General features: G+C 67.9%; 49 protein-coding genes and 1 pseudogene (1 of these 50 running past the window's edge). 11 read left to right on the top strand and 39 right to left on the bottom strand.

The annotated features are described in order from the left end of the window. The 23 genes from G452_RS0114940 to G452_RS20795 form a co-directional block, all read right to left on the bottom strand. On the bottom strand, positions 1-682 hold the 5' portion of the coding sequence (locus tag G452_RS0114940) for a cysteine hydrolase family protein (RefSeq protein ID WP_022663067.1). 500 nt of this gene lie to the left of the window's left edge; only the first 682 of its 1,182 coding nucleotides appear in the window; the start codon lies at positions 680-682; the stop codon falls past the left edge of the window. Next, positions 679-1,671, bottom strand: a complete 993-nt coding sequence (locus G452_RS0114935; RefSeq protein WP_022663066.1) for a class I SAM-dependent methyltransferase — start codon at positions 1,669-1,671, stop codon at positions 679-681. The genes G452_RS0114940 and G452_RS0114935 overlap by 4 nt, the downstream gene beginning before the upstream one ends. Further along, a complete protein-coding gene (locus G452_RS19800) occupies positions 1,668-2,525 on the bottom strand; it encodes a hypothetical protein (RefSeq protein WP_022663065.1) in 858 nt (285 codons plus the stop codon). Before G452_RS19800 ends, G452_RS0114935 begins: the two co-directional genes overlap by 4 nt. Then, complete coding sequence (gene asnB, locus G452_RS19795) at positions 2,522-4,444, bottom strand: asparagine synthase (glutamine-hydrolyzing) (RefSeq protein ID WP_022663064.1); 1,923 nt, start codon at positions 4,442-4,444, stop codon at positions 2,522-2,524. Before asnB (G452_RS19795) ends, G452_RS19800 begins: the two co-directional genes overlap by 4 nt. A 7-nt stretch (positions 4,445-4,451) precedes the next feature. Next, on the bottom strand, positions 4,452-6,338 hold the full coding sequence (gene asnB / locus G452_RS0114920) for an asparagine synthase (glutamine-hydrolyzing) (protein ID WP_022663063.1): 1,887 nt from the start codon (positions 6,336-6,338) through the stop codon (positions 4,452-4,454). A gap of 26 nt (positions 6,339-6,364) precedes the next feature. Next, positions 6,365-7,549 (bottom strand): glycosyltransferase, encoded by a 1,185-nt coding sequence (locus tag G452_RS0114915; RefSeq protein WP_022663062.1) that lies wholly within the window; start codon positions 7,547-7,549, stop codon positions 6,365-6,367. Positions 7,550-7,554: 5 nt separating this feature from the next. Next, entirely contained in the window at positions 7,555-8,655 is a 1,101-nt protein-coding gene (locus G452_RS0114910) for an SPASM domain-containing protein (RefSeq protein ID WP_022663061.1), read from the bottom strand. Further along, positions 8,655-9,467 carry a class I SAM-dependent methyltransferase gene (locus tag G452_RS20820; protein WP_022663060.1) on the bottom strand — a complete coding sequence of 271 codons (813 nt, stop codon included), beginning with the start codon at positions 9,465-9,467 and terminating at the stop codon, positions 8,655-8,657. The genes G452_RS0114910 and G452_RS20820 overlap by 1 nt, the downstream gene beginning before the upstream one ends. Continuing rightward, positions 9,464-10,132, bottom strand: coding sequence for a polysaccharide deacetylase WbmS family protein (locus G452_RS20815; RefSeq protein ID WP_022663059.1), 669 nt, complete (start codon positions 10,130-10,132; stop codon positions 9,464-9,466). The genes G452_RS20820 and G452_RS20815 overlap by 4 nt, the downstream gene beginning before the upstream one ends. After that, positions 10,117-11,259: a radical SAM protein gene (locus tag G452_RS0114895; RefSeq protein WP_022663058.1), complete on the bottom strand. Its 1,143-nt coding sequence runs from the start codon at positions 11,257-11,259 to the stop codon at positions 10,117-10,119. The genes G452_RS20815 and G452_RS0114895 overlap by 16 nt, the downstream gene beginning before the upstream one ends. Further along, complete coding sequence (locus G452_RS20810) at positions 11,256-11,942, bottom strand: DUF1847 domain-containing protein (RefSeq protein WP_022663057.1); 687 nt, start codon at positions 11,940-11,942, stop codon at positions 11,256-11,258. The genes G452_RS0114895 and G452_RS20810 overlap by 4 nt, the downstream gene beginning before the upstream one ends. A 2-nt stretch (positions 11,943-11,944) precedes the next feature. Then, on the bottom strand, positions 11,945-13,129 hold the full coding sequence (locus tag G452_RS0114885) for a radical SAM/SPASM domain-containing protein (RefSeq protein ID WP_022663056.1): 1,185 nt from the start codon (positions 13,127-13,129) through the stop codon (positions 11,945-11,947). Between the two features lie 3 nt (positions 13,130-13,132). After that, entirely contained in the window at positions 13,133-14,338 is a 1,206-nt protein-coding gene (locus G452_RS0114880) for an ATP-grasp domain-containing protein (RefSeq protein ID WP_022663055.1), read from the bottom strand. Then, positions 14,328-16,403, bottom strand: a complete 2,076-nt coding sequence (locus tag G452_RS20805) for a beta/alpha barrel domain-containing protein (protein WP_022663054.1) — start codon at positions 16,401-16,403, stop codon at positions 14,328-14,330. The genes G452_RS0114880 and G452_RS20805 overlap by 11 nt, the downstream gene beginning before the upstream one ends. Further along, the gene (locus G452_RS0114870; RefSeq protein WP_022663053.1) at positions 16,400-17,185 is read right to left on the bottom strand and encodes an amidohydrolase family protein; all 786 of its coding nucleotides are present in this window, start codon (positions 17,183-17,185) and stop codon (positions 16,400-16,402) included. The genes G452_RS20805 and G452_RS0114870 overlap by 4 nt, the downstream gene beginning before the upstream one ends. Next, entirely contained in the window at positions 17,182-17,895 is a 714-nt protein-coding gene (locus tag G452_RS20800; RefSeq protein ID WP_022663052.1) for a class I SAM-dependent methyltransferase, read from the bottom strand. Before G452_RS20800 ends, G452_RS0114870 begins: the two co-directional genes overlap by 4 nt. After that, entirely contained in the window at positions 17,892-19,070 is a 1,179-nt protein-coding gene (locus G452_RS0114860; RefSeq protein WP_022663051.1) for a radical SAM protein, read from the bottom strand. Before G452_RS0114860 ends, G452_RS20800 begins: the two co-directional genes overlap by 4 nt. Next, positions 19,067-20,131, bottom strand: coding sequence for a radical SAM protein (locus tag G452_RS0114855; protein WP_022663050.1), 1,065 nt, complete (start codon positions 20,129-20,131; stop codon positions 19,067-19,069). The genes G452_RS0114860 and G452_RS0114855 overlap by 4 nt, the downstream gene beginning before the upstream one ends. Further along, on the bottom strand, positions 20,128-21,231 hold the full coding sequence (locus G452_RS21575; RefSeq protein ID WP_022663049.1) for a radical SAM protein: 1,104 nt from the start codon (positions 21,229-21,231) through the stop codon (positions 20,128-20,130). Before G452_RS21575 ends, G452_RS0114855 begins: the two co-directional genes overlap by 4 nt. 14 nt (positions 21,232-21,245) lie before the next feature. After that, on the bottom strand, positions 21,246-22,562 hold the full coding sequence (locus G452_RS21700) for a B12-binding domain-containing radical SAM protein (RefSeq protein WP_022663048.1): 1,317 nt from the start codon (positions 22,560-22,562) through the stop codon (positions 21,246-21,248). Positions 22,563-22,566: 4 nt separating this feature from the next. Next, positions 22,567-23,598 carry a hypothetical protein gene (locus G452_RS0114840; protein WP_022663047.1) on the bottom strand — a complete coding sequence of 344 codons (1,032 nt, stop codon included), beginning with the start codon at positions 23,596-23,598 and terminating at the stop codon, positions 22,567-22,569. Beyond that, positions 23,589-24,926: a hypothetical protein gene (locus G452_RS0114835; RefSeq protein ID WP_022663046.1), complete on the bottom strand. Its 1,338-nt coding sequence runs from the start codon at positions 24,924-24,926 to the stop codon at positions 23,589-23,591. Before G452_RS0114835 ends, G452_RS0114840 begins: the two co-directional genes overlap by 10 nt. A 108-nt stretch (positions 24,927-25,034) precedes the next feature. After that, positions 25,035-25,796, bottom strand: coding sequence for an acylneuraminate cytidylyltransferase family protein (locus G452_RS20795; RefSeq protein ID WP_022663045.1), 762 nt, complete (start codon positions 25,794-25,796; stop codon positions 25,035-25,037). Between the two features lie 453 nt (positions 25,797-26,249). Between G452_RS20795 and G452_RS0114820 the strand changes: the two genes are divergently transcribed. Beyond that, positions 26,250-27,260, top strand: a complete 1,011-nt coding sequence (locus G452_RS0114820) for a class I SAM-dependent methyltransferase (protein WP_022663044.1) — start codon at positions 26,250-26,252, stop codon at positions 27,258-27,260. A gap of 114 nt (positions 27,261-27,374) precedes the next feature. Here G452_RS0114820 and G452_RS0114815 read toward each other — a convergent pair whose 3' ends face one another. From G452_RS0114815 to G452_RS0114785, 7 genes and pseudogenes are all read right to left on the bottom strand, one after another. Further along, on the bottom strand, positions 27,375-28,493 hold the full coding sequence (locus G452_RS0114815; RefSeq protein WP_022663043.1) for a DegT/DnrJ/EryC1/StrS family aminotransferase: 1,119 nt from the start codon (positions 28,491-28,493) through the stop codon (positions 27,375-27,377). Positions 28,494-28,555: 62 nt separating this feature from the next. Continuing rightward, complete coding sequence (locus G452_RS0114810) at positions 28,556-29,878, bottom strand: glycosyltransferase (protein WP_022663042.1); 1,323 nt, start codon at positions 29,876-29,878, stop codon at positions 28,556-28,558. A 74-nt stretch (positions 29,879-29,952) separates the two neighbouring features. Then, positions 29,953-30,615: pseudogene (locus tag G452_RS20790) on the bottom strand (glycosyltransferase); the annotation flags it as partial. Positions 30,616-30,786: 171 nt separating this feature from the next. After that, entirely contained in the window at positions 30,787-32,526 is a 1,740-nt protein-coding gene (locus G452_RS0114800) for a radical SAM protein (protein WP_022663040.1), read from the bottom strand. A 57-nt stretch (positions 32,527-32,583) separates the two neighbouring features. Further along, entirely contained in the window at positions 32,584-33,597 is a 1,014-nt protein-coding gene (locus G452_RS0114795) for an NAD-dependent epimerase/dehydratase family protein (RefSeq protein WP_022663039.1), read from the bottom strand. Between the two features lie 345 nt (positions 33,598-33,942). Beyond that, complete coding sequence (locus G452_RS0114790) at positions 33,943-35,007, bottom strand: NAD-dependent epimerase/dehydratase family protein (RefSeq protein WP_022663038.1); 1,065 nt, start codon at positions 35,005-35,007, stop codon at positions 33,943-33,945. 2 nt (positions 35,008-35,009) lie between these two features. Then, positions 35,010-35,816: a glycosyltransferase family 2 protein gene (locus G452_RS0114785; protein ID WP_022663037.1), complete on the bottom strand. Its 807-nt coding sequence runs from the start codon at positions 35,814-35,816 to the stop codon at positions 35,010-35,012. Between the two features lie 343 nt (positions 35,817-36,159). Here G452_RS0114785 and G452_RS19760 point away from each other — a divergent pair, with 343 nt between their 5' ends. From G452_RS19760 to G452_RS0114770, 3 genes are all read left to right on the top strand, one after another. Further along, a complete protein-coding gene (locus G452_RS19760) occupies positions 36,160-37,956 on the top strand; it encodes an N-acetylmuramoyl-L-alanine amidase (RefSeq protein WP_040368767.1) in 1,797 nt (598 codons plus the stop codon). Positions 37,957-38,048: 92 nt separating this feature from the next. Next, complete coding sequence (locus G452_RS20785; protein ID WP_162141315.1) at positions 38,049-38,891, top strand: substrate-binding periplasmic protein; 843 nt, start codon at positions 38,049-38,051, stop codon at positions 38,889-38,891. Positions 38,892-38,913: 22 nt separating this feature from the next. Continuing rightward, positions 38,914-39,384: an HAD family hydrolase gene (locus G452_RS0114770; protein WP_022663034.1), complete on the top strand. Its 471-nt coding sequence runs from the start codon at positions 38,914-38,916 to the stop codon at positions 39,382-39,384. A gap of 121 nt (positions 39,385-39,505) precedes the next feature. On the opposite strand, the gene G452_RS0114765 is transcribed toward G452_RS0114770, so the two are convergent. Continuing rightward, positions 39,506-39,805, bottom strand: coding sequence for a hypothetical protein (locus tag G452_RS0114765; protein WP_022663033.1), 300 nt, complete (start codon positions 39,803-39,805; stop codon positions 39,506-39,508). 239 nt (positions 39,806-40,044) lie between these two features. On the opposite strand from G452_RS0114765, the gene G452_RS0114760 reads away from it, so the two are divergent. From G452_RS0114760 to G452_RS0114750, 3 genes are all read left to right on the top strand, one after another. Further along, positions 40,045-40,542, top strand: a complete 498-nt coding sequence (locus tag G452_RS0114760) for a 3D domain-containing protein (protein ID WP_022663032.1) — start codon at positions 40,045-40,047, stop codon at positions 40,540-40,542. A gap of 69 nt (positions 40,543-40,611) precedes the next feature. Next, on the top strand, positions 40,612-42,681 hold the full coding sequence (locus G452_RS20780) for a hybrid sensor histidine kinase/response regulator (RefSeq protein ID WP_162141314.1): 2,070 nt from the start codon (positions 40,612-40,614) through the stop codon (positions 42,679-42,681). Positions 42,682-42,778: 97 nt separating this feature from the next. After that, complete coding sequence (locus G452_RS0114750; protein WP_027189306.1) at positions 42,779-43,396, top strand: LysE family transporter; 618 nt, start codon at positions 42,779-42,781, stop codon at positions 43,394-43,396. Positions 43,397-43,411: 15 nt separating this feature from the next. Here G452_RS0114750 and murI read toward each other — a convergent pair whose 3' ends face one another. After that, positions 43,412-44,326 carry a glutamate racemase gene (gene murI, locus G452_RS0114745; RefSeq protein WP_040368764.1) on the bottom strand — a complete coding sequence of 305 codons (915 nt, stop codon included), beginning with the start codon at positions 44,324-44,326 and terminating at the stop codon, positions 43,412-43,414. A gap of 158 nt (positions 44,327-44,484) precedes the next feature. Here murI and G452_RS0114740 point away from each other — a divergent pair, with 158 nt between their 5' ends. After that, positions 44,485-44,655, top strand: coding sequence for a winged helix-turn-helix transcriptional regulator (locus G452_RS0114740; protein WP_022663028.1), 171 nt, complete (start codon positions 44,485-44,487; stop codon positions 44,653-44,655). 129 nt (positions 44,656-44,784) lie between these two features. Here G452_RS0114740 and G452_RS0114735 read toward each other — a convergent pair whose 3' ends face one another. The 3 genes from G452_RS0114735 to G452_RS0114725 all read right to left on the bottom strand — a co-directional run bounded on the left by G452_RS0114735 (position 44,785) and on the right by G452_RS0114725 (position 47,547). After that, positions 44,785-46,323 carry a bifunctional GNAT family N-acetyltransferase/carbon-nitrogen hydrolase family protein gene (locus tag G452_RS0114735; protein ID WP_022663027.1) on the bottom strand — a complete coding sequence of 513 codons (1,539 nt, stop codon included), beginning with the start codon at positions 46,321-46,323 and terminating at the stop codon, positions 44,785-44,787. 179 nt (positions 46,324-46,502) lie between these two features. Continuing rightward, positions 46,503-47,105, bottom strand: coding sequence for an OmpA family protein (locus G452_RS0114730; RefSeq protein ID WP_022663026.1), 603 nt, complete (start codon positions 47,103-47,105; stop codon positions 46,503-46,505). Between the two features lie 10 nt (positions 47,106-47,115). Continuing rightward, entirely contained in the window at positions 47,116-47,547 is a 432-nt protein-coding gene (locus G452_RS0114725) for a FecR family protein (protein ID WP_022663025.1), read from the bottom strand. 173 nt (positions 47,548-47,720) lie between these two features. Here G452_RS0114725 and G452_RS0114720 point away from each other — a divergent pair, with 173 nt between their 5' ends. From G452_RS0114720 to G452_RS19745, 3 genes are all read left to right on the top strand, one after another. Continuing rightward, positions 47,721-48,590, top strand: coding sequence for a patatin-like phospholipase family protein (locus tag G452_RS0114720; protein WP_022663024.1), 870 nt, complete (start codon positions 47,721-47,723; stop codon positions 48,588-48,590). A gap of 105 nt (positions 48,591-48,695) precedes the next feature. Further along, positions 48,696-49,607: a hypothetical protein gene (locus G452_RS0114715; protein ID WP_022663023.1), complete on the top strand. Its 912-nt coding sequence runs from the start codon at positions 48,696-48,698 to the stop codon at positions 49,605-49,607. A gap of 108 nt (positions 49,608-49,715) precedes the next feature. Continuing rightward, positions 49,716-50,156, top strand: coding sequence for a BLUF domain-containing protein (locus tag G452_RS19745; protein ID WP_022663022.1), 441 nt, complete (start codon positions 49,716-49,718; stop codon positions 50,154-50,156). 5 nt (positions 50,157-50,161) lie between these two features. Here the strand turns inward: G452_RS19745 and speB are convergent, their stop codons facing one another. From speB to speA, 4 genes are all read right to left on the bottom strand, one after another. Next, positions 50,162-51,064: an agmatinase gene (gene speB, locus G452_RS0114705; RefSeq protein ID WP_022663021.1), complete on the bottom strand. Its 903-nt coding sequence runs from the start codon at positions 51,062-51,064 to the stop codon at positions 50,162-50,164. A gap of 75 nt (positions 51,065-51,139) precedes the next feature. Continuing rightward, on the bottom strand, positions 51,140-52,426 hold the full coding sequence (gene nspC / locus G452_RS0114700) for a carboxynorspermidine decarboxylase (protein ID WP_022663020.1): 1,287 nt from the start codon (positions 52,424-52,426) through the stop codon (positions 51,140-51,142). A gap of 131 nt (positions 52,427-52,557) precedes the next feature. Continuing rightward, positions 52,558-53,748: a saccharopine dehydrogenase family protein gene (locus G452_RS0114695; RefSeq protein ID WP_022663019.1), complete on the bottom strand. Its 1,191-nt coding sequence runs from the start codon at positions 53,746-53,748 to the stop codon at positions 52,558-52,560. Positions 53,749-53,792: 44 nt separating this feature from the next. Further along, positions 53,793-55,718, bottom strand: a complete 1,926-nt coding sequence (gene speA, locus G452_RS0114690) for a biosynthetic arginine decarboxylase (RefSeq protein WP_022663018.1) — start codon at positions 55,716-55,718, stop codon at positions 53,793-53,795. Positions 55,719-55,810: the final 92 nt, after the last annotated feature.

Genomic DNA, 55,810 nt, shown 5'->3' with positions numbered 1-55,810 from the left:
CGCCTCCCGGCTTGAGCTTGTAGCTCGGCGCATGGATCACGGTCAGGTCGTGTCGTCGGGCCAGGGCGAGCAGTTCCGGGATGCAGTCGTCGTACGGGGACGAGGGCCTGCCCAGATCCCAGAGGTCGATGAGCACCAGGGCCAGGTTCGAGCGGTGCAGGGGCAGGCGCGCTTCCACTCCGGCCGTGCCCACCCGGGTGCGGACGCCCAGGGAGGAGTCGGGTTCGGGCAGGGGGATTTCCGGCTTCTGCGGCGCGTACATGCCCACCACCAGGGGCGCGTCCACCTTGGCCCGGACCAGGGGTTCGATGAAGGGGTAGTGGCGCGGAGCCGTGGCCAGCAGGACGCAGTCCGCCGAGTCGCGTGCATCCCCATGCAGCAGGTTCCGGTGCGGCAGGTGGGCCAGTTCGGGCAGGGGGTCGCTGGACTCGAACACGAGTTCCACGGCGCCCGCGTTTGCCTGCTCCAGCAGGTTTGCGGCCATGTATCCGGACCAGGAGGAGCCGTAGAGGGCGATGCGCGGCCTTTGGCCGAACTCCTTCAGGCGTTCGGCAAGCCCGGCAAACGCGGCCTGCGCTTCCGGGGAGCGCAGCCATTCCCGCTTGCTGCGCAGGCGCTGGAGGCAGAGGTCGTAGTCCAGGTTCAGGCTGGGGAGCATGTTTTCCGAAACAGCGGCGGTCATTGTTCCTCCCTGGCTGCGGTGTTGTCGTTTTCCAGGACCACGAGCACGGTGTGGCCGTCCGGCGGATGGTGCGGGTCGGGTGCGGCCGCGCCGCGCCGGGCCAGGAAGCGCGCCAGCCGATAGCGCCGCCAGAACGCCAGGGAGCCGTCCACCAGCCTCGGCGCGCCGCTGCTGCGCAGCTTTTCGAGAATGCGCGTCATGGCGTACCATTCATGGTGCACCGGCTCCAGGGGCAGGTGCTCGAGGCGCAGCAGGTTCAATCCGAGCCGCTGCGCGAGATATTTCAGGGTCCGGTCGGGCCAGCGGCTCAGGTGGTGCGGCGGCAGGTTCAGCACCGCGTTGCAGGACCGGCCCACGAACGCGCTCTGGGAGGGAACGGACACGATCAGCCTGCCTCCGGGAGCGAGCAGTTGCCGCGCCGCGTCCAGAAACGCTCCGGGCGCGGGAACATGCTCCAGAGCCTGGAAAACGCAGACCGCGTCGTATTCCCCGGCGCGCTGCTCCGCGAATTCCGCGATGTCGGCGCAGTGCACGTTCAGCCCGGACGCGCAGGCCATGCAGACCGCGTTTTCGCTGGTTTCCAGTCCCTCGTAGGCCACGGCAGCGCTCTGGGCGCCGTGCCTTTCCACCATGCGGGCGGCCATCTGTTCTTCCAGGCGGGATGCAAAGGCTCCCCGGCCGCAGCCCGCGTCGAGCACGCGGTCGCCGGGGCGGACATAGGCCGCGCCCGCGTCGAAATCGGGCCGCTGCGGGTCGTAGTACCAGTCGAAGCGTTGCAGGTCCGCGTAGAAGTCGCCGTCGCCGGGCGCGGCCGGGGAGAACCAGCCCAGGCCGCAGGTCGGGCACTCGCGGTAGTCCAGGCCTTGGGCGGGCAGCAGCCGGGCCGCGTCCATGCGGAAAAAGCGCTCGTAGAGCGCGGCGATGTCTTCGGATCGGACGTGTTCGAGCGGGGCCGCCCCCGGAGCGCTGCACAGCGGACAGGCGGTCATACGCGGCCCTTGTTGTTGAGGTAGAATTCCCGCGCCCGCGCCAGTGCGAGCGGCTCCTCTTGCAGGACGTCCGGGAAGGCGCTTACGGGAGCGCCGCCCATCTCGCCGAGAAAGCTCGTGGTCGGGCGGCAGTTGCTGCCCCCGCCGTCATGGCCGATGTTGCGCGTCAGGGAAATCCGGGGATGCAGGCAGAAGCCTCCGCGCAGAAAGACCGAAGCGTACCAGAAGATGGCCCAGGTGAACATGCGGCCTTCGAGGTTCAGGCGCAGATGCGCGCGGAAGTCGTAGGCTCCGTCCAGATCGAAGCGTTCTCCGGCCTCGCCTTGCAGCCGGGCGAGCAATCCTGCGGCGTCCAGGTCAAGGTGCTGCCAGCTCTCGCGCCAGGTGGCCCAGCCCCAGCAGCTCGTCGGGCGGTAAAAAAAGCTTTCGGGCAGTCCGGCCGGGTCCACGGGCAGGAAATAGCCGGAAACGTGCATGACCTCCGGCGTGTCTTCGTAGCGGTTCAGGGCCGCGTTCATGGAGTTCAGGAAGACCGGGCTGGCCACGATGTCGTCCTCCACCACGATGGCCCGGCCATGCTCCCGACAGACGCGGGTCACGCCGTCCACGATGCTGGCGCGCAGGCCGAGGTTTTCCCCGCGCTCCACCAGCTCCAGGTCCATTTTTCCGGCGCGGCGGCGCAGCAGGGCGCGCACCGCGTCCACCTGGGGCTGTTCCGCCTCGTCCTTCGGGCCTTCGCAAAAGGCGTAGACCTTGCTGCGCGCGAATTCCGGATTCGCTTCCAGGGCGTCCAGGGTCCGGGCGAGGTGTTCGGGCCGATTGTAGCAAAACAGGGCGATGGGGGCGTGGGTCATGCGCCGCCTCCTTCCGGGGGGCTGCCTGGGGTTTCGGTGAAGGAAATGTCGGGATTGCGGTCGGCCCAGAGAGCCAGGACCAGCAGCAGCCAGGTGTGCTGGGAGTTGTCCAGGCCGCGCTCGTGCATGCGGATGTGCCGCTCGATTTCGCCGGGTTCGAACCAGTCGTGCAGGGGGGAGCGGCCCGCGAGCAGCAGGTCGCCAAGCATCTCCCAGCCGCGCGCGCCCGGCGAGAGCCACTTGCCGCGCGGAATGCCGAATCCCTGCTTGGGCCGGTCCACAAAGGCGCTGTCGAAGCGCTCGCGCAGGATTTCCTTGAGCACGAGCTTGCCGCTGCGGCCCCGGTCGTGCTTGCAGATTTCCGGCAGCCGGGCCGCGGCCTCGGTCAGCTCGCGGTCGAGCAGGGCGGGGCGGACCTCCAGGCCGTGGGCCATGCTCGCGCGGTCCACCTTGGCCAGCACGGCTCCGGGCAGGTAGTTCTCGTAGTCCATGGACTGGGGCAGGGCCATGCTCCGGCCCTTGCCGCTCTTGCGCGCGTGGACCCAGGAGAGCAGGAACGGTCCGCTGGGCGTGTCCGCCAGGTGGCGCAGCTCCGGCCGCCAGAGCCGCGCGCGCTGCGGCCAGAACGCGAAGCAGACGAAGCGGGTCCAGGCTTCCGGGCCGAATCCGAAGCCGTCGATCCAGTCGCGCAGGGTCTTCATCCTGCCGAAGCGGATGTCGCGCCAAAGCTCGCTGCGCCGGGCAGCGGCCCACTTGCCCCCGCGCGCCCAGGCCAGGAAGCGCTCGTACCCGCCGAAAAGCTCGTCCCCGCCGTCGCCGGAAAGCACGGTCTTGATGCCTTCGCGCCGGGCCAGCCGGGCCACGTACCAGGACGGAATGGCCGAGGCGTCGCCGAAAGGCTCGCCGTAATGGTCGAGCAGCTCCGGGAGGATGTCCAGGGAGGCGTGCTCCACGACCTCGCTGCGCAGCTCCAGGCTCAGGGTGCGGGCGGCCTGCTCGGCCCAGGGCAGCTCGTCCTTCGCGCGGTCGCCGAAGCCGATGGAGAACGCCGTGGGCGGGAGATCGGCCAGCCGCGCCGCTTCCATGGCCACCACGCTGGAATCCAGCCCGCCGGAAAGAAAGATGCCCACGGGCACGTCCGCCACCAGGGAGCGGGAAACGGCGCGGGTCAAGGCCGCGCGGACCTCCTCGCGGACCTCGGCGGCGCGGCGCGGCGGCTCCGGCGCGAAGCGCACCCGCCACCAGCGGCGCGGCTCCTGCTCCCGGCCGTCCAGGCCCACCCGCAGGCAGTGCGCGGGCCGGAGCTGGAACACGTCCGAAAAAATGGTCCGTGGCGCGGGCACGTACTGAAAGCGCAGAAAATAGTCCACGTTCTGCAGGGAGCCGCGCGGCGGCGGCGCGTTCACCGCGCGCAGGGCGGAAAGCTCGGAAGCAAAGGCGAAGAAGCCCGGCCCCCGGCGGTAGAAGAGCGGCTTGATCCCGGCATGGTCGCGGGCCAGAAAGAGGCGCTCCAGCCGGAAGTCGCAGAGGGCGAAGGCGAACATGCCCTGGAAGTGGTCCACGCAGTCCTCGCCCCAGCGGTCCCAGGCGTGGAGGATGACCTCGGTGTCCGAGCCGGAGCGGAAGGCGAAGCCCTCGGCTTCCAGCTCGGCGCGCAGCTCGCGGTGGTTGTAGATTTCGCCGTTGAAGGTCACGGCCAGCCGGTCGTCCGTGGTGCGCATGGGCTGCGCCCCGCTCTCGGAAAGGTCGATGATGGCCAGCCGGGCGTGGCCCAGGGCGACGCCGCCGCGCGCGAACGCGCCCCGTCCGTCCGGGCCTCGGTGGGCCAGCCGGGCGGTCATGGCCAGGATTTCCTCGCGCATGGCCCCTTCCGGGGGCGTGGGTCCGCCGAAGCGGAGTATTCCGGCGATGCCGCACATGCTCAACTCACAGGAAGGTTTTCAGCCAGAGTTCGAAATAGAGCAGCGACCAGATGAACAGCCGCCGGTTTTCCCGGCCTTCGAGATGATCGTCCACCAGCCCGCGCACCGCAGCGGGATCCATCAGTCCGTAGATGCTCGCCCGGTCATCGTAGAGCACGGAGCGAACGTAGTCGATGCTTTCGCCCTTGAACCAGGAGGCGTCCGGTCCGGAAAAGCCCTGCTTGGCCCCGTTGGAGATGTTTTCCGGCACGAATCTGCCGAGCACGTTGCGCAGCAGCAGCTTGCCGTTGCGGTGGCGCCGATTATACGTGATGTGCTTGCCGAGCAGGTTCTCGTCGATGCGCGGCGGCGCGCACGCGTCGGCCAGGGCCTCGTCGCCGAGCTTGAGCCGCACGGGCACGCGCATGGCGAAGTCCACGAGATCGTTGTCCAGGAAGGGAATGCGCACTTCCAGGCCGTGGGCCATGGAGAGCTTGTCCTCCACGGTCAGCAGCCCCCGGAGAAAGGTCTTGGCTTCGAGGTAGAGGGAGTGGTTGACGCGCTGCGCGGGCGAATCGAAGCGCATCTCCCGGTTCTTGAACACGTCGCGGAGGATGTCCCGCGTCCAGACCCCGGCCACCTCGCCGCGCACGGGCGCGAAGATCCGGCGCAGCGCCGTGTTCGGCACCAGTCGCTGCCAGTAGAGGTAGTAGCGGTCCACGTACTCTTCGAGATTCGCGCTTTCCGGGGCCTTGAAATAGCGCCAGGGATACCCGCCGAACAGCTCGTCCCCGCCCGTGCCCGCCAGCGTCACCTTGCAGAAGCTCCCGGCCAGCTTGCAGGCGTAGTAGTTGGGATAGCTCTGGCCCACGCGCGGCTCCTCGATGTGCCGCACCAGATCGGGCAGGCAGCGCTCCATGTCTCCGGCCTTGAGCACCATCTCGTAGTGCTCCGTGCGGAAGAGGGACGAAAGGGCCTCGGCCTTGGCGCGCTCGTCGAAATTCAGCTCCATGCCGGACGCGGAGCTGAGGTCGAAGCCGCAGGTGAAGCTCTTGATGTAGGGCTGGCTGCCCGCGGCGATGGCCGTGATGGCGCCGGAGTCGATGCCGCCGCTGAGAAAGGCGCTGACCTCCACGTCGCTGACGAGCTGCCGCTGGACGGCCTGGCGGAAGAGCCGCTCGAACTCCTCCTCGTATTCGGCCTCGGCCAGGGGCTTTTCCGGCTCCTGGAAGTCGAAGTCCCAGTACCGCTCCAGGCGGAGCTCGCCGGGCGCGTCCAGATGCGCCAGTGCCCGGCATCCGGCGGGAAAGGCGGTCACGCCCCGGTGGAAGGTCCGGTCCGTGAAGAGGTTCTGGAAGGTGAAATATTCGTAGACCGCTTCCAGGTCCAGGGAGCGCTCCACGCCGGGAACCTTGAGCAGGGCCTTGACTTCCGAGGCGAAGGCCAGCCCCTGCCGCGCCCGCGCGTAGTAGAGCGGCTTGATGCCGTAGCGGTCGCGGGCCAGGAAGAGCGTGTTCGCCCGCGCGTCCCAGAGGGCCAGGGCGAACATGCCGTTGAAGCGTTCCACGCAGGCCGGTCCCCAGGCCGCGTAGGACTCCAGGACCACTTCCGTGTCCGAGGTGGTGCGGAAGCCGTGCCCCAGCGCCTCCAGCTCGGCGCGCAGCTCGCGATAGTTGTAGATTTCCCCGTTGTAGACCAGGGCCAGTCCCCGCTCCGCCGCGCGCATGGGCTGGGCCGCGCGCTCGTCCAGGTCCAGGATGGCCAGGCGGCGATGGCCCAGGCCCAGGCCGGGAGTCAGATACAGGCCGGATCCGTCCGGGCCGCGATGCGCCAGCTCTCCGGTCATGGCCTCCAGCAGGGCCGGTTCCAGAGCCTTGCCCCGGGGGCCGAATATTCCACAGATGCCGCACATGCCGTTCTCTTCCTCGCTTTCCGCGATCAGGCGCTCTTGCGCGCGTTCCGCCCGCGCTCCAGACTCCGCAGCATGCCGCAGACCGCGTCCACGGCGGGGTTGATGACCTCCTGCTCCAGCCAGACCCGGCCCTGCGCGCCCAGGCCGGCCACTTCTTCCGGAGAGGCGGCGCAGCGGGCCAGGGCTTCGGCGATCTGCTCCTCGTTCCTGGCCCGCAGCATGGGAAAGAGCGTTCGCCCCGCGTACATTTCGTCGTCCCGCCGCGCCAGCACGGGCCGCCCCATGGCCAAGGCCTCGAAGATGCCCCCCCCGGCGATCCAGCTGTAGCGGAATTCCAGGGCGGCCGCGTCCGCAAGGGCCAGCAGGGGCATGATCTCCTTGCGCGTCCGGGGCGCGAGCCAGAGGGTGCGGTCGTCCAGGCCCAGCTCGCGGACCAGGGTCCGTGTCGCGTCCGCGTCCGGCCCGTAGTCGAAGATCGCCAGCCCGGCGTCCCCCCCGGAATCATGCACATACCGGGCCACGCCGCGCAGCAGCACATCGTTGCCCTTGTGGTCGTTGACCAGGGCCGGGTCGGCCCAGCACTGCCGGATGTGCTGGATCACGAGCAGCCCGCGCCTGCGCTTCAATTCGCGCAGGGCGTCCGCGTCCTGGCCCGGCTTGCAATAGCGGTCCATGCGCTCCGGCGTGTATTCGGGCAGGTAGAGCAGGGGGATGGGATGCGGCGAGCGTTGGCCCGTGGGGCCGATGCCGTCCCAGAAGCGCTCCCGGTCCGGATTGGTGTACGGGGCCATGTAGAACGCGGCCTCGCGGATGGCCGCGCGCTGGGCCAGGGCCAGGGGCGTGGGCTCGCCGCGCTCGTCCGTGTAGAAGGGCACTTCGTAGTAGTCGCTGCCGTGCGGGCAGAACACGTCCAGCCCCAGTCCCGCCTTGTGCAGGAAGGCCGGGGCGTAGTTGCAGCCGATGAAGGCCTCGAATCCCTCCAGGTCGCGCCGGATCCGTTCGGGGTCGGTCCTGGCGAAGTCCGGCTCCGAGCCCCAGTCCAGGCGGCGCACCCAGGCGCGGTGGCCGTGGCCGTAGGTGTCGGCCTCGGGCAGGTAGCGCTCGTGCTCGTGGGAGAGCAGCAGCAGGTGCGCGTCCAGGCCCCGGTCGCGCAGATAGCGCACCAGGCAGAACATGTTGTTGTTCATGTTGCCGAGACAGGCCACGCGCATGGGCGTCAGCCTCCCCGCTGTCCGGGCGCGCGCCGCAGGAAATCGACGGGCCGCAGCGGCGCGGGCCGCCAGCTGCCGTCGGGGTTGCGCGCCCAGATGTCGGTGTAGTCGTTCCAGCTGCTGCACTTGCGGCACACGGGCAGGTCGTCGAGATCCAGGCGCAGGTGCTTTTCGCGGAAGGCGCGGAAGGCATCCGTCCGCCAGATTTCCGTCAGGCTCGCGTCGTTGATGTTCCCGAAATTGGTCTGCCAGGTGGTCTCGTGCCAGTGGAAGCCGTAGCAGGGCAGCACCTCGCCCTTGGAATTCAACGCCGTGGAGTACCAGGGCTGCATGCAGGGGCGGCGCGGGCCTTCGGGCTCGAACTCGTAGGTCGGGGTCATGCCCTGGATGTCCATGGAGCGCTTCAGGAGCGGACGGACAAAGGCCTTGTCCACCAGCGGGCTCCAGCGGTCCACGAAGCGCTGCGTGGTGGGGGCCGTCTCCCGGGATTCCAGCACGAAGGTCTGGATGAAGGGCTTCGGCAGGCCGAGCTGGCGCTTCAGGCGGCAGGCCCGTTCCAGGTTCTCGGCCACGCGCTCGAAGGTCTTGGTGCCGGTGATGAATTCGTGGTCCTCGGCGTTTTCCGCGAAGAAGCTGACCTGGAGGTTGTCCAGGCCCGCGTGGGCCAGGGCCAGGAAGGTCTTTTCGTCCAGAAGCACGCCGTTGGTGGAGACGATGGTGTTCACCAGCGGGCGCTTGCGCTTCATGTAGGCCACGAATTCCGCCAGCTTGCCGAATTCGAGGGTTTCGCCCACCGCGGAGATGTCGAAGCTGTGGAACGGGTCGTCGGGAATGGAGTCCACGATCCGGCGCAGGGTTTCGAAGCGCATCTCGGACTGCTCGCGGTAGTGGTCGCGCACGTCCCGCTCGGAGTAGAGGCACATGCGGCACTTGTAGAAGCAGGTCTTCTCGTTGAAGGAAAGGTTGATCACGCGGGGCAGGCGCTCGTTGTGGAGAAAGATCTTCTGCCCGGCCATGGTCGGGAGCAGGAAATGCTTGGCGAAGCTCTTCACCGAGCGCGTCGTGCGCAGCCTGTAGGCCAGTCCGCCGAGATTCATGTAGGACATCAGACGCTCCTCTTTTCGGCCAGCACCTCGTAGCATCCGGGCAGGCCATGGTATTCGGCTTGGAAGAACGGCCGGGGCGACAGCTCGCCGGGCCGGATATTGATGTTGCCTTCGGGCGCGAGCGCGACCACGTCCAGGCCGAGGCGGTCCAGCTCGGCGCGGGCATCGTCCGGGTCGATGAGGATCTGGCCTCCCTGGGGCGGCGTGCCGTTCTTCTCATATTCCAATGTGTTGCGAAAAGTGTTCGCCGCGGCCTCGCGCGGGTCGAAGTCCGCGTTGCGGTGCGGGCGGCTCGTCCACATGTTCAGCACGTAGCCCAGGCCGTTGGCCGTGAAGTAGAGCCTGCCGCCGGGGCGGAGCACCCGCGCGAACTCGGTCAGGGAGGCCTTCCAGGGGGTGCAGAAAAGCGTGCCGTAGCAGAACGCCCCGTCCACGCTGCCGTTCGCTGCGGGCAGGGCGTCCAGGCCGCCCTGAACCGCGTTTCCCCGGATTGCGTTGCCCGCTTTTCCGGCAAGGGCGAGGGCCGCATTGGCCACCCGGACCCGCAACGCGGAGACGTCCACCCCCACCACCTCCGGTCCGAGCGCGGCCAGGCAGAGCGACCACTGGCCGAATCCGCAGCCCGCGTCGAGGACTCGCTCGCAGCGGTCCAGGCCCACGGCGCGCAGCCGGTCCGCATAGACTTCGGCGCCGCCGCTGTAGACCCGCTCGATGAAGCTGCGGTCGTTTTCGTCCAGTTCGCCGTCGAACGAGCGCAGCAGCGCGCCTCCCAGGGCGGCGAGATCGGGCAGGGATGTATTCGTGGTGGTCATGGCGCAAGCTCCTTGGCGGCGTCGGAAAGGGTCGTGAACCGGAACCGCCCGCACAGGGAGAGCAGGTCCAGCAGCGCGTCGCGCACGCCGTATTCGCTCTCGTTGCGGCAGACCCGCAGGTGGGCCGGGTCGCGGTAGCCGGGCCGGGCGCGTTCGTACTGCCCGGCCGAGGCCGTGTTCAGGTAGATGTGGACCGGGTGGAAATTGTAGACCAGCAGGCCGGGCGCGTCCGGGTCGAAGCCGTCCAGGTCGGGCCGCTCTCCGCGAAGGAAGAGCAGATTGTCGCCCCAGTGGATGGCCGCGTCCGGCAGCTCGCCGTTCCAGCGCGCAAAGCCCCGCGCGTCCGGGTCGTGGCGGCTGGAAACCCAGCGCAGCCCGGCCCGGCGCACGGCCTCGGCGCAGCGCGCGGGCGGCATGTCCAGGCGGTGCGGCCGCAGGCCCACGGCTTCGGGAAAGCGGGCGCGCAGCTCCTCCAGCTCCGCATCGGGGTCGCGGTCCGCGAAGTTGGGATGCAGCGCCACTTCGCAATCGGCCTCCGCGCGCACCTCCTGGTCCGCCGTGGCGAAGTAGGTGCAGGGCACGCCCGCGTTCCGGACGAGCCCCAGGGCGTGGTCCGCGACTTCGGGATGCGCCCAGTCGCTGTCCAGGGTCAGGCAGACGTGCATGCGGCGTCCTTGTCCGGCCGTTCGTTGTCCGGCTGTTCGCTGTCCGGCCAGTCCAGAAGGGTCGGGAAGCGCCCCTGGCCCTTGACGGCCAAGGCTTCCTGCTGGGCCGCGACCCGGTTGGACCAGCAGTTGAGGCACGGCCCCACGCGCCCGCCGCTTTCCCGGAAGGCCGCGCGGAAGGCCTTGGCCCGCTCCCCGAAGAACGCGCCCAGCACCCCCAGCTCAAAGACGTTGCCGTAGCCGTATTGCCGGGAGAGGTCGCGCGTGGCGGGGTCCGGGACCAGGGCCAGAGAGCAGCAGGCGTAGGCCTCGCCGTCCGTGTTGATGTACATGTTCTTGAACGGGCTGTAGCAGTCGCCCCGGAAGGGCAGCAGCGCGGCCTTGTGCACGGCGTAGCCGCGCTGTTCGTCCGGCAGGAAGAGGTCGTAGTCGGGCAGCCTGCGGGGCCGCCACTGCTCCCAGCGCGCCAGGGACACGGCCATGGGGTTGGCGCACTTGGCCAGGAAGCTTTCCGCCGGGGGGTGGAAGAAGTCCACCATGAAGGTGACGCCGGGCATGGCCCTGAAGTATTCTGCGGCCTGTTCCAGGGTGTTCTCGGTATAGGCGTTGACCAGGTACTTGATGAAGATCTTCGGGCCGGAGCCCCGGCGCGCCACCCGCTGCGCGAGGTCCGAGACCTTGCCCAGCACCAGTTCCAGGTCGCCGCCCCGGCGGTAGGCCTCGTAGGCCTCCTGGGTCAGGCCGTCGATGGAGAAGGTCACGTTGCGCGCGCCGCAGGCGGCGAGCCGTTCCGGATCGACCAGGGAGCCGTTGGTGTCGAACTCCACGGCGATGCCGCGCTCCGCGGCGTAGGCGATGAGGTCGTATATTTCCGGGTGCATCAGGGTTTCGCCCGGAGAGGTCAGGTTCATGGGCGGGTGCCGCCGCGCCACCTCGTCCACGATGGCCCGGAAGCGGTCCGAGGGCATGAAGGTCTGGCGGGACTTGAGGAAGTCGCGCATCTCCTCCTTGTTGCCGTGGATGCAGCCCAGGCAGCGGTAGTTGCAGGCGTAGGAAACGGCCACGCCGAGATAGCTCGGGAAGTCGGCCACGTCGTGCGGGAAAGTGCGGGTTTCGGGGGTGCTCATGATCTCCTCCCGGTGGTTTCGGCCCCGGCCGGGGCATCCTCCTCGTCAACGAGGAAGGGCGCGCAGGCGTATTCGCCCGCATCCATGCGCCGCAGCGTGGCCGTGGGGTCGTCGTCCGAAATCTTTTCCTTGACCACGAGCGTGGTCACGGGCGCGTCGCTGTAGTGCTGGAAGATCAGGTCGTGGCCCATGCAGAGGCCGAAGGCCACGTTCAGGTCCGCTCCCCATTCGTTGAGCAGCAGGGCCTGGCCCAGCGGATTGCAGAGCGTCCAATCCGAGTCCTTTTCAATGTCGATGTCCGGGAACTTGTTGCCGCCCACCTTGCAGGAAAAGCAGGCCGAGGCGAATCCGAACTCCGCCAGGACGCGCTCGGCCGCGTGCATCAGCGGCAGGTAGCGCGCGCACCCGGCCATGCCGATGCGCTTCCAGCCCATGGAGCGGCTGAATTCCATGACGTGCTCCAGCCGGGAGCGGCCCGCGCCGCCGTGGCCCACGAGCCGGGCAAAGGCCTCCCAGTTGGTGCGGGCCACGCTTGCCTCGCGGCGATACTCCTCGCGGGCGCGCGCCATGACCTCGCCCTCCCGGCGGGCGGGGCAGGCCGGGGGAACGCGGTCCGGGGCGAAGAGCGTGGCGCAGTCCGTGGGGCAGACGCAGCCGGAGGTCTTGGAGTCGCGGCCGGACATGCTCACTCCTCCGCCTTGGCGGCCTCGCGGGCGCGGGTCAGGGCCTCGCCCCGCTCGCGCAGCTCGTCGAGCCAGTCCTGGCGATGCGCCTTGAGATACCGCCAGCGCTCCATGATCTCCTCGTGCCGCTCGCGGGCCAGGGCCACGCGCTTGACCGCCGCGCCGAGGTACTGCTCCATGCGGGCCACCTCGGAATGGTAGTCCTTGGGCAGGTGGTAGTCCTTGTCCCAGATGATCGAGCAGTCCTTGCAGTGCAGATTGTTGCCGGAAATGGCGTCGAAGTCGCGGGCGCGCATGTTCCGGCGGAAGCGTTCCATCTCCTCGCCGCGCCAGATCTCCAGCAGCGGCGTTTCGCGCACGTTGCCGAGCAGGTAGCGGCCGTCCACGTCGTAAATGCAGGCGACCACGTCGCCGTTCCAGTTCACCCCGGAGACGTCCCAGGGCACGTTGCAGGCGGGCCACTGCGGAAAGGGAATCTCGGAGGTGCGGATGCTCGCGCCGTCGTCGCCCTTGAGGTCGCCGGTGAAGTTGTGCATGGGATACACGGCCACGTGGCCCACGGGCAGCCGGGAGAACATCTCCTCGAAGAGTTCGGCCTCGTCCCAGTTGCGCTCCTGGCGCAGGAAGATGGCGTCGCAGGCGTAGGCGCCGTGGTCCGCGCCCTCGCCCCAGGCTTCCAGGTAGTCCAGGAACACGTCGAGCATGGCCCAGAAGTCCCGGCCGTTCTTGATGGCCTTGTAGGTCTCGGCCGTGGCCGCGTCGATGGAGACGCCGAGGTAGAAGTCGTTGCCCATGCGGGGCAGATCCTTCTTCTTCACCGCGCCGAAGTTGGAGTTCATCTGCACGAACAGGCCCTTTTCATTGGCGTAGTCGAGCATGTCGTAGATGCGCGGGTGCAGGGTCGGCTCCCCGGTCTTGTAGAGGTTCACTGTCAGCTCGGCCCAGTGCGGGGCCAGCTCGTCGATGATCGAGGCGTAGAGATCGAAGTCCATGAAGCCGCGCGGGCGGGTCATGACCGTGTGCGAGGGGCAGTGCACGCAGCGGTAGTTGCAGTGGTTGGTGACCTCGATGAAGACCCGGCGGGGCACGAAGTCGGGAGAGGTCCGGCCCGTGAGGGTGGATTCGATGTAGCGGAGCCGGTTCCGCTGGGTCATGAGTTCCTTTTCGACGAAATCGTCCTTACGCATCCGCTACTCCTCCGTGTATTGGAAATCGAGCAGCTCCTGGGCGCGGTCCGCGCGTTCCAGGGCCTCGTTCCGGTCTTTGCCTGCCGTGACGATGAAGCCGGCGCGGTCCGGCCCGGTGCGCACCAGGGGCACGGCGTCGCCCGCTTTCAGAAACAGTCCCGCGTCGAGCACTCCGGGCGCGTCCAGGACGCGCTCCAGGCCGCGCACCGCGGCGAGCCGGCCCGGCGGCGGGGTCAGGAAACGATAGACGCAGCCGCGCTCCTCCCTGGGCAGGGGCGGCAGAGGCCCGTCCTCCAGGAGCAGGCGCACGTGGTCCTGGAGATATTTCCGGCCCGTGACCTGGGGCAGGATGTGGCTGGCGGTGTGTCCTCCGCCGAAGCGAGCGCCCAGCTCGAAGAGCCGGGGGCCGTCCTCGGTCATGCAGAGTTCCACGTGGGCCGCGAAGGTCCGCAGGCCCAGGGAGAGCGCCCCCTGGATCGCGGCCTGCTCGGCGGCCCGGCGCAGCTCCCCCGTGAGGGCCGTGGGGTAGATCACGTCCGTGTCCACCCGGTGCGGCAGCGGGGTCTTGCGCTTGTCGCCGATGCAGAGCACGCGGGCCTCCCCGTTGCTGCCGATCAGCTCCATGCTGTGCTCCGTGCCTTCTGCCCGCCGCTCCACGAGCACGCGTCTGTCCGCGTAGAAGCCGCGCGCGTATTCCACGGCCGCGGGCAGGTCTTCGGGCCGGTCCACGGCCAGGACGCCCCGGCTGGCCCCGCCCCGGCTTTCCGCAGGCTTGACGATCAGCGGGCCGGAACCGAGCCGTTCCGCGAGATCGTCCGGAATGGGACCGTCGCCGGGCACGAGCACGAAGCGGGGCTGGGGCGCGCCTGCCTTTTCCCAGGCCCGGCGCATCAAGAGCTTGTCCGTGGCCCGGCGCGCGGCCTCCGGCCCGATGCCCCGCAGCCCAAGGGCCTCGGCCACGGCAGCCGCCGTGGGCACGCCGTAGTCGTTCAGCGCGACCACGGCGCGCACGCCCTCCTGCTCGGCCAGACGCAGGGTGGCCTGCGCGTCGGTGATGTCCACCGCGTGGAACGCGTGGCCCGCGTCCGCCGCATAGGCGTTCGGATTGCCGTCCGTGACCACCACGCGCAGGCCCATCTCGGCGATCTGCCGGATGGAGCCCGCGTAATAGCGGGACGCGCCGAGCACGAGAACCGCGTCACGAGACATCGTCTCTTCCTTCCTGCAAAAGATCCTCCAGACGGCGGAGCCGTTCGTCGTCGGGCTTGGCCGGGCGGGTCAGGCCCGCGCCGTCGGACACGCCGATGATGTGCGTGGGGCGCAGCACGTCGTCCACGACCACGTCGCCGGGACGGCCGATGAGCCCGTGGGAGACGAGGCGCACGCCGCCGATCTCCCGTTCGGGAAAGCCCTGGTGGTGGTGCAGCCGGTAGGCCAGGAGCATGCGCAGCTCCGAGGCCATGACCGAGCGCATGTCCGGGCGGTAGACCGTGAAGCCCTGCCCGCGCAGCGCGCGGATGTTCTCCGGGCCCAGGGAGCCGATGCGGGCCTCGAAGACCACGGCCCGCTCCGAGGCGGCGAGAAAGGCCTCGGCCAGGGGCGCGAATCCGGGCGAGCAGACCGCGAGCACGTCGCACTGCGCCGCGGCTCCGGCAAAGCGTTCCAGCATGTCGCCGTCCGGGGCGCGGCCCGGCTCCGGCGGGGCGATGCGGGTCACGCGGGCATGAAGCCGCTCCAGCCGCTGCGCCAGCTTTTCCGCCAGGGAAGCCCCCGCCGGAGGGCCGCCGAAGAGCAGGACGCGCTTGCCGTGCAGGCCGCAGAGGATGCCCTGGAGCTGGCCTGTCACCGCGCGCAGCAGCACCTCGGCGTCGTCGTATTCCAGAATCTCGAAGGGGCTGAGCGCCTCGCGGGCCAGATCGGTCAGGGGCGCGCCTCCGGGCAGGGGCGAGGCGTCCAGGAGGTGGAAGTCCACCTTGCCCGCGGTGGCGCGCAGCAGCTCGCGGGCCGCGTCCGCGTCGCCCACCTCCACGGAGCCGAACACGGCGTCCGGAAAGACGTGGACCACATGGGACACGCGGCGGCCTTCCGTCAGGAGCGGGTCCGCCACCACGTTCAGCAACGAGTGCAGGCCGAGCTTGCGGGCCTGGACCGTGACGCGCCGGAGCACGTCGTCCAGTTCGTCCTGCGGGGTGCGGGGTGCGTCCGGTGCGGGTGCGGGGCGCTTTGTCGCGGCTGTTTCCTTCGCTTCCGTTTCCGGGGCTGCCAGCCGTTCGCGGTGCAGGGCGCGGGCGATTTCGCGCACGAGTTCCTCGGGCGCGCCGCTCCGGGTTTGCTCGCAGAGCCGGAGCACCACCCCGGCCAGGGGCGCGCGCTCTTCGCGGGCAATGGCCGCGACCCGGTCCAGAAAGCCGGAGTGGAACCCGGCCAGCCCGGAGACGACCTCCATGCCGCCCTGCCCGGCCGAGCGGAGCAGGGGCCGGATGTGGCGTTCGCCCAGGCGCAGCAGGGCGAAGAAATCCTCCTCGCGGAAGGCTCCCCGGCGCAGGAGCAGCGCGGCGAAGGCCTCGGTGGAGGGGTTGCCGCTGCTGCGGCCGATGCCCTGAAGGGTCGTGTCGATCCAGCGGGCTCCGTGCTCGGCCGCGGCCAGGGCGTTGGCCATGCCCAGCCGGAGGTTGTCGTGGCCGTGGAAGCCCAGTTCCAGCCCGGCTGGCGCGGCCGCTTCCAGATAGGCCCGGACCTCGTTCGGGAGCATGCAGCCCGCGGAGTCCACGAGATAGAGCCCGTCCGCGCCGAAGCCCGCGACCCGGGCGGCGATGGCCCCGAATTCGTCCGGGTCCACGGTGTAGGACTTCATCAGGTTGACGAAGACCCGCATGCCCCGGTCGCGCGCCGCGCGCGCAAAGGGCGCGGCCTGCTCGAAATTTTCCGGCTGCACGCCGATGCGCACGAAGCCCATGCCGTGGTCCCCGGCCAGGCGCAGGTCGTCCGGGCGCGCGATGCCCGGAATGCAGAACATGCCCCAGCTCGCCTCGGCCAGCACGCCCTCCACGGCGCGCATGTAGGCTTCGTCGTTCTCGGCGGCGGTTCCCGCGCCCGTGTTCGAGGCGTTCAGTCCGAGCCCGTGCCCGATCTCGATCCGCCGGATGCCCGCGCGTTCCAGGCCCCTGGCGATGATCGCCGTGTCCCGCGAGGTGAACTGGAAGTCCACGGCGTAGCTGCCGTCCCGGAGCGTGCACTCCAGGATCTCGATGCGGCGGGGCTCCAGGGCGGTCATGCGTCCTCCCGCGTCGGGGGGAAGAAGCGCACCGCGTTGCGGGCCATGCCGTCCAGGGCCTCCCGCCCAGCGCCCAGGGCGTCCAGGGCCTCGCCCACGCGGCCCATGTCCCCCTCCGGGAAATCCGAGCCCACGCAGACCCTGCGGTCGAAGGTCTCCAGGAGCCAGGCGCAGTCCAGGCCCACCGAGGTCCGGGCGAAGCGGGTCAGGGTCAGGGTCAGGTCCAGGAGCACGTGTTCCAGCGGGCGGATCAGCTCGGAGGTGGCCAGCAGATCAACGTACCCGCCGTGCACGAGCACGATGCGGGTTTTGTCGCAGGCGCGGCAAAGCTCGTAGAGCGCGTCGGACACGGGGCGGCCCAGGGGCGGCAGGGGCGGGCGGTGGAGGGTGCAGACCAGGGCCGTGAGGTCCAGCTTTCCGGCGAGATGCACGGCCTTGCGGATGCGCGGGTCCGTCACGGGAACGCCGGAAAGGCGCGGATGCAGCTTGATCCCTGCGAATCCCAGCGCCTTGATCTCTTCCAGCCGCCGGTTCAGCCCGCGTTCGTCCACAAACGCGTCCTCGCAGACATCCACGCCCGCCACCGCCAGGAAGCGGCCGGGATGGGCCTTGGCCGCGTCCAGCAGCAGGGCGTCGTCGTCCGCGCCCGGCATGCCCGCGAGCACGGCCCGGTCCACGCCGTCCCGGTCCATGCGCGCCAGGAGCGCGGGCAGGGAGGCGTCCAGCCCGGTGCCGAACCAGTCGCCGTCGCGGGTGATGTGGGTCAGGGCGTCGAGAATCATGCGCGCACCCCCGTGAGCACATAGTTGCGCAGGGTCTTCACGAAATATTCCTGCATGTCCGTGCCGATGCGGACGTCCGAGAAATGGGCCTCGGCCAGGGAGCGCAGCTCGGCCTCGTTCCGAAAGCGGTAGAGGGTCAGGCCGTCGCGGTAGTCGCCGTCCCGGCGCACGCGCACGAGGTTCTTCCCGGCGGGCTCGCCGTCCTGGAAAATCCAGTTTTCCGGGTGGTTGGTGGTCAGGTAGAGGCGACCGCCCGGCCGCAGAACCCGCGCGAACTCCGCGAATGCCTGTTCGATCTCCCCGGCGCTCTCCACGTAGTGGACGGCGTTCATGGACACGAGCAGGTCCATGCTCGCGTCGGCAAAGGGGACGGCCTGGTTCGTGCCGCAGCGGACCTCGGCCTCCACGCCGTATCCGGCCGCGTTGGCGCGGGCGTTTTCGGCCAGCTCCGGGGTGATGTCGAAGGCGTGGGCCCGCCAGCCGAGCAGCCCCAGGCTCACGGTGTTGAAGCCCGCGCCGCAGCCCGCGTCCAGGGCCGGGCGGCCCCGCCCCTCGCGCAGGTTTTCGCCCAGCGCGCCCATGCGCAGCAGGGAGACGAGCTTCTGCTGTCCGGGGGTGAGCACGCGGCCGCGGTTGTTCCGGGCGTGCTCGCCCGTGAAGAATTCGTTGTGGCGTTCGCGCAGGGCGCGGTCGCGGTCCGATGGCGTCATCTGCGCCCCCTGAGCGGGTAGAGCGTGCCGATGCACTTGTTGCAGCCCGGAAACGAGCCCGCGTTCTTGAGTTCCCGGCGAATCCGCCGCGCGCGCTCCGAGTTCCAGGCGGCCAGAAAGCCCTCCTCGAAGGCGTTGCCCAGGTCCGGGAGAATGCAGTGGCCGTAGATGCCCAGGTTGCCCTCGATGTCGAGCTGGGCCGCGTACCAGGGCAGGTAGCAGGGCGTGCCCGGAAACATCCGCGAGTCCGGATCGTAGAAGGCGGCGATGTCCTCGTCGCGCAGCCAGGGCGAGAAATAATAATGGTGGCCGTCCTGGGGCCAGCGTTCCTCCAGGGTCGCGATCTGGGCGCGCAGCGCGTCCGTGTCCAGCTCCTCGAAGACGATGTTGTCGATGCTGCAGAGCTTGAGTCCCTCGAAGAGGTCCGAGGCCGCGCGGGTTTCGTCCAGCTCCCACTGGGTGGTGAAGAGCAGGTGGTTGAAGTTGATGTAGAGCTCGCCGAGCAGGTTCTCGCGCTCCAGCGCGGCCATGAAGTCCACGAGGTTGAAATAGTTGTGGTTGCTGATGGTGCAGCAGATGCCGACGATGGGCCGCTCGGCCCCCCGTGCGCGCCGCGCCGCCACCAAGGCCCGGAGCCCGCGCACGGTGCGCTCCCAGCTGCCCTTCTTGCCCCGGATGGCGTCGTGGACCTCGGCCGTGCCGTCCAGGGAGACGCGGATCAGGTCGCAGCACTCGGCCAGCCAGGGCGCGTGCTTTTCCAGCATCCAGCCGTTGGTGATGGTGTAGAAGGGCAGCCCCCGGCTTTTGACGTGCTCGGCCACCTCCCGGAGCCGCTTGTAGAGCAGCGGTTCCACGAAATTCGTCTTCACCGTGGGCGCGAAGGGCGCGATCTCGTCCACCAGGTCGCGGATGCGCTCGAAGGGCAGCTCGCGGTAGTTCCGGGTCTGCACGTAGCGGTCCGAGAACTGGTTGTCGTGCAGCCGGGCCATGCGCGTGGCGTTGGCCGTGCCGATGTCGCACATCTTGCAGGACATGAAGCAGTTGTTGTTCACGGAGAGGCAGACCGTGTGCGGGGGCGCGGCCACGCCGTCGTCGCGGTCGTAATAGGCCCGGTTCTCGGCCTCGCGGGCACGGATGGCCTCGTATTCTCTGCGGGAGGCGCGGGTTTCGCTCACGAGGCGGCCTCCTGGGGCGCGGCGTGGAGTTCGTGCAGGCCGAGCAGGCAGTATTCGCAGCTCCGGCATTCCGGGTGCACGATCTCGCCGCGCGCGTTCCCCTCCAGCAGCCGCACCCGCGCCGGATGGGCGAGAATGCGCTCCAGGGGGTCGCGCAGGATGTTGCCGTAGCTGCGGTGCTCCTCCCGGCGCATCACCGGGCAGCAGTGCAGCACGTTGCCCAGCAGGTCTTCCTCGCCAAGCTCCAGGGGGCCGAAGTTCAGGTGCAGGCCGGAGCCGATGCCGCAGCGCAGGTCCGGATCGTCCGCGCGGTATTCGCGCGCTCCGGAAAGCACCTCGGCGTAGGCCGGGGCGTTGACCCGCACGCCGCGTTCGCGCCCGTATTCCTTGGCGCGGGCCACGGCCGCGAAAAAGTCGCGCTGCGCATCCAGGTGGGTGAAGAAGCGGTCCCCGGCGTCCACGTCCAGGAAGTTCACGAAGGTCTTGATGACGACCTTCCTCACCCCGGCTTCGGCCACGGTGTCGATGAAGCCCGGAATCAGGTCCACGCTTTCGGGAGTGACCAGGTTGTGGACCTCGAAGTTCAGGCCCGGATTCTTCCGCGCCGCCGTCCGGGCCGCGGCCCGGATGTTGGCCAGGGTGGTTTCGAACTTCGCGCCCCGGCGCAGTTCCTCATAGTGGGAGGCCACGCCGGAATCGAGGTTGGTGTAGAGCCCGTCCAGGCCCAGGTCCATGAGCGCGTCGATGTGCGGGGTGAGCAGCCGGGAGAAGTTGCTGATCAGGGCGCAGGTGTAGCCCCGCTCCTTGACCAGGGCGATGAGCCCGAGGATGTCCGGGTTGAGCATGGGCTCGCCCATGCCCGTGAAGGTGATCTGCTCGAAGCGGTGGTCGCCCGCGCCCTCTTCCAGCAGGTCCAGCTCGCGGCGGAAGTCCTCCAGCCCGAGGGTGAACCCCGGAGCGCCCAGCTCCGGCTTCCAGATCGGGGAGTGGAAGGTGCAGTAGGTGCAGCGGTAGTTGCACCGGTTCGTGGTGTTGAAATACAGGTGCGTCGGGGGATTCATCGCGCGTCCTCCGCAGGCTTCGGCCCGGCCTGCTCCGGCTTGCGGCCGAAATCGTTCAGCGTTTCGAAATGATGGGACTTCGCGCCCTCCACGGCCTGGATCAGCCGCTTGACGCGGTTGGCTCGGCAGGTGCCGCAGACCGGGATGCGCCCCTGCTTTCGCGTGTAGGCTTCGCGCAGCCGGGCGGCCCGCTCGCCGTGAAAGACGCCGAGCACGCCGTCCCGGAAGACGTTGCCCAGGAGCAGCTCGTCCTGCACGCGGGTGAGGTCGTGGGCGCGGGGCGTGTTGGCGAAGCAGCAGGGATAGGCCCCGCCGTCCGTGTCCACGTAGAGGGTGTTGTAGATGTCCGTGCAGCGCATGGCAAAGGGGTGGTCCCAGGTCTTGCTGCGGGCCACGCCCAGCTCCGGGTGCGGGGCGAAGAGGTCGTATTCCGCGAGCTTGCGCGGCCGCCAGTCCTCGTAGATGTCCAGGGGCACCTGGTCCGGATGCGCGAGCCGATAGCCGAAGCTCGGCGGCGGCGGGAAAAAGCAGTCCACCAGGAAGCGCACGCCGGGCAGGGATTCGACAAAACGCCGGGCCTCGTCCACCTCGTGCTCGTTGTGGCCGTTGATCAGGAACTTGACGTAGATGTTGGTCGCGGTCCCCCGGGCGTCCACGTTGCGCGCGAAGCGCTCCAGCTTGCCGAGCACCACATCCAGCCTGCCGTTGACCCGGTAGCTGGCGTACGACTCCTGGCTCATGCCGTCCACGGAGAAGATCACGTCCGAGGGGGCGGCCTCGGCCAGGGCGTCGGGTTCAAGGAGGGAGCCGTTGGTGTCGAACTCGATGCGCAGGCCCGACCCCACGGCATAGGCGATCATGTCGTAGACGTCGGGGTTGAGGAAGACCTCGCCCAGGGAGTTCAGCCCGATCTTGATCCGGTGCGGGGCGACCTCGTCCACGATGCCCCGGAACTCCGCGAGCCGCATGTTCTTGCGCTTGGCCTCGAAATAGGGCCGCATTTCCTCCCGGTGGCCGTGGTAGCAGCCCGGGCAGGCGTAGTTGCACGCATAGGTGATCAGCGTGACGAGATAGGGGGGGCAGGCGGGTGTCGTGGTCATGCCGTTTCCTCTGCTCAGATGTCCATGGGGTTGCCGTGCAGCTTGCTGCGGAAGGTCTCGTACCAGCGGCAGAGGTCGTCCTCGCCGATGTGCCGGGTGCGCACGCGGGGCCGCTCGCCCGTGCGCTTGCGGTTGGCGTAGAAGTCCATGTGCCTTTCCAGGCTCAGGTCTTCGGCGGTGCAGAGGCCGCTGTCCAGGATCTCGTGGTACACTTTGGTTCCCGGATAGGGCACCAGGAAGGAGCAGCAACTGGTGTAGAAGCCCATCTCGCCCATAAGGTCGTAGGTCTGCTTCAGGGAGTCGTTGCCGTCCTCGGGCAGCCCGATGATCAGGTTGACGTAGAGCTCCATGTCCAGGTCGCGCAGGATCCGGCTGACCTCGCGCAGCTTTTCCATGTCGTTGTCCGTCTTGCCGATGGAGCTCAGGACGCGCTCGTGGGCGCTTTCGATGCCCACGCTGAGCGTATGCAGGCCGACGTCGCGCCATGCGGGCAGCAGGTCGCGGCAGGCGTAAAGGTCCGCGATGTGGGCCGTGCCCTTGAGGTAGCTTTTGGACGGGAAGCGGCGGATGCGGTTGAGGTAGTCCTCGTTCCAGGAGCGCTTCCAGAACAGGTTCGGATGGCAGTATTCGGCCCCGCCTTCCAGCCACTCGAACTCGCGCTCCAGGATGTCCAGGTCGCGGTTGCGGTGGCAGGAGCCGTTCCAGAGGCAGAAGGAGCAGTGCCGGGCGCAGCCGGAACCGATGAGATACCAGCGCTGGCTGCGGATTTCCGGATGGGTCTTGTAGGCCGGGTCGTTGGTGACCTCGGGCGCGTCCAGAATGGAGATGTCGCGGTAGAGGCGCGTCTCCGGTGGCACGGCCTTGTCGTCCAGGTGCAGGCAGGGGCCTTGGGGCGCGGCCTCGAAGAACCCTCCCTGGAGCAGGTGGTCCAGCCCGGCCACGATGTCCGTGCAGTCCAGGGCCGCGTGTCCGAGGGGATAGCGCGCCACGAGGTCGCGGGTGTAGCCGAACTCGCGGCAGACGAAGACCGTGCGCACGCCGCGCTCCACGGCCATTTGCGGGAGCATCGCGAGCACGTCCAGGTTCTCGGAGTTCGGGAAGGGCGCGAAATAGACGATGGTGTCGTAGCGCCGGACCAGTTCCTCGGCGGTTTCCGGCTGCATGGGAAAGTCCAGTTCGAGGTAGTCGCAGCCGCCCGGCAGGTTGTCGCGCAGGAAGGCGTAGGCGATGATGATCTCGCTGGAAAAGACCGCGCCGTCCGGCAGGGGGACGATCTGGTGGCAGTACAGGGCGCCGGAAGTGTTGCGATACTTGCAGATCAGGGTCTTCATGTTCTTACTCCTGAATGGACTGGCCGGGCAGGCGGAGGGAGAGCCGGATCAGGTCGCGGGTGCACCAGTCCAGCACCCAGAGCTCCGGGCCGTTGTTTTCGGTGATGACCATGCTCGGCCAGCGCAGCCCCCGTTCCAGGCCGGGCAGGCTGTCCAGCCGGACGCTGCCGCGGCTGCGCAGGTCGGCGTCCATGCGGCTGATCCAGGATATCCCGCAGAGATAGATGCCGTGGGGCGCGGTGATGACGTGCGCCGTGTCCGTGGGCACCGGAATCACGCGCTCCACGCGCGGCTCGCGGAAGGACCGCGTCGCGTCGAGCACCAGCAGGGCGTTGCGGGAGTCGAGCACGAGCATGCGCCGCCCCACGCAGGCGATGCGGGTGGGCTGGCTGACCAGTCCCGGACGCATGGTCTCGCTCTCGCCGGTTTCCGGGTCCACGTGCAGCAGCAGCCGTTCGCGGTCCGCGCTGGCGATGTAGTAGTGTTCCTCGCGGCCGTCGCGCAGGCAGCACGCCCCCCAGAAGGGCTGCATGGCCTCGCCGCGCTCGTTGCGCAGGGGAAGCCGTTGTTCCAGTTCGCCGTCCGGGCCGTAGCGGAGCGCCTCGGCCTTGCGGGGATGGCTGAACCAGACCCGGCCGTCGGCCCCGCCGAAGCAGCCCTGGGACGCGCCCATGTTCGGCCCGAACGGAACGGTCTTCCCGCCGGCGGTGTCGTAGCGGTGGAACCGTCCGTCATGGAAAAAGAGCAGTTCGCTGCGGACGCTGTCGGGCCGCATGGCCAGCGCGGTATTCGTGTCCAGCCTGCGGCGCTCCAGCGGGGCGAGGCCGAATTCCGGCAGGGTTTCGTCCGGGGTCGCGGCGGGCTGAAGTCCGCCGAAAAGCCCGCTCAGCGCGGCGCAGGCCGTGGGGGAACCATGCGTCAGGAACGGCCCCGCGAGCAGGCCCAGGACGTCGCATCCGGGCAGAGCCGGGGCCGGGGATTCCGTTGCCGGAGAGGGCGCAGCAAGGGGCAGGGCGCTCAGGTCGCTTACGGGCATGTCGCCTCCTTGGCCTCGGCCGGGAGCCGCGCCGGGCAGGCAACCCTGTGGCGCAGCAGGTCGAGGCGGTTCCTGACGATCAGGCGTTCCTCGGAAACCGGCACGCCGCTGACCCCGCCCTCGGCGAGCAGCGCGTCGAAGCGGGCCAGATCCACAGCGCGGCCCAGGGTCGCGACCGCCTCCACGAGATAGCATTCGGGGAATGTCTGGCGTCCCGAAATGCGGGTTCCCTCGGTCAGATTGCGCATTTCGCCGTCGGAATCCATGCTCCAGAGCCCCAGGGATTCCTGAAAGGGAATGCTCAGCGCGGGGGCCGAGCCCTGTGCGCCCTCGTTGACGACGCACAGCGGAATGCCCGGACCCACGGCCGGAACCGGAAGGCGGCAGGGGATTCCGATGGCGCAGACATGTTCGTGGTAGTGGTCCCTGTTTTGGATGGAGGCCAGCGCGCCGGTTTCCTCGGCGTCGTCGGGCAGCGCCTCGACAAGCAGCCAGGTCTGGCCGTCGCGCTCGAAGAGCAGGGCGTCCCGCGGGAACAGCGGCTCGCAGGCGAAGCCCGTGATGCGGGCCTCGGACGGCAGCCGGAGCCGCCGAGCCATGCGGGCGAGACGCTGCTCGCTCACCAAACAGCGGGCCGCGCCGTCGCCGGAGCTGCGCAGAAGAATGTCGGCCTCCTCGCCGTGGCGCAAAGGCTCTCCGGCAGGGGCCAGTTCGGGCCGGAAGCAGGTTCCGGCCGGCTCGTGCGCGAAGCCGTGCATGGCCTGGTAGGGCAGGGACGCGCGGTAGCCCCGGCGCAGGAGCTCCGGAGCGGGGTCCAGGCAATGCAGAAATCCGGTCTCGCGCACCGTCATGTGGCGCCGGAGCTGGCAGGGGTGGTCCCTGGGCTGGAGCACCGTGGTCCAGACTCCGGCCGCGTCCATGCCCGCCTCCCCTGCGGCGCGCAGCACGGCGCGGCAGTCTTCGGCCACGGCGGCGAGGCGGCGGAAATCGAGCAGGAGCAGACGCGCGTCCCGGTCCGGAGCCAGCTCCCGAAGCGCGGCGCGCGAGCCGAGCGGCAGCAGCGACGGGGATTCCGGCGAGGGCGAGGGGCCGTCCAGCACGGAGAGTCCCGCCTCCCGCAGCTTCCGGGCGAGCCCGGCTTCGTCCGTGACGACCAGCGGCGCGCGCAGGCCGATCAGGTCGCCCGTGCCCTCCGTGCCGCCCATGCGGGCCAGGCGCGACAGCTCGCCCAGGAGCACGGCCTCGTTCGCGGCTTCGCGCCACCAGGCCTCCCCGGGGGAGAAGTAGATCGGCATCAGCACGCCGATGTGAGCACCGTTACCCGTCATGTCTCGCTTTTTCCTGATCCGCTGCGCAGTGCGGTTTGTTTATTCGCAAAGTAAATGATTTCGGAGAAAACCGCGCCCGCCTGCGGGCCTCCGGCGTCGCTCCGGGCGTCACGTCAATCGTCCCCTGCCCCGCATGGTCCCGTCGTCACCCTCACGCGTCGCACTCGCACTTCTGCTCCGATCACAGGATCCCTGCGGATCGTAAAGCCCGTGAGCCAGAATCAATTCGGCCAGCTCGAAGTCCTCGTAGGTGTCGATGTCCATCAGGTTCACCGCGTCGGTGACGGGAAGCAGGGTGGTCGGGCCGCCGGTTTCCGGGGAGCGCGACCCGTTGATCAGGCCGTAGAGGCGGTTGTAGGCCCCCGGCTTGGCGCCCGGCAGGCGGGGGGCGATCTGGCGCAGGCGGCCGCCGCGCATGACCGCGTATCGCTCGGCGCTGTCGTGGATGACCCGGACGGTATGGACGCTCTGGCTGCCGCTGTCCAGGGCGGCCACGGCCTCGCGGAGCATGGGCAGCGTGCGGAAGGGGTGCGTGGGGTAGAGGATCAGGCGGCGGCTCGGCAGCACGCCCTGCTCGCGCGAGAGGCGGTCCAGGGTCCAGCTCACGGCCTCGCCCACGATGCTGGTGTCCCCGGCCAGTTCCATGGGCCGCAGAAAGGGCACGTCCGCGCCCCACTGCCGGGAAACCTCGGCGATCTCCTCGTCCTCGGTGGAAACCACGACCCGGTCGACCACGCCGCTCGCCAGGGCCTGTTCAATGGACCAGGCGATGAGCGGCTTGCCGCCCAGCGGGCGGATGTTTTTGCGCGGCACGCCCTTGGAGCCCCCGCGGGCCGGGATGATGGCGATGCATTCCTGCTTCGGGCTCATGTCTGCGCTCCGTTCATTCTGAAGGTGAATGATTTTCCAACGCCGCGTGCCTCTGTCGATCTCTTCGACCCTTCTGCCGCAACACTTAAGATGCCTGCCGCTATTTTGTCCACCCTCTTCTTTCTTCAGTGCATGAAGGATTTGGGGCGGCCCTTCTCGACGGTTTCTTGACGCCTCGGGGAGCGGGGAATCCGCCCCGACCATTGGTTTATCCTGCTCGCACCACTTCGGGCGACGGATTTCAGGCAGATTTCGCCGTCCAGGGCGACTGCTCTCATTTCCTTCATGGATCATGCCAACGCGGCCGGAGCCCGGCCCGATTTCTGCAAGCCGGTAGCGACCCGCATCGCGACCGGCGTCTTTGCGCCTCGGGCTTTCCAATCCAGGTGCGATCCGGTACGGGGTCTTAAGCAACCGAACGAACGCCCGCTGGGCCGCGAGGAGTGGAGGAACATGGCCAAGGCTCTTGCCACCGAGTTTGAGGGGATGCTGCACCTTGAGGAAAAACTTGCCCTTTGCGGGCTGGCCTCGGCCCTGCCGGACGGATCCCGCATTCTGGAGGTGGGCACCTCCAGCGGGCTGACCAGCTGCATGCTGCGGGCCAACGCGCCCGGCTGCGAGGTCCACAGCCTGGACATTCGGGACAAGCGGGCCGGGATCGCGGCCACGAACCCGCCCGAGGGCGTGCGGTTCCATCTGGCCGCCTCCCCGGCCTATGCCGAGGCCCACCCGGACGAGCGCGTGGACATGCTCTTCATCGACGGCAGCCACACCCTGCTTTGGGCCTGGACCGATTTCCTGTCCCTGAGCGCACTGATGCCGGACGGCGCTCCCGTGGCCTTCCACGACTACGCTCCCCGGTTTCCCCCGCTGCAGATTCTCTGCGACGCCCTGGCCGCCACGGGACGGCTGCGGGATTGGAGCTACGCCCGCACGCTCTTCACGGGGAGGCTCGATTCCGCCGCGCCCCTGCCGGACGCCGAGCTGCTGGCGAAAATCGTGGCCCGCCACCGGGCCTGCGACGAGCACCACCTCGCCGGGTTCGTGGACCGGGGCGAGCGGGACTTCGCGGACCTGCGCGCGGGGCGCATGCGCATCGTGGGCCGGGGCAAGCGCGGGCGGCTGCTGGCCCGCCTGGCCGGGGTGGAGGAGTCCACCCTGCTCGACTCGGACCAGGCCCGCGATCCGGCAGTGCGCTACTGCATTTGCAGCTGGTACGCGCAGGAGGTCTTTGCCGCGCTCGCGGCCAACGGCGTGCCCCCGGAACAGGTGGTTTTCGCGGACGAGCCGATTTGGTACGGCTTTTTTCAGGATCTGGAGCGCGACTCCGGGTCGGCATTGCGGGAACATTTCGAGGCCCAGGCCGGGCAGCGCGTGGACGACCACATCTTCGCGGCTCTTGCGGCACTGCCGAGCGCGGAACGGCTTTGGCTCTGCTGGGCAGGGATTCTGATGGAAATCTAGCAGCGTATCGGGCCGGTACGCCGAACGAGGGAAAACGCCCCTGCGCAACCGATGTCCGGTGCGCAGGGGCGTTTTGCGTCGGGCGTTCCCCCGGAGGCGGGCGGGTTTCCGCGGCTAGGCCTGGGCAGCGGCCAGCAGTTCCTCCACCACCCGCTGCTGCTGGGCGCGGGTCATGCCGTGGAAGAGGGGCAGGGCCAGGCATTGGGCCGCTGCCCGCGCCGCGTTGCGGCAGTCGCCCACGATGGTGCAGTCCCGGCCCTGGAACGCGGGCTGGGCCGCGATGTCGTAGGAGCCGATCTGCGCCTCCACGCCCCGCGCGCGCATGCGTTCGCGCACGGCGTCGCGGTTGGCCAGCAGCACGCAGAAGGTCTGGTAGGAGTGCACGCCGCCGGGCGTGGTCCGGGGCAGGCGGATGTCCGCGCCCGCCGGAATTCCGGCCAGCAGCTCGCGGTAGGTCGCGGCCAGGGCCAGGCGCTCGGCCAGCAGCTCGTCCACCCGGTCCATCTGCCCCAGGGCGATGGCCGCGAGCACGTTGGAGAGCTTGTAGTTCGTGCCCGGCCCGACGAACTCCAGGGAGTCCAGCTGTCCGTCTTCGCAGCGCATGCCGAAATGCTTGTAGGAGCGCATGGCGTCGGCCAGGGCGTCGCTCTCGGTGGTCACGATGCCGCCTTCGCCCGAGGTGATGAACTTGCGCGGGTGCAGGCTGAAGACCGTGACGTCGGCCCGCGCGCCCACCCTGGCTCCGGCGTACTGCGCGCCGAGGGTGCAGGCCGCGTCCTCGACCACGGCGAATCCGTGCCGCTCCTTGAGCGCGTCCAGCCGGGCGTGGTCCACGGGGTTGCCGAACAGGGAAACGGGAATCACGGCGCGGGTGGCCGGGCTGAGGGCCGCCTCCAGGGCGTCCATGTCCATGAGCATGGTTTCGGGGTCCACGTCCACGATCACCGGGCGGGCGCCCACGATGCGGGCGGCCGCGGCCGTGGCCGGGTAGGTGTATGCCGGGACCACGACCTCGTGGCCGGGACCGACTCCCAGGGCGCGCAGGCCCAGCTCCAGACCCGTGGTGCAGGAGGTGGCGGCCAGGGCGTGGCGCGCGCCCACATAGGCGGCCATGCGCTCTTCCAGCTCGCGCGTCACCGGGCCTTCGGTGAGAAAGCCGCTGTCGAGCACGTCCATCACGCGCTGTTTCACGTTGTCGTCGATGACGGCCCGGATCAGGGGGATGTCGAACATGGTTTCGCCTCGCATGCTATGTTTCGGGACATGTGCTGTCCGCGAGTGTTCTTGATCATCGCTCAGGCCTTCCGACTCGCGTTTCGGCCGGGGAGCGGGTGCGCCAGTTCTCTGAAGTAGCTCCGAAAGCCGGAAAAGGTCGGCTGACCCTGCCGTGCGGCCGGGGCCGGTCCGGCAAAGAGGCAGGCGGCAGCCCGCAGGGTCTGGGCGGCGCGCGCCAGGCGGCCCGCTCCGGGCCTCTTGGCCGCTTCCTGAAACAATTCGGGCAGCAGGCCGTCGCCGAAGCGCGCTTCCTGCTCCTGAAGAAGCCGGGCCGCGCCCTGGGCCAGGGCCGCGCGCAGGTCCGGGTCCGCAGCCAGCAGCCGCAGGGCCGCGGCCAGCTCGTCCGGCCGGAATTCCACGGGCCGCGCCCGGCTGCCCCTGGCCGCCACGAGCAGGGCCTGCTCGCCGTGGCGGAGCACTTCGTTGTAGTTGGGCAGGTCGCGCAGAATCAGGGGCAGGCCGCAGGCCGCCGCCTCGAAAAGGGTCTGGGGCAGGCCGTCCGATTCGGGCACGGAGATGCCCAGGTCCGAGGCGCGGTAGAGCCGGGCCATGCCCGCGGCGTCCTGCGGCGGGAGGAAAAGCACGCTTTTCTCCAGGTTCAGCTCGCGGCGAAGCTCCCGCAGTCCGGCCTCGCAGGCCGGGTCCGCGCGGAAGGTGCACAGGGCCAGGTGCGCGCCCTGGTTCGCCAGCCCGCTCCGGGCAAAGGCCCGGAGGATGACGCCGGGGTTGTAGAGCGGCTGGAGCGCGCGCGGGGCGAGCAGCAGCAGGCCGGATTCGGGCAGCCCGGCGGCGCGTCGCTCCGCGCGCTTTTCCCCGCCCGCGCTCGCAGGCCGGAACAGGCTGCGGTCCACGCCCCAGGCCATGACGCGGACCTGGCCGCGCGGGCGCATGGCCCGGACCCGCTCCGCGAGGTATTCGGACTTGCAGAGCGCGAGCGCGGCCCGGCGCAGGCAGCCCCGCGTGGCCGCGCGCTGCACCGCGCCCGGATCGTGCTGCTCGTCGAAGAGCACGTCCCCGCCCATGACGCTGACGACCACGGGACGGCCCGTGGCCGTGGCCAGCCAGGCCCAGAGGCCCTGGGCGTATTGCACGAAGATCACGTCCGGGTCGAGGGCGCGCGCCAGCGCGAAAAAATGCACGCAGCGGGTAAGGGCCGTGAGCCGCCAGCAGCGGCCCAGGGGCAGACCGCGCGGCTGGGCCGCGTCCGCGCCGGGAGTGGCGGGGGCGGCCCGGCCCGTCAGCTCGGTGACGCGGAAGCCCGCGCCCCGCAGCAGGGCGCAGCGCTGGGAAAACTGCGGACTGTCCGCATGGCCGATGCAGAGCACGCGCAGCGCGGCGTTCATTGGCTTTTCCCGTCCGCATCCGCCTGCCGGGCGGCCAGGGTTCGGAGCATGGCCTCGTAGCGGGCCGTCTTTTGCGGCCAGGTCCAGCCCTGTTCGATGCTCCTGCGGGCCGCGCGGCGCAGCGGCTGCGGCGGCATGGCCCGGAGCCGCTCGATGCCCCTGGCGATGTCGTCCACGCTCCGCTCCACGAACAGGCCGTTTTCGCCGTGGCGGACCACTTCGGGCATGTTGCCCACGCGCGTGGTCAGCAGGGGGGTGCCGCAGGCCAGGGCTTCCAGGCAGGGATTGGGCGTGCCGTCGAACTCCGAGGCGCAGGCGTAGGCGTGGCAGCGGCGGTAGACCTCGTCGCGCAGCACTTCGTGCCCCCGGATGCCGGAGGCGTCGCCCTTGGAGGCGTCGTGGGCCACGGTGCGCAGCGGGGTTCCCGTGCGCTCGCAGGCCGCGCGGATCAGGTCCAGGCCCTTGTTCACGTCCGAGTTGGGATTGCCCACCCAGCCCAGGGAAAATTCCTCGTCGCGGCCCGGACCAGGACAAAAGAACTCGGCGTCCACGCCGTTCTGGCAGCAGAAGGCCCCGTCCAGGGCGAGCAGCTCCCGGCCGATGGCGCTGTTGGCGAAGACCGCGCCCACCCGCCCCTCAAGGTACGGCGTGCGCACGGAATCCACGTACCACGGGCCGTTGTTGCTCAGGCCGAGGATCAGCTTTTCCGGGGCCACGGGCACGGGCAGGTCGAGCATGTAGCTGCCGAAGAGGATCAGGAAGTCGTAGTCTTCCGGGTCGAAGGCCGCGCCGAAGGCCAGCGGGTCCACCCGGATGTCGGCGGGCATGTGCCGCGCCAGGGCCTGGGCCTTGTGCCACCAGGCCCAGCCCGGCACGTCGTAGAAGACCAGCACCCGCATGACCGCCTCCTAGAAAATGCGGTGCACGCGCAGGGCGTCGCCGTGCAGCTCGTCCAGATCCTGGGCGATGCGGTGCGAATACTTGTCGCTGCAGATGACCACGTCCTCGGCGAACTCAGGGATGCGGGCGGGCTCCAGCACGGGCCTGCCCAGGAATTCGCCGCCCCATTTGGCCTTGTTGCCGTCGGCAAAGGCCGTCACGTCCAGGTTCCGGAAGGGGGTCGATTCCATGAGCACCTCGGCCGTGCCGCCCGCGCCGTAGAGCACCAGGGGAACTCCGGCCAGCCGGTCCGCAAGCTCGTTGATGGCGGCGTAGATCTCCTCGCCCCAATAGGGCAGGACGCCCACGTGCAGGTCGGGGTGAAGCTCGGCCAGAGCGTCTTTGCAGGCGCGGTATTCGAAGGTCTGGCAGCTCAGCAGCGCGCTGTCCGCCTCGTCCGCCACGGCGTCCATCCGCACCACGGGCAGGCCCACATAGCGGCGGCCGGTGGCGGGCATGTCCGGAGCCGCGAGCACCAGGCGTTTTTGCGTGCGGCCCACGGCCCAGGAGAGAAAGTCGCCCAGGCAGGGACGCGTGCCCACCAGGGCCACGCGCTCGCCAGGGGCCGCCTCGATGGCCCGGAGCATGAATTCGAAGCTGTCCGGCGCGCTGAGGAAAATCGAGTTGCCGGCCTTTTCGCCTCCCTTTTCCCGGGCCACGGCCCGCTCCAGTTGGCGCCGGGCCGAGTGCAGGAAGCGCAGGGCTCCGGGGAAATGCTTCCCGGCGGCTTGCTCCGCCTCGTCGAAATGGCGCCGCCAATCCATGCCTTCCAGCAGGTCCGGGAAGAGGAAGATGTTTTCCTCGAAATAGTCGCCCATGACCGGGGTGAAGCGCATGGACCCGGCGCGCCCCTTGGCCAGCTCCACCACCTCGGCCATGTGGGGCAGGGAGGTCTTCATGATCACGAAATTGACGCTCAGCTCCCAGCCCGGCCGGGTGCGGGCCGTCTGGGCGCACCATTCGAAGTTGGCGAGCATGCGCTCCCAGGAGGCTCCCCTGCGGATGCGTTCGTAGCTCTCGCCGAAGCCTTCGATGCTGAACTCCAGAAAGAGGCGATCCAGCTTTTCCAACAGCTCGTGCCGCTGGTGCAGCAGGGTGCCGTTGGTGTTGGTGGAAAAGCGGACCCCGGTGTGCTGGTTCGCGGCCAGGTGTTCGATGATGGCCAGGGAATCCTTGGTCATGAAGGTTTCGCCGCCCACGGCGGTGACCGTGGTGATGTTCTCCAGGCCCACGTCGTCGAGCATGGCGATGAACTTTTCATAGGGCACGAGGCTGCCTTTGATGGCCTGCTCCGGGAGCTTGGAGTTGTAGCACATCACGCAGCGCAGGTTGCAGTCGGTGCAGGTGTTCACGGAGTAGAACACCGGCGCGTGGCTGACCTCGATCTCGCCTTTGTTGGCGCTTTCCCAACACGTGCGGACGGCATTCAGCTGGCTCGTCCCGGCAGAGAAATGGCTTTCCTGATGATCCCGCATGAAGCCCTGCTGCCGGTCCAGGCAGGTTTCGCAGGCCGTGCCCGCGATGTCCCCGTCCAGCAGACGGCGGCGCAGCTCGCGAAAGCCCCTGCCGTTGAAGATGCGCAGGACGTCGTCCCGACTGGCCGGGAAGGGCATGTGCTCTTGTCCGAGACCATAGAAGCAGCAGCAGTTGTAAACCGCGTCATTGATGTAGAGGTTGATCCACGGCGCGTAGCAGAGCGGCCTGGGCATGCGATCCTCCGTGCTCGGGCGGCGTGCCGCCCCTGAAAGTTTTTCGGCCCCGCGGGGCTATTCCGCGATGCCCGCCTGCCTGCGGCGGCGGGCCACTTCGGCCTTGTGGGCGTTGCGCCACTCGATGAGCAGTCGCAGGCCCTCGTCCAGTTCCTTCTCGTACTTGAAGCCGATCTCGGCCTCGGCCTTTTTCGGGCAGCCCACGCGGTTCTTCACGAAGGTCAGGCCGCCGGGCTTGTATTCGATTTCCAGGTTCGAGCCCGTGACCTTGAGAATGCGTTCGGCCAGCTGCTTGATGGAGGTCTTGATGCCGGTGCCCACATTGTAGCACTGGTCCGTGGCCTCGGACTTCATGGCGCAGATGTTGGCGCGGGCGCAGTCGCCCACGTAGACGAAGTCGTAGGCCTGGGAGCCGTCGCCGTAGACCACCGGGGGCAGGCCCTGGTCCAGTCGGTCGAGGATCTTCATGATCACGGCGATGTAGGTGCCCTGGTAGTCCTGGCGCGGTCCGTAGACGTTCATATAGCGCAGGCCCGCGTAGTCGAAGGCCTTGTCCGTGTTCTTGTAGCGGTGGTAGAGCGCGTGGCACATGGCCTCGCCCGCGATCTTGGTGGCCCCGTAGAAGTTGTCGTTGTTGTACGGGTGGTCCTCGGCCATGGGCTCGGTGAGCGCGTCGCCGTAGACCGATGCGGACGAGGAATAGACCAGCTTCTTCACGCCGTTCTGGAGCATGGCCTCCAGCACGTTGAAGGTGCCGCCGATGTTGACCTCGAAGGCGGAGCGCGGGAAGTCGTAGCAGTGCAGCAGCCAGAGCGCGGCGAGGTGGAACACGCCGTCCATGCCCTTCATGGCCTCGCCGAGGATGTCGCGGTGCAGCAGCTCGCCGCCGAGGTCGAAGATGCGCACGCGGGGATCCTTCAGGGCCGGGGCGAGGTTTTCCTCGCAGCCGCGCGTGAAGTTGTCGTAGATGCGGATTTCGGCCACGTCTTCCTGCGCGAGCTGGTCCACGAGGTGGGAGCCGATGAAGCCCGCGCCGCCGATGACGAGAAATTTCTTGCCCTTGATGTCCATGTCTGTCCTTTCAGGCCGATCCTTGCGGATCAGTTCGCTTGACGGCCGGAAGGCCGCGAAGGTTCCGGCCCCGGCGGTCCTTGTGCCGGATTCTTTACTTGCTGAATCATCCTTGCTTCAGCGCGCCCTGCGCCGCGCCCTTCCGGCCTTTGCCCCCGCCGCCGGAGGCATGGCCGGGAGCGCCGTTTCCGTGGCCTTTCCGTCCGCGTTATCGGCAGCCTCGGCTGCGGACTTCAGGCCGGATCCCCGGAGTGGCCGGAAAAACGTTCATTCACTTACTGTTCGCATGGAACCGGGACGCCGCACAAGCCCGGCCCGGATCGTCCGCCGGGCGCAAGCCCGCGCTCAGCGCAGCCTGTGCCCCAGGTTTTCCGCGATCTCCTCCACGATGTCCCGCACGTTCATGGTGTATTCCCAGTGCGGATAGTGCGCCTTGAACTTGGACACGTCCGAAATCCACCAGACGTGGTCGCCGACGCGGTTGTCCTCGGCGTAGCTCCAGCGGAAGGGGCGGCCCGAGATCTCCTCGCAGAGGGCGATGGCTTCCAGCATGGAGCAGTTGGAATGGCGGCCGCCGCCCGCGTTGTAGACCTCGCCGGGCCGGGGCGCCTGCATGAACTCCCAGAACATGTTCACCAGATCCGAGCTGTGGATGTTGTCGCGGACCTGCTTGCCCTTGTAGCCGAAGACCGTGTACGGCGCGCCCGTGAGCCCGCACTTGACCAGATAGGCCAGGAAGCCGTGCAGTTCGGCCCCGCTGTGGCCGGAGCCGGTCAGGCAGCCGCCCCGGAAGACCACGGTGTTCATGCCGAAATAGCGCCCGTACTCCTGGACCATGATGTCCGCGGCCACCTTGGACGCGCCGAACACGCTGTGGGTGCTGGCGTCGATGCTCATGCTCTCGTCGATGCCGCGCGCGTGCCAGGGGTGGGCCGGGTCCAGCTCCCAGCGGGTTTCCAGCTCCACCAGGGGCAGGCGGTTGGGCGTGTCGCCGTAGACCTTGTTCGTGGAGGTGAAGACGAAGACCGCCTCCGGGCAGTGCTTGCGCGCGGCCTCCAGCATGACCAGGGTGCCGCGCGCATTGATGTCGAAGTCCGTGAAGGGCTCGCGCGCGGCCCAGTCGTGGGAGGGCTGCGCCGCGGCGTGGATGATGATGCGCACGTCCTTGCCGTAGGCCGCGAAGACCTTGTCCACGGCGTCCGCGTCGCGGATGTCCGCGGCGTGGTGCTCGTAGCGGGGCAGATTTTCGGCCAGCTGCCGGACCTGCCACTTGGTCGAGGCCTGCTCGCCGAAGAAATAGCGGCGCATGTCGTTGTCGATGCCGACCACGTCCAGGCCCTTTTCCGCGAAGAACCGGGCGCTCTGCGCGCCGATGAGCCCGCCGGAGCCGGTGACGATGCATACGGACACGGCTAGGCCTCCTGCATGGCGGCCCGGGCCTTGAGGCACAGGCGCTTGGATTCGTTGAGCAGCTTGCCCCAGTTGGAGGAGCTGTGCACGTTGACCTCGCGGTTCTCGTGGGTCCGGATGGAGTAGAGGGTCTTGGCGATGTGCTTGAAGCGCGCGCCGCCCAGGGCGATGCGCAGGTAGAATTCGTGGTCGTTGGCCAGGTAGTCGTTGTCGTACCAGCCGAAGCGCTCGTGCAGGCTGCGCCGGTAGAGCTTGGACACGCCGCAGAGGTACCAGTCCGCGAAGCTGGTCTTGAAATCGTAGTCCGGGAATTTGAACTCCCGCAGGATGCGCCCGGCGTCGTCGAAGATGAAGGTGTCCGAGTAGACGAAGTCGGCCTCGTCGCGGTCCAGGGGCGCGGCCAGGGTGGAGACCATCTGCGGGTGGCAGATGTCGTCCGAGGCGATGTAGGTGCAGTATTCGCCCGTGGCGGCCTGAAAGCCCCGGTTGTAGGTCGGGGTGGAGCCGATGTTCCTTTCGTTGTGCAGGATCTTCAGCGTGCGTCCGGCCTTGGGGTAGCGGTCGTGCCAGGTGCGCTCGATCTCGTCCGTGGCTTCATTATAATAGGAGGCGTAGGAAACCTGCTGGCCTTCCACCTGCCGGGCGAATTCGTCCAGCACGGCGGCGGTTTCGTCCGTGGAGCAGTCGTTGACCACGACGATCTCCAGGTTGGGGTAGTCCTGGAACCAGATCGAGTCGAGGCAGGGGCCGAGATATCGGGCCTGGTTGTAGGTGGGCACGATCATGGAAACAAGGGCGGGAGAGGTCATAAGCGGTCGCCTTTTGCGTGTTGCGGTTCTGTCGGAAGGAATTGCTGTTCCGCAATGGTTATCAAGTTCCGTGCCATTTCCCGGTGCGGATCGCCCGGCGGCGGGCCTTGCCGGGCGTCCGGCAACGCGGGAAACATACCGCGCGCGCCCTGGAAGGGCAATGATCCGCGCTTCCGGCCTGGACATTTGTTTAGGGTTTTTCTAGATAGGAGAGAGGCGCGGGTGGGGAAATCCGCTGCCGCCAGGGGGCGCGGGGGGGAGCCGCAAGGTCCGCCGCCTCCTACAGGGGAAAAAAGTGATTTTGAGCGGCCTTTTGCATCATACCGACGGGCGCGCCGTCCGCGTGCCGTTTTTTCTTGCGGCCGTCGTGCTTCTGACGCTTTCGGCGTTCGCGGCCCTGTTGCCGCGTCCTGCCCTGGCGCTGGGCATCGGCCAGCAGTTCAACCGCGCCTACGACGATTTCCACGCCCTGACCAGGGACGCCGCCCGCAGCAAGTACCGCTCCGAATGGGAAAAGGTCGAGCGGGCCTTCACCGAGGTCTACTCCCGCGACCCGGACGGCGAATACGCTCCCAAGGCCCTCTATTACGACGGCCGGGTCTACGAGGAGATGGGCGCGGTCAGCTTCGTGGACGCCGATTTCCAGAAGGCCGTGGATTTCTTCCACCGCGTGGTCAAGCGCTTTCCCCGGCATTCCTGGAGCGACGACTGCCTCTACCGCGCGGCCCTGATCCGGCGCGACCGCCTCGGCGACAAGGCCGGAGCCTATGCGGACCTGAGCGCCATCGTGAAGGACTACAAGGGTTCGGACATGTATCCCAAGGCCCGGCAGGCCCTGGACGAGATGGACTCCGAGGCCGTGCGGGCGGCCAAGGCCGCTCCGGCCAAGACTGCTCCGGCCAAGCCCGCGGCTGCCGCCCCGGCTTCGGATTTCGACGTCGAGCCGGATTCCGGCTCCGTGGAGCCCGTGATTCCCGCTTCCCAGGCGGACGGCCCGGCCCGCCTGGACATGATCCGCTACCGTTCCAGCGACGACTACACCCGCGTGGTCCTGGAACTGAACCAGCCCGTGGAATACGTCTACAAATTTCTCGACCCCCTGCCGGAAAAGGACAAGGGCAACCGGGTCTACCTCGACCTGCGCAGCGCGCGCATCGGCGCGGACGTGGCCCGCAACGTGGAAATCTCGGACGGCATCCTGCGCGGCTACCGGGTCGGCCAGAACGACAAGGACGTGACCCGCGTGGTGCTCGACCTGCTCGACTTCCAGGAGCACAAGGTCTTCCACCTGAACAATCCCTTCCGGATCATCGTGGACGTGTATTCCCCGGAAAAGCACGCCGCGCCTACGGCCCTCTCCCGTCCGCCCGCGCCCACCTCCATCGGCAAGCCGCCCAAGAACGCGGCCAAGCAGGCCAAGGGCGTGGACCCCGGCGACCTCGTGGAGGTGCTCGGACTGACCATCAAGACCGTGATGATCGACGCGGGCCACGGCGCGCACGACAAGGGCGCCGTGCACAACGGCGTCTACGAGAAGGACATCAACCTGCTCGTGGCCAAGGAAGTGGGCGCGCTGCTGGAGAAGAAAGGCTTCAAGGTGCTCTACACCCGCACGGACGACACCTTCGTGCCCCTGGAGGAGCGCACGGCCATGGCCAACATGGCCAAGGCCGATCTGTTCCTCTCCCTGCACTGCAACGCCTACAAGAAGGCCTCGATCCGGGGATTCGAGACGTACAGCCTGAGCCTGAAGTCCTCCTCGGACGAGGCCCGGCGCGTGGCCGCGCGCGAAAACGGCGTCCAGCCCCACCAGATCAGCGACCTGCAATTCATCCTCGCGGACCTCGTGCTCAACTCCAAGGTCGAGGAAAGCTCGGACCTGGCCGAGGCCATCCAGAGCAGCGCCGTGGCCCACGTGGGCGAGAAGTACGGCATCCGCAACCACGGACATCGGCACGCGCCGTTCTACGTGCTCATGGGCGCGAAAATGCCCGCCGTGCTCGTGGAAATGGGCTACCTGAGCAACAAGAACGACGCCGCGAACCTGAGTTCCGCGAAATATCGCCGCCGCATCGCCGAGGGCATCGTGCAGGGCCTGCTGCAATACAAGAAGAACATTGAAAGTTTCGCCATGAACTAGGCTTGCCGGTTTCCTCCCGAAAAGGTTCCTTGCCGCGAATGTCCTGCCGAAGGTTGCTTCCGGCCCGCGAAAAGAGATACGATGAGTTCATAATGCGACCACTCTCCGCCTTGCTTCTTCATGGATGCTGCGCGCTGCTCCTGGCCTTGGCCCTGCCCCTGGCCGCGCCTTCCCATGCCTGGAGCGAGGGGATCCTGCGCGTCGTCACCGAGGATTGGCCTCCCTACAACTATACGCGGAACGGCGAGGTGGTCGGCTGCTCCACCGAAGTGGTCCGGGCCGTGCTGGAGCGCGCGGGAATCCAGGGCCGCTTCGAGTCCTACGCCTGGGCGCGGGCCTATGTCCTGGCCCAGACTCTGCCCGACGTGCTCATCTATTCCATCGCCCGCAACGCCGAGCGCGAGCCGCAGTTTCATTGGATCGGGCCCATCGGCGAACGCAGGCTCTTCCTCTACCGCCTTGCCGGCAGGGACGACCTGCGCGTGCGGAGCATCGACGACCTGCATCAATACCGCATCGGCCTGGTGCGCGACGATTTTGCCGAGCACTACTTCGCGGACCGGGGCTTCCTGGACAACGAATGCTTCACCCAGGCCTCCACCCAGGAGCAGGCCCTGCGGATGCTCCTGGCCGGGCGGGTGGACCTCGTTTCCGGCACGGACCCGGTCCTGGCCAGCTTCCTGCGCAAGGAGGGCCTGCCGCTGGACAGCGTGGAGCGGGTCTGGGAAATTCCGGCGGAGGCGGGCTACTACATGGCCCTGAAGGCCAATTCCGACCCGGACCTGCTGCGCCGCCTGGACAATGCCTTCCAGGAACTGCGCGACGAGGGGCGCATCGCGGAGATCAACCGCGCCTGCTTCGCGCCCTGGCGCGTGGGCGGGCAGGCCCCGGACCCGACTGCCGGACTCCCTGAAACCGCGCCCGGCCAACCTTGACCCGACCGCCTCCGGAGGCCGCATGATCCCCTTGGACATCCCCGGCTTCGGCCTGCTTCGGCTGGAGCATCTCGTGCTCGACTTCAACGGCACCCTGGCCCTGGACGGCGCGCTGTTGCCCGGCGTGGCCGGAGCGTTGCGCTCCCTGGCCGGGAGCCTGGACCTGCACGTGGTCACCGCGGACACGCACGGCGGCTGCGCCCGCGCCCTGGCCGGGCTGCCCGTGCGGCTGACCGTGCTCCCCCCCGGCGCAGAGCACGAGGCCAAGCGCGAAGCGGTCCGCGCCCTGGGCGCGGAAGCCTGCGTTGCCGTGGGCAACGGCCGCAACGACGCGCTGATGCTGGCCGAGGCCGCCCTGGGCGTGGCCGTGGTCCAGGGCGAATGCGCCTCGGCCGAGGCGGTGCGGGCCGCGGACCTGATCGCCCCGGACATCCTCGCGGCCCTGGGCCTGCTGCTTCGGCCCGCGCGCATCCTGGCGGGCCTGCGGCGATAGAAAAAAGCCCGCTTTCCGGCGACAGGCGCGGAAAACAGGCTTTCATCGTCCAGGGCCGTCCGGGCGGCCCCTGATCCGAGCGGAACCCGTGGTGCGTTCCGCTCCGGAGCGGGCAGAGCCGCTAGGCGTCCTCTCCCTCGGCGGGGAGCCACTCCGTGAGGATTTCCATGATCATCCGGGCCTGCTTGGCGCTGGAAATCACGAACTTGGACTTGGGCCGATAGTCGCCCTGGACTTTCTGGTAGCGCCGGATCGAATATTTTTCCGGCCCGAATTCCCCGCTGGTGCGGTTCAGCTCCTGGTAGCGATACATCAGGGTGGCCCACGCGCCCTTGGTCAGCACGCGCTTGTCCAGCTCCTTGACGATCTCCACCCCATCCTCTTCATATGCGACGGTCAATTCTTCCACGGTGGCTGCCATGCGTTCTCCTTCTGGTCTTGTATCCTGCGGAATGAGTGCGGTGTAGTGGATTTTCGCTTCAAAGGCCAGCAACTCGGACAGCGGGCAAAAACCCGCCTGCCAGGGGAAAATAACGGTGCCGCAAGCGGGTGTAATGGTGGGGGAAAATATCTGAAGGCCAGTATTTGTGGTGGCTTGCGCAGTATTGACAGTCCTATTGTCAGTGGGTAAGAGCCATTTCCCCTTTGGAGGAAAGAATCATGCATATCGTAGTGAAATACGCCTTTGTTCCGCTTCTGGTTCTGGGCCTGCTCTTTCAGGCAGTGCGCATCGAAGCCAAGAATCAGCGGATCGACAATCTTGAGCGCGACCTGCGCCTCGCCGAATACAAGGTCGAAAGCGGACAGCGCACCCTGGCCGTGACCCAGGCCCTGCAAAAGCAGCTCCTGGAGAGCAAGCGGGTCAAGAGCGTGACCATCACCGCCTACAACCCGAGCGAGGATCAGTGCGACGAGGATCCCCTCGTGGCCGCGAGCATGCGCAAGGTGCGCACCGGGACCATCGCCGTTTCCCGCGATCTCTTCGACCAGGGCTGGGTGTTCGGCAGAAAGGTCCGCATCGAAGGGCTCGGCATCTTCGAGATCAACGACCTGATGAACAAGCGCTTTTCCCGCAGCATCGACGTGTTCATGTGGGACGAGAACCAGGCCACGGCCTTTGGCCGCCGCAAGGCCCGCGCCGCCCTGCTCGACATCTAGCCTCTGCCCGCGTCGGTTTCCTTTCGAGCGAAACCCTTGTATATGACCGCGCAGGGGGGCATTCGGTTGTTGTCACGCATTTTGTCCGCGCTTTTCGCGTCGGCGCTTTTCGCGCTGGCCCTGTCTTTTCCCGCGCGCGCGGAGCAGCCGCCTTCCGGGCTGCTCATCCGCGTCGGCGTCTATGACAATCGCCCGATCATCTTCCGGGACGAGGACGGCGAGGCCGCCGGGTTTTTCGTGGACATCCTGGAGCAGGTCGCCCGCGAGCGAGGCTGGCGCATCCAATATGTCTTCGACCGCTGGACCAATGTGTTCGACGCGGTGCGCGCGGGGAGCATCGACCTGCTTCCCGCCGTGGCCTATGACGAAGCCCGCTCGAAATTCCTCGCCTTTTCCGAGCAGACGCTGCTGACGAACTGGGGGCAGATCTATGTCCGCCGGGACGATCCGCTCCAATCCCTGCTTGATCTTCGGGGCCGGATCATCGGCGTGCAGCGACGCGACACCCACGGCGCGGCCCTGCTCAAGGCGCTCGACAAGTTCGGCATCGAATACGCCGTGGTGGAGTACGACACCTATCGTCAGCTTTTCGAAGCCCTGGATAGCGGCGTTGCCGAGGCCGTGGCCGTGAACCGCATCTTCGGCACCCAGAATTCCGGCCAGTACGACGTGCGGGCCACGCCCGTGGTCTTCAATCCCATCGAGATACGCTTCGCCGCTCCCCTGGGCGATCCCCGGCGCCTGCTCCCGGCCCTGGACGCACGCGTGACGGCCATGATGCGCGAGCGGGATTCCGTGTACCACCGCTCCCAGGCCCGCTGGTTCGGCGGCGTCGCCCCGGACATGGTGCCGCGCTGGCTGCTGCCCGGCCTCAGCCTCGTGGGCGCGGTGCTGATGCTGCTCGCGGGCATGAACATGATCATGCGCCGCCGGGTGGCGGAGCGCACCGCCGAGCTGGTGGAGGCGCGCGACGCGGCCCATGCCGCCTCCGAAGCCAAGAGCCGCTTTCTGGCCAACATGAGCCACGAGGTGCGCACCCCGCTGAACGGCCTGCTCGGCATGCTCCAAATCCTGCGGGACACGGGCCTGGACCGCGAGCAGGAGGAATACGTCCAGACCGCGTTGCACTCCGGGCGCAACCTGCTGACCGTGATCAACGACGTGCTCGACCTCTCCAAGATCGAGGCGGGCGCCATGGACGTGGTCGAGGAGCCGTATTCACTGTCGGAGCTGGTGGGCGGGGTCTGCGGGCTGTTCGTGGAAGAGGCCCGGCGCAAGGGCATCGGCCTGAGCTGGGAAACGGATGCAAAGAACGGGGACTGGCTGGCGGGCGATCCCGGCAGGCTGCGCCAGATGCTCTTCAACATCATCGGCAACGCCGTGAAGTTCACGCGCAGCGGCGGGGTTCATGTCCTGGCGAGGGTCGCGGCCGGTCAGGACGCCGCTTCCGAGCGCCTGCGCATCGTGGTCCGCGACACGGGCATCGGCATCGATCCCGGGCTGGTGGAAAGCTGCTTCGAGCCGTTTTGCCAGCTCGACGCCTCCAGCACGCGGGCCTACGGCGGCGCGGGCCTGGGCCTGTCCATCGTGCGGCGGCTCACGGACCTCATGGGCGGCGAGGTCGAAATCTCCTCCGAGCCGGACCGGGGCACGGAATTCCGGGTCATCCTGCCCACGCGCAGCGTCGGGGAGCACGAGCGTCCGGACAGGGACGCGGAGCAGCGCGCAAGGGCCGCGCAGACCAGGGCCGAGCCCAAGGGCCTGCGCATTCTCATCGGCGAGGACAACCGGGTCAACCGGCTGGCCATGCGGCGTTTTCTGGAAAAGCTGGGCCACAGTCCCATCGAGGCGGGCAACGGCAGGGAAGTGCTCGACCTGCTCGCCCTGGAGCGGGTGGACTGCGTGCTCATGGACGTGCAGATGCCGATCATGGACGGGCTGGAAGCCACCCGGCGCATCCGCGCGGGCGAGGTGGGCGCGGCCAACCGCGCGCTGCCCGTCGTCGCGGTCACGGCCCACGCCATGAAGGGCGACCGGGAGCAATTTCTGGCGGGCGGCATGGACGCGTATCTGGCCAAGCCCGTGGACCGCGAGGATTTGCGGCGGGTTCTGGGCGAACTTTTCGGCGTGCCCGCCTGATTCCGCACATCCCGATCATGAAGGCGATTTTTCGTGCGTCGCAAACGGCGTTGCCTGGCCCGGCAGCGGCGTGCTACAGCCGGAGCGGAGGTTCACCATGCTGGAGTTTCTGGGCGTGACGCTCTTCATTCTGCTGGCTGCCATGGCTCCGGGCGCGGACTTCGCCATGGTCATGCGCAATTCCATGCTCTACTCGCGGCGCAGCGCCTGTCTCACGGCCCTGGGCGTGGGCGCGAGCATGCTCGTGCACACCTCCTACAGCCTGCTCGGCCTGGCCGTGCTCATCTCCCAGTCCGTGGCGCTCTTCACCGCGGTCAAGTATGCGGGCGCGGCCTACCTCTGCTGGCTGGGCTGGCAGAGCCTGCGCAGCGGGGGCGGGGCCGCGTGTTCGGCAAGCGTCGATTCCAGGCCGGACATCAGCCCCTGGCGCGCCTTCCGGCAGGGCTTCTTCTGCAACCTGCTCAATCCCAAGGCGCCGCTTTTCTTCATCGCCTTCTATTCCGTGGTCGTGCCCGCGGCCGCGCCCCTGGGCGTGCGCGCGCTCTACGGCCTGGAATGCGCCTTCGTGGTCGGGGGCTGGTTCGTACTTCTGGCCGTGCTGGCCACCCACGCCCCGGTCAAGCAGGGCCTGGGCCGCGCCCAGCGCTGGATTTCCCGCGCCCTGGGCGGAGCGATGCTGTATTTCGGCATCCGGCTGGCCCTGGCCCAGCGCTAGGCCGAGGCGTCCGGGCTAGAGGTCCACGATCTCCACGCAGGACGCCGCCAGACGGCAGCCCAGGAACACGCCGCCCACCCGCGCGAAGCGCTCGGCCCCGTCCGTGGCCAGGAAGCGCACCCGGTCGGGAACGCCGGGAACGCCTTCCGCGCAGACCTGCGCGCAGATGTCCGCCCCTTGTCCTGCGTCCTTTTTCTCCGCGTGCGGCCCGCCCCGCAGGAGCCCCTCGCGCACGAGATATTCCTCCACCTCCGCGGCCGTGGTGTCCGCGGAATCGATCACGGCCACGTCCGGCCCGGCCACGTTGGCGATGGCCCCGGCCAGGGCGGGAAAATGCGTGCAGCCGAGAACCATGCTGTCCGGACCCTGCGTCCCGAATTCCGCGAAGAGCGGAATCAGGTATTCCCTGGCCACGGCTTCCACCAGGGGGCCGTGGGTCCAGCCTTCCTCGGCCAGGGCCACGAACAGCGCGCAGGCCCGCTGCCGGACCACTGCTTCGGGCCGGATGGATTCGATGGCCCGCTGGTAGGCTCCGCCCTGCACGGTGCTTTCCGTGGCCAGGACCGCGATGCGGCCCGTGGCGGAGCGGGCGCAGGCCGCCCGCGCTCCGGGCCGGACCACGCCCAGCACCGGCAGGTCGGGAAAGCTCTCCCGCAGAACGGGCAAGGCCACGGACGAGGCCGTGTTGCAAGCCACCACGAGCATCTTGATGCCGCGCGCGGCCAGAACCTGCGCGCACTGCACGGCGTAGCGCGCCACCGAGGCGGGGCTCTTGGCGCCGTAGGGCAGCCGGGCCGTGTCGCCGAGATAGAGGAAATCCTCGCCGGGCAGGCGCGCGGCCAGGGCGCGAAGCACCGTCAGTCCGCCCACGCCGGAATCGAAAACACCGATGGGAAGGGCCGCGTCCGGCCCGGAAATGTTGGATCGCATGGCCCGGACTAGCCCCATTTGCCGGGGCTTGTCCATAGAAAGCCCTGGTTGCGCGCGGGAAATTTCCGTCCGGGATCTTTTGTGGTTGACGTGATCCAAAAATAGTAATAGGAATTATTCACACTCTTCGATCAACCCCAACCCGACAGGAGCAGGACATGCGCGAACAGGTTCTCGAAGCGATCAAGGCCGCGGGCAAGCCGATTCGACCCGGCGACGTGGCCAAGGCCCTGGGCCTCGACCCCAAGGAGGTTTCCAAGGCCGTCAAGGCGCTCAGGGAAGAAGGCGCGATCGTCTCTCCCCGGCGCTGCTTCTACGAACCCGCGTAGCGTTCCGGCCTGATCGGCGCATCTCCCACGTCACCTCCCTCCGCGTGGAAACCGTTGCGGCCCGCCCCCTTGAACCGGGGAGCGGGCCGCTCTGTCGTCGTGCGTATCAGGATTCGAGGGCCGCGAGGCTCAATCTTCGTGGCCGAGCCATTCCAGCTTGTAGAGGTCGGTGCGGCGGCTTTCGGCGTTGCGCACGCTGCCCTTGGCCCGCAGTTCCTTGACCAGGCCCAGGTCCAGGTCCGTGATCAGCGTGGTTTCCACGCCGGGCGTGGCCTCGGCCGCGATGGCGTCGTGCGGGAAGGAGAAGTCCGAGGGCGTGAAGATGGCGGCCTGGGAGTATTGGATGCCCATGGTCTCGACCTTGGGGATGTTGCCCACGCTGCCGGAGATGGCCACGTAGCATTCGTTTTCGATGGCCCGGGCCTGGGCGCAGCGCCGCACCCGCAGGTAGGCGTTGCGGGTGTCCGTCCAGAAGGGCACGAGCAGGATGCGCATGCCCTGCTCGGCCTGGAGCCGCGCCAGTTCGGGAAATTCGATGTCGTAGCAGATCAGGATGCCGATCTTGCCCACGTCCGTGTCGAAGACCTTGAGCTTGTCGCCGCCGGTCAGGCCCCAGCTGTAGGACTCCTCCGGGGTGATGTGCAGCTTGTACTGGCTGTCCCAGGTGCCGTCGCGCCGCAGCAGGTAGCAGACGTTGTAGAGCTTCCCGTCCTCCTGGAGTTCCGGCACGCTGCCCGTGACGATGTTGATGTTGTAGGCCAGGGCCATTTCGCTCATTTCCGCGCGCATGCGCTCGGTGTGTCCGGCCAGGGCGCGCATGGCGTCCGCCGGGCTGCGGTCGTCGAACTGGTGGATCAGCGGCGCGTTGAACAGCTCCGGAAAGAGCACGATGTCCGAGCCGTAGTCCGAAACCGTGTCCACGAAGAACTCGGCCTGCTGCATGAAGTCCTCGAAGGACTCGAACCGGCGCATCTGCCACTGGACCACGCCCACGCGGGCCACGGTCTTGGTCCCGCCGAAGATGCGCGTGCGCTTTTCGTGGTTGATGTTGATCCACTCCAGCAGCACGGCGTTGCCCAGGGAGGCTTCGTCCTCCGGCCAGTAGTTGCGGAGCATGTTCTTGATGTGGAAATCGTTGGAGAGCTGGAACGAGAGCACCGGGTCGTACAGTTCGCGCAGCTGGACCTTCTGGATGTATTCCTGGGGCCGCAGCTCCTCGGCGTATTCGCGGTAGCCGGGAATGCGGCCGCCCACGAGGATGCCCTTGAGGTTGAGCTGCTCGCAGAGTTCCTTGCGCGCGTCGTAGAGCCTGCGGCCCAGGCGCATGCCCTGGTATTCCGGGTCCACGAAGACCTCGATGCCGTAGAGGTAGTCGCCGTCCGGGTCGTGCTTGCGCATCTTGCCGTCGCCGATGATCTCCTCGTAGGTGTGGTTCTCGCCGAAGATGGAATAGTCGATGATCAGGGACAGGGCCACGGCCACGGGCCGCCCCTTGTCCTCGATGCAGATCTGCCCCTCGCCGAAGCGCCGGACCATGAAGGCGATTTCCTCCTGGGTCCAGGGCTTGGTCATGCGGTAGACCCTGCTGCAGATCTCGCGCACGCGGTCGTAGTCGTCCAGGGTCAGGTTTCGGAGCCTCAGTTTGTGGGTGGTCTCGTTTTCAGTCATGTCTTTTGCGGGTTGAAGGTGTCGGCGGGCTGGAAGCTTGTCCAGCTTCCAGCATACCTGATCCGCAGGAAAGGGCAAATTCGCGATGTGTGGAATAAAAAAGCGGCCCGCTCCGGAAAGGGGCGGGCCGCGGAACGTCTTGGATAATATTCAGGAAAGCCGTTGTCCCCTGGGGAGCGTCAACGGACGATGACTTCCACCCGGCGGTTTTTCGGCTCGGCCACGCCGTCCGCAGTGGGGACGAGCGGGTTTTCCTCGCCATGGGAGGTGACCTCCATGATCTCCGGGTCCACGCCCATTTTCTTCAGCCAGCGGCTGACCTCCGCGGCGCGCCGCTGGGAGACCGTGTAGTTCCACTTGCGGTTGCCTTCGCGGTCCGCGTGGCCGACCACGCTCACGTCCGTGGACTGGCGGGCCTTGACGGCCTCCAGCACCTTGGGCAGCAGCGCGCGTGAGCCAGGCAGCATCTCTGCCGTGCCGCTTTCGAAGTAGAGCAGGAAATGCAGGGGCGGGTCGGGCAGGTTTTTGATCGTCTGCCCGAAGCGCGCCTGGATGCGCTCCTCGGAAAGGGAATAGGCCGTTCCCGCGCTCTTGCCGCTGACGTCCACGGCTTCGCCCGGCGTGTTCAGCAGGACCGGGGCGCCCTCCTTCGGGGTGACGACCACGGCGCTGGGACCGCCGTCCGGCATGGGCAGGAGGACCACGGTTTCTCGCCCGCAGCCGGAGAGGAGCAGGGCCGCGAGCAGCAGTCCGAACATGCAGCAATGCTTGATGGTTTTCATGCCGGAACTCCTAGTTCACTTCGACCACGAAGCGGGTGCCGCGAATGCCGATGGTGGCCTGCGGGGTTTCGACCTTGAAGGCTGCCGGACGGATCTTGCCGAGCTGGCCCGTGACGAAGGCCGCCGAGCCCTTGGTCACCTGGACCAGGAAGTCGAGATTGCCGCCGTGCGGGTCGAAGATGAATTCCTGCACGTCGATCTCCGTGTTCGGCCCCAGGGAGATGGCCGTGTCGTCCCGGAAGAGCACGCCCATGCTGCCGCTGCCCGTGCGGAGCACGTCGCCGCGCAGGAGGTGCTCGCCGATCCGGGCAGGCAGATTCTTGTCCTGGCGGACGATGACGGCGTCCCCGTCCGCGGATTTCACCGAGCCGACGAACTCCTCGGCCTGGGCTCCGGCAGCGAAAAAGAGCAGCAAGGCGAAAACCGGAAGAAAGAATCGCATGGTCACTCCTTCGGCGTACGGGCGCAAACCGGACGGCTTTGCAGGGAACAGGGAAAAAGACTATCAGTGAACGGGTGTTGCGTAAATAGGTCCTGTTCCCGATCTTGGCAGAATATCAAACGGAAAACGGACCGCCCCCGGCCAGGACGGGTGCGGCGGGCAAAGCGGAAGCGATGGATTCAAGCACGGCTCTCCTGCTCGAAGGCGGCGGCCTTCGCGGCGTCTACACCACCGGAGTGCTCCGGCTCTTCATGGACCGCGGGCTCTTCATCCCCAACGTGCTGGGCGTGTCCATGGGCGCGTGCAACGCGGCCAACTACATTTCGCGCCAGACCGAGCGCAACGAGATCGTCAACGTGGAATTCGTCAACGATCCGCGCTACCTCAGCTATGCCCGGCTGCTGCGCGGAGGCGACCTTTTCGGCATGCGCTTCATCTTCGACGCCATTCCGAACCGGCTCGTGCCCTTTGACTACGACGCCTTCCTGGGCAATCCCGCCCGCTTCTGGACCGTGACCACGGATTGCGCCACGGGCAGGGCCGTGTATCACGAGAAATCCGGCTGGGACCGGGTCGAGACCATGACCCTGCTCCAGGCCTCGTGCAGCCTGCCCGTGCTGGCCCGGCCCGTGCCCTGGACCGACCCGGAGGGCCGCGTCCGGCTGCTCATGGACGGCGGCATCGCCGATCCCATCCCCCTGGACAAAAGCCGCGCCCTGGGCTTTTCGCGCCGCGTGCTCGTGCTGACCCAGCCCAGGGGCTACCGCAAAGGCCCGACGCGCGGGCTCTGGCTCGTGCGGCTGCGCCACCCCCGGCTCCAGGGGCTGCGCGCGGCCCTGGCCGAGCGCCACGAACGCTACAACGCGCTCATGGACGAGATCGACGCGCTGGAGGCGCGGGGCGAGATTTTCGTGATCCGGCCTTCCTCCCCCCTGGGCGTGGGCCGCGTGGAGCGGAACAAGGACGTGCTGCGCGCAGTGATCCGGCGGGGGCACGACGACGCGCGGGAAAAATGGGGCGGGCTCATGGACTACCTGGGCTGAGATTGGGGCCGGGGCTTGCCTTGGGGAGCGCGGAAAGGTATCCGGGGCCATTCGGACCCGGCAGGTTCCGGGGCCGAGCCCTGAAAACATCCATCCGGACATGCCATGAGCAAGAAAATCGACGTGATCATCAGCGTCTGCGGCAAGCCCTGGCAGACCACGCTGGCGCTGCTCTCCCTGGACCGCGCCTGCGGCGGGCGCATCGACAGGATCTACTTCATCGAGGAAAACACCCGCTCCATGGGCTACGACATCCAGAGCGGGCAGTACGACTACGTGCTCGAACGCCTGAAGCACAAGATCGTCTATTTCCAGCCGAAGCAATGGAACTACTGCTTCGGCGTGGAGTACGACAAGCTGGGCGATACGGACTACCGCCACTCCGTGCGCTACCAGTACGGCTGGGAGATGTCGGACAAGGACCATGTCCTGATCATCCATAACGACGCCGTATTCCACGGGGACGTGGTCGGGGCGCTGCTGGAGAACATCGGCGACGCCGTGGCCATCGGCCATGTGGGCCAGTGCTGGTATTGCCCGGCGGCCTTCACGGGCAGGTGCGGCTCCGAACGCCACCTCGACTACCGGCCCGGCTTTTCCGAACTGCTCGACCTCTACAAAAAGACCGTTGCGCCCGAAGGCTCGCTCATGCGCGCCTACCACCTGCCGCGCATGCACGCCATGTTTCAGGACCAGCCCTGGCCCCTGCCCGAATGCCGCGTCAACGAATGGTGCGCGCTCATCGACCTCAAGACCGCGCGAAAAATGACCGCGCCCCACGGCAGGGTCACGCCCTTCGGGGCCATCGTGGGCGTGGGCAAGCAGATTCTCGACGTGGGCTGCCAGTGGTTCCGCGAGATGCATCTGCGGGGCAAGGTGGCCAAGCATTTCGACATCTATGAATACATGCACCACGACGTGCCGCCCACGGGCCAGCCCACGCTCCTGGACAAGGCCCGCTACCGCGACATGGAAGAGCAGGCCTTTCACCGGCTCAAGGACGAATACGGGCTGTAGCGGCGTTCCCGGAGAAGAAGAATCCCTCGGACGTGTTGCGCCGGCGCGCTGGTATGCTATGCTTGGGGGAGCTGGGCGGCGTTCGCCCGCAGAAGGGAGAGCAAAGACATGTACATGGTCCGATTGATCTACGCGAGCAGACCCGTCGAGGGCTTCAGCGAGGCCGACCTGGAGTCGATCCTTGAGGAATCCCGGCGCCTGAACAAGCGCGACAGCATCACCGGCATTCTCTGCCATTCCGGGGATTCCTTCCTGCAATGGATCGAAGGTCCGCGCGAATCAGTGAACGACCTCTATCGCAGGCTGCTCGACAATCCCAAGCACCACAGCCTGATACTGCTCGAATACGGCTACATCCACCGCCGCGATTTCGCGGACTGGAGCATGGCCGCCGTGGCCACGACGAACATCCCGCTGGGCCTGCTGGACAGGTATGCCGTGCTGGAGAAGTACGACCCGTATCTCATGAGCGGGGACGCGGCCCGGACCTTCCTGCTGGAAGTGGCCGAGACGTACCGGGGGCAGGTGGACGTTTCCGGCTGCGGGTGAAGCTTTCAGCCGCGCTGGACCATGCCCATGAGGGCGTAGACGAGCTGGGCCGCGGCGAAGTCCGAGGCGTGGTCCCCTTCGGCCGGGGCCAGTTCCACCACGTCGAATCCGAGCACCGTGCGGCCTTTGAGGGCCATTTCCGCAAGCGTGAGGGCGTCGTGCCAGCCCACCCCGCCGGGAACGGGCGTGCCCGTGGCCCGGATCACGCTGGGGTCGAGGCCGTCCACGTCGAAGGTCAGGTAGACCTTTTCGGGGAAGTCGGGCGGGAGCAGGGGCCTGGGAATGCCGTGCAGGGCCAGGGCGCGCGCGTCCAGGTGGGCGATGCCCCGCTCGCGGCGCAGGGCGACCTCCTCGGGCGAGAGCGCGCGCACGCCGATCTGGAAGATTTCGGGATGCAGGCCGTCCGTGCAGGTCAGGTCCAGAGCCCGGCGCATCACGCAGGCGTGGCTGAGCTTCGAGCCTTCGTAGCTCTGGCGCAGGTCCGCGTGGGCGTCGAACTGGACGATGCCGAAGCGCTCGTGGCGCGCGGCCAGCGCGCGCAGCGCGCCCAGGGTCACGGTGTGCTCGCCGCCGAGCAGCACGGGAACGGCTCCGCGCTCGGCCACCCAGGACACGGCGGCCTCGATGCGGCTGACCACGGACTGGGCCGTTCCGCCCGCGTTCACCGCCGGGGTGGTATGGATGCCGAGCACGGCCGGGGCGGAAAGCCCGTCCCAGACCTCCAGCTGCTGCGACGCCTCCAGGATGGCCGCCGGGCCGTTGGCGGTGCCGCCGCCGTAGGACACGCTGGCCTCGAAGGGCGCGGGAATGACGTGGAAGCGGCAGTTCTCCGGACTGCGGTCCGCCAGCTCCGACTCGAGGAAATCCGGGGCCTCGAATTCCACGCCATTCCAATTCGGCTGATCCATCGTATTGATTTCCCTTGAGGTTGATTGATTTCTTCCGGAAGCTAGCTCCGCGATGCGGCTTTGCTGCGCAGCGGGTCAGGAAAGGCGCGCGCGGAAGTCTTCGTACCCGAAACGGCGCACGAGTTCCAGCTCGCCGGAGGACTCTTTTTGCAGCACGATGTCCGGCAGGCGGATGCCGTTGAAGGTGTTGGTCTTGACCATGGAATAGATGGCCATGTCCGCGAAGACGATGCGCTGGCCCACGCGCAGGGGCTGGTCGAAGGAATATTCCCCGGCCGAGTCCCCGGCCAGGCAGGACGGCCCGCCGATGCGGCAGGTCCAGGCCTTTTCGCCCGGCTGGCCCGAGCCGACGACGTGGGGCCGGTAGGGCATCTCGATGACGTCCGGCATGTGGCAGGGCACGGCGCTGTCCATGATCACCAGGGGCAGGTCCGAGCCGAACTCGGCGGGCAGCACGTCGAGCACCGTGGCCGCGAGCCAGCCCGCGTTGAGCGCGACGGCCTCTCCCGGTTCCAGGTAGACCTCCGTGCCCCAGCGGGCCTTGAATTCGCGGATCAGCCGGATCAGGCGGTCCACGTCGTAGCCGGGCTTGGTGATGTGGTGGCCGCCGCCGAAGTTGACGTAGCGCATCCGGGGCAGGACGTCGGCGAAACGGGCCTCCACGGCCCGCAGGGTGCGTTCGAGGTTGTCCGCGCCCTGCTCGCAGAGGTTGTGCCAGTGCAGCCCGGCAACGCCCTGGAGCAGCGCGTCCGGGCTTCCGGCGCGGCGCAGGCCCGCGTCGAGCTGGGCGCGGCGGATGCCCAGGCGAGAGCCGGGCGAGCAGGGGTCGTACAGCGGCACGGCCCCTTCGGAATGCTCCGGGTTGATGCGGATGGCGATGTCGAGGGCACGGCCCTGGTCCGCAGCGACCCGCCGGGCCAGGGGCGCGAAGCGTTCGAGCTGGGCCAGGGAGTTGAACACGAGGTGGTCGCTGGTTCCGGCCAGTTCGCGCACGTCCGTCTCGTCGTATCCGGCGGCGAAGCTGTGCACTTCCTTGCCCGGAGCCTGGGCAGCGAACTCCTCGCGGCCGAGCCGGGCCTCGTGGGGCGAGCTGGCGCAGATGCCGTCGAGATATCCGGCCAGGAGCGGAAAGACCCGAAACATGGAGAAGCACTTCAGGGCCAGGAGCACCTTGCAGCCCGCTTCGCGGCGCACGTGGGCCAGGATTTCCGCGTTGGCGCGCAGCAGCTCCTCGCCGACGACGAAGGCCGGGGTGCGTTCCAGGGCGGCGGGATCGAAGCGGGCCTCGGCGGAGCCGTCGTAGGGCGGCTCCGGCGGCCGGGACGGCGGCGTGGAATGGTGCGCGGTCTTTGGGTCGGACATGGCGTGACCTCGCGGGCCGGACCTTGCGGCGGCGGTTCAGGGATGACGGGGACTTCCGTCCCCGGCCCGCGCGGGGTCAGCGTCGCGGGCCGGGAGCGGGAGCCGTTGCCCGGCGGCGGAAAGCCGGTCCGCTAGAGGACCGTCTCCACCCAGGGCAGGCCGTGCTTGTTCAGGGCGGCCATGAACGGATCCGGGTCGAACTGTTCCATGTGCCAGACGCCTTCCTTGCGCCACTTGCCCGTGAGCACCATCATGGCCCCGATCATGGCCGGGACGCCCGTGGTGTAGGAGATGGCCTGGGAGCCGACCTCCCGGTAGGCCTCCTCGTGGGAGCAGACGTTGTAGACGTAGAGCTTCTTTTCGCGTCCGTCCTTGATCCCCTGCATCAGGCAGCCGATGCAGGTGCGGCCCTTGGTCAGCGGGCCGAGGGAGCCGGGCTCCGGCAGCACGGCCTTGAGGAACTGGAGCGGCTGGATCATCTGGCCGTTGTATTCCACGGGCTCGATGGAGGTCATGCCGATGCCCTCCAGCACGCGCAGGTGCGTGAGGTACTGCTCGCCGAAGGTCATCCAGAACCGGGCGCGCCTGAGGCCCTTCAGGTGCATGACCAGGGACTCCAGCTCCTCGTGGTACATGAGGTAGCACTTCTTCTCGCCGATGCCTTCGGGGAAGTCGAAGTTCATGGACCAGGAGAGCGGGTCCGTCTCGACCCATTCGCCGCGCTCCCAGTAGCGCCCGCGCTGGGTGATCTCGCGGATGTTGATTTCCGGGTTGAAGTTGGTGGCGAAGGCCTGTCCGTGGTCGCCCGCGTTGCAGTCGATGATGTCCAGGACATGGATTTCGTCGAAGTGGTGCTTCATGGCGTGGGCGCAGTAGACGTTGGTCACGCCGGGGTCGAACCCGGAGCCGAGCAGGGCCATGATGCCCTTTTCGCGGAAGCGCTTCTGGTAGGCCCATTGCCATTTGTACTCGAACTTGGCCTCGTCCGGCGGCTCGTAGTTGGCGGTGTCCAGGTAGTCCACGCCCGTTTCCAGGCAGGCTTCCATGAGCGCGAGATCCTGATAGGGCAGGGCCACGTTGAGCAGGAGGTCGGGACCGAAGGATTTGATCAGGGCCACTGTCTCGGCCACGTTGTCCGCGTCCACCTGGGCGGTGCGGATGTCGCGGCCTGTTCGCGACTTGATGGACGCGGCGATGTCATCGCACTTTTTCAGCGTGCGGCTGGCGAGCAGGATCTCCTCGAAGACCTCGGGGACTTGGGCGCACTTGTGCGCAACAACGCTGCCGACGCCGCCTGCGCCGATGATCAAAACCTTGGGCATCGGGTATCCTCCCAATGTTTGCGCCGCTTCAGGGAGCGGGCTGGTTAGCGTTCGAAGTAGGTGTATCCGCGCAGGCCGCGGTCATACGCGCGCATGATCTCGCGGCGCTCCTGCGGGGTGATGGACCCCTCGCGCACCGCGTTTTCCGCGGTTTCGCGGAAGCGCACCTGGAGCGCCTTGGGGTCGTATTCCACGTAGGAGAGCACGTCGGCCACGGAGTCGCCCTCCAGCTCGCCCACGAAGTCGTATTCGCCGTTGTCGCGGATCTTGACCGTGACCACGTTGGTATCGCCGAGCAGGTTGTGCAGGTCGCCGAGGGTTTCCTGGTACGCGCCCACGAGGAACGCGCCGAGGTAATACTCCTCGTTTTCCTTGAGCTCGTGCAGGGGCAGGGTGCGCTTGACGCCCTGGCGGTCGATGAAGCGGTCGATCTTGCCGTCGCAGTCGCAGGTGATGTCGGTGAGCATGCCCTGGCGGGTGGGTTCTTCGCCGAGGCGGTGCACGGGGAGGACCGGGAAGAGCTGGCCGATGGCCCAGGCGTCCGGCAGGGACTGGAAGACCGAGAAGTTGCAGTAATAGACGTCCGAGGCCACGTTGTGGATGTTGGCCAGGTCCGGGGGCACGTGCTTGAGCTGGTCCGAGAGCCGGGCGATCTCGTTGACCGTGGTCCAGAAGATGGACTCGGCCATGGCCCGCTCGCGCAGGGTGATCTTGCCGTGGCTGAAGAGCTGGCGCGCCTCGTCGCGGTAGTAGATCGCGTCGTTGAAGCCTTCCTGGAGATTGCGCACGGAAAGGCCCTTGAGCGTGTCGAACATGTACCGGATGGTGGCGTGGGTGTCCTCGGGCAGGGTCGCGGGCGGCGGCTCCGGCTCGAAGCGGGTCACGTCGAGCACGTTGAAGAGCAGCATGGAATAGTAGGCCACGAGGGCGCGGCCCGACTCGGTGATGATCACCGGGTGCTCGACCTTGTATTCGTTCTGCTCGTCGTCCAGGGTGGTCATGACCGCCTCGACGATGTCGATGCAGTATTCGTCCAGGGAGTAGTTGCGGCTGGACATGAAGTTGGTCTGGGAGCCGTCGTAGTCCACGGCCAGCCCGCCGCCGAGGTCGAGGTAGCGCATGTTCGCGCCCTCGGCCGCGAGCCCGGCGTAGACCCGGCAGGCCTCGCCCACGGCGGTGCGGATTTCCCGGATGTTCGAGATCTGCGAGCCGAGGTGGTAGTGCACGAGCTGGAGGCAGTCGATCATCTCTTCGGCCTTGAGCAGGTCCACGGCCTCGATGACCTGGCGGGTGTTCAGGCCGAAGATGGAAAGCTCGCCGCCGGACTCTGCCCAGTGCGAGTTGGCCTGGGAGGTGATCTTGATGCGCACGCCGAGAATGGGCCGCGCGCCCAGCGCCTTGCTGCGCTCGATGATCAGGGGCAGCTCGCCCGGCATTTCGACCACGAGCACGCAGTGAAAGCCCATCTTCGTGGCGTAGAGCGCCATGTCGATGAACTCCTCGTCCTTGTACCCGTTGCAGATGAGCATGGCTTCCTTGTCGCGGAGCATGCCCATAGCCGCGATCAGCTCGGCCTTGCTGCCGGCCTCCAGGCCGTGGTGGTAGCGCGAGCCGAACTGGGTGATTTCCTCGATGACCTGCTGCTGCTGGTTCACCTTGATGGGGTATGCGCCCATGAACGTGCCCCGGTAGCCGAGGTCGCGCATGGCCGTGATGAAGCTCTCGTTGAGCAGGGTGATCTGGGAGTCGAGGATGTTCTCGATGCGCAGGAGCACGGGCATGTCCAGGCCGCGCGCCTGGATGCCGGAAATGATTTCCGGAATGCTCACTGCCCGGGTGCGGTCGCCCGGAAAGGGCATGACCACCACGTCGCCGTTTTCGTTGACGTCGAAATATCCGCTGCCCCACTCGGAGATACCGTAGAGCTCCGCCGATTTGGTCTTGTTCCAGCGTTCCAGGGTGCGGTGCATTCCAGCTCCCCCTATGTTTTACGGGATTTCCGGCGCAGGCGTGCCGGGGCCGCACAGAAAGGGGCCCCCACCGGAACAGCCGCATTATATAT

Source organism: Paucidesulfovibrio longus DSM 6739 (genome assembly GCF_000420485.1).
In the GTDB taxonomy this organism is placed as follows: domain Bacteria; phylum Desulfobacterota; class Desulfovibrionia; order Desulfovibrionales; family Desulfovibrionaceae; genus Paucidesulfovibrio; species Paucidesulfovibrio longus.
The sequence above is the reverse complement of the archived record's forward strand: the minus strand, read 5'-3'. Positions and strand labels throughout refer to the sequence as shown.

Bases quoted from the DNA above. Each gene is read 5' to 3' on its own strand.
- G452_RS0114730 (WP_022663026.1), bottom strand. From the start codon at position 47,105: ATGAAAACCATCAAGCATTGCTGCATGTTCGGACTGCTGCTCGCGGCC.
- G452_RS0114765 (WP_022663033.1), bottom strand. From the start codon at position 39,805: ATGGCAGCCACCGTGGAAGAATTGACCGTCGCATATGAAGAGGATGGG.
- G452_RS0114885 (WP_022663056.1), bottom strand. From the start codon at position 13,129: ATGCGTAAGGACGATTTCGTCGAAAAGGAACTCATGACCCAGCGGAAC.
- G452_RS0114695 (WP_022663019.1), bottom strand. From the start codon at position 53,748: ATGCCCAAGGTTTTGATCATCGGCGCAGGCGGCGTCGGCAGCGTTGTT.
- G452_RS0114820 (WP_022663044.1), top strand. From the start codon at position 26,250: ATGGCCAAGGCTCTTGCCACCGAGTTTGAGGGGATGCTGCACCTTGAG.
- G452_RS0114880 (WP_022663055.1), bottom strand. From the start codon at position 14,338: ATGTCTCGTGACGCGGTTCTCGTGCTCGGCGCGTCCCGCTATTACGCG.
- G452_RS0114935 (WP_022663066.1), bottom strand. From the start codon at position 1,671: ATGACCGCCTGTCCGCTGTGCAGCGCTCCGGGGGCGGCCCCGCTCGAA.
- G452_RS0114715 (WP_022663023.1), top strand. From the start codon at position 48,696: ATGAGCAAGAAAATCGACGTGATCATCAGCGTCTGCGGCAAGCCCTGG.
- G452_RS0114750 (WP_027189306.1), top strand. From the start codon at position 42,779: ATGCTGGAGTTTCTGGGCGTGACGCTCTTCATTCTGCTGGCTGCCATG.
- G452_RS19745 (WP_022663022.1), top strand. From the start codon at position 49,716: ATGTACATGGTCCGATTGATCTACGCGAGCAGACCCGTCGAGGGCTTC.
- G452_RS20785 (WP_162141315.1), top strand. From the start codon at position 38,049: ATGCGACCACTCTCCGCCTTGCTTCTTCATGGATGCTGCGCGCTGCTC.
- G452_RS0114815 (WP_022663043.1), bottom strand. From the start codon at position 28,493: ATGTTCGACATCCCCCTGATCCGGGCCGTCATCGACGACAACGTGAAA.
- speB (WP_022663021.1), bottom strand. From the start codon at position 51,064: ATGGATCAGCCGAATTGGAATGGCGTGGAATTCGAGGCCCCGGATTTC.
- G452_RS20815 (WP_022663059.1), bottom strand. From the start codon at position 10,132: ATGCACGTCTGCCTGACCCTGGACAGCGACTGGGCGCATCCCGAAGTC.
- G452_RS0114835 (WP_022663046.1), bottom strand. From the start codon at position 24,926: ATGACGGGTAACGGTGCTCACATCGGCGTGCTGATGCCGATCTACTTC.
- G452_RS0114895 (WP_022663058.1), bottom strand. From the start codon at position 11,259: ATGAGCACCCCCGAAACCCGCACTTTCCCGCACGACGTGGCCGACTTC.
- G452_RS0114760 (WP_022663032.1), top strand. From the start codon at position 40,045: ATGCATATCGTAGTGAAATACGCCTTTGTTCCGCTTCTGGTTCTGGGC.
- G452_RS0114840 (WP_022663047.1), bottom strand. From the start codon at position 23,598: ATGCCCGTAAGCGACCTGAGCGCCCTGCCCCTTGCTGCGCCCTCTCCG.
- G452_RS0114855 (WP_022663050.1), bottom strand. From the start codon at position 20,131: ATGAATCCCCCGACGCACCTGTATTTCAACACCACGAACCGGTGCAAC.
- G452_RS20795 (WP_022663045.1), bottom strand. From the start codon at position 25,796: ATGAGCCCGAAGCAGGAATGCATCGCCATCATCCCGGCCCGCGGGGGC.
- G452_RS0114720 (WP_022663024.1), top strand. From the start codon at position 47,721: ATGGATTCAAGCACGGCTCTCCTGCTCGAAGGCGGCGGCCTTCGCGGC.
- G452_RS0114910 (WP_022663061.1), bottom strand. From the start codon at position 8,655: ATGTCCTACATGAATCTCGGCGGACTGGCCTACAGGCTGCGCACGACG.
- G452_RS21700 (WP_022663048.1), bottom strand. From the start codon at position 22,562: ATGAAGACCCTGATCTGCAAGTATCGCAACACTTCCGGCGCCCTGTAC.
- G452_RS0114810 (WP_022663042.1), bottom strand. From the start codon at position 29,878: ATGAACGCCGCGCTGCGCGTGCTCTGCATCGGCCATGCGGACAGTCCG.
- G452_RS0114725 (WP_022663025.1), bottom strand. From the start codon at position 47,547: ATGCGATTCTTTCTTCCGGTTTTCGCCTTGCTGCTCTTTTTCGCTGCC.
- G452_RS0114785 (WP_022663037.1), bottom strand. From the start codon at position 35,816: ATGACCTCTCCCGCCCTTGTTTCCATGATCGTGCCCACCTACAACCAG.
- G452_RS20810 (WP_022663057.1), bottom strand. From the start codon at position 11,942: ATGTCCGGCCGCGACTCCAAGACCTCCGGCTGCGTCTGCCCCACGGAC.
- G452_RS21575 (WP_022663049.1), bottom strand. From the start codon at position 21,231: ATGACCACGACACCCGCCTGCCCCCCCTATCTCGTCACGCTGATCACC.
- G452_RS20800 (WP_022663052.1), bottom strand. From the start codon at position 17,895: ATGACGCCATCGGACCGCGACCGCGCCCTGCGCGAACGCCACAACGAA.
- G452_RS0114870 (WP_022663053.1), bottom strand. From the start codon at position 17,185: ATGATTCTCGACGCCCTGACCCACATCACCCGCGACGGCGACTGGTTC.
- nspC (WP_022663020.1), bottom strand. From the start codon at position 52,426: ATGTCCGACCCAAAGACCGCGCACCATTCCACGCCGCCGTCCCGGCCG.
- G452_RS0114735 (WP_022663027.1), bottom strand. From the start codon at position 46,323: ATGACTGAAAACGAGACCACCCACAAACTGAGGCTCCGAAACCTGACC.
- speA (WP_022663018.1), bottom strand. From the start codon at position 55,718: ATGCACCGCACCCTGGAACGCTGGAACAAGACCAAATCGGCGGAGCTC.
- G452_RS0114770 (WP_022663034.1), top strand. From the start codon at position 38,914: ATGATCCCCTTGGACATCCCCGGCTTCGGCCTGCTTCGGCTGGAGCAT.
- G452_RS19800 (WP_022663065.1), bottom strand. From the start codon at position 2,525: ATGACCCACGCCCCCATCGCCCTGTTTTGCTACAATCGGCCCGAACAC.
- G452_RS0114740 (WP_022663028.1), top strand. From the start codon at position 44,485: ATGCGCGAACAGGTTCTCGAAGCGATCAAGGCCGCGGGCAAGCCGATT.
- G452_RS0114800 (WP_022663040.1), bottom strand. From the start codon at position 32,526: ATGCCCAGGCCGCTCTGCTACGCGCCGTGGATCAACCTCTACATCAAT.
- G452_RS0114915 (WP_022663062.1), bottom strand. From the start codon at position 7,549: ATGCGCGTGGCCTGTCTCGGCAACATGAACAACAACATGTTCTGCCTG.
- murI (WP_040368764.1), bottom strand. From the start codon at position 44,326: ATGCGATCCAACATTTCCGGGCCGGACGCGGCCCTTCCCATCGGTGTT.
- G452_RS20820 (WP_022663060.1), bottom strand. From the start codon at position 9,467: ATGACCACCACGAATACATCCCTGCCCGATCTCGCCGCCCTGGGAGGC.
- asnB (WP_022663063.1), bottom strand. From the start codon at position 6,338: ATGTGCGGCATCTGTGGAATATTCGGCCCCCGGGGCAAGGCTCTGGAA.
- G452_RS20805 (WP_022663054.1), bottom strand. From the start codon at position 16,403: ATGACCGCCCTGGAGCCCCGCCGCATCGAGATCCTGGAGTGCACGCTC.
- G452_RS0114795 (WP_022663039.1), bottom strand. From the start codon at position 33,597: ATGGACATCAAGGGCAAGAAATTTCTCGTCATCGGCGGCGCGGGCTTC.
- asnB (WP_022663064.1), bottom strand. From the start codon at position 4,444: ATGTGCGGCATCGCCGGAATACTCCGCTTCGGCGGACCCACGCCCCCG.